Genomic DNA, 52,752 nt, shown 5'->3' with positions numbered 1-52,752 from the left:
GGAAAAGGCTTGGATTACGAGTACATCGAACGCCTGGTACGGACTTCGTTCGACGTGGTGGTGTACATGGAAGATACCTACATCGAAGAAGTGCATTACGAACCCCAACACAAGCTGGCCTTGCTCAATGGCCAGCGTCTACGAGCCGCCTAGGAGAGCGCCATGTGGTGGAAAGTCTCGTTATCAATCGTGTTCATGATGGCTGTGTGCTTCGTGATCGGACTGTACGCAGGGGGGGCGATGTTTCTGCACCTGACTCAAGGCCACTTCGCGGGCTTGTCCTGGGACACGCTGTGGGATGCCCGCAAGCTGCCCTGGAACGACATGCGAATGCTGTATGTGCCGTGGTCATGGTGTGTGACCGCTGCCCTCACCTTCTTGCCGGTCGGCATCACGCTGATGGCCGTTTTCATAGGCTTGAATCCCAAGACCTCGCTGCACGGTGATGCCCGTTTTGCCAACAACCGCGAGCTGCGCCAGTTCGAGTATCAAGGCGAGTACAAGAACACCAGCAAGTAGGCATTGCACCCGCATCGCCCCTGATACTCACGCATTTTCAAACCTTTCCATGCACCGCCACGCAGACGGCTATCAGCCGCCTGTAGCCGAGCTGTGTCCGGAAGCACCTTGCAGGAGAGCCCCAATGGAACAATCAAAAGAATCGAAACCCCTTCTCTTTTTGGGTTTGCCCTCGCCCATTGCGCTGGGCGTTGTCTTCATTGCAGTTTGGGGAATTTATATCGCACTCGCAAAGCTCGATGAGATCAATGCATCGCTCAGGCAGATCCAGGCCAATCAGCAGGTGGCCATAGCCCTGCAACAAAGCCTTCAGGCCCAAAGCAACGAAGCCCAGGCGATTGAGCGTCAAGCAGGGAGCCGCTGATGGCCAGAGCTAAATCCAAACCCATCAGCCCGACCAACCCACAAAAACGGATCGATGAGCATCCCGCGTTCCTCTTGGGCAAGCACCCCACTGAGGATTCGTTTCTGGCCAGTTACGGGCAACAGTTCGTGATGCTGGCCGCACCACCAGGCACCGGGAAAGGAGTCGGGGCCGTGATCCCGAACCTGCTCAGTTACCCCGATTCAATGGTGGTCAACGATCCGAAATTCGAAAACTGGGAAATCACCTCGGGGTTTCGTGCATCAGCAGGTCACAAGGTCTACCGCTTTTCGCCGGAACGCCTGGAAACGCACCGCTGGAACCCCCTGAGCGCGATCAACCGCGATCCACTCTACCGGCTGGGGGAGATTCGCACGATTGCCAGGGTGCTGTTCGTCTCCGACAACCCCAAGAACCAGGAGTGGTACAACAAGGCGGGCAACGTCTTCACCGCCGTACTGCTGTTTCTGATGGAGACGCCGGACATGCCTTTCACGTTGCCCCAAGCCTATGAAATTGGCTCTTTGGGTACCGGGATGGGGACGTGGGCCCAACAGATCATCGAGCTGCGCAGCACCGGCCCTAATGCATTGACCGTTGAAACACTGCGCGAGCTAAACGGTGTACTTGAGGCCTCGAAAAACAAGAGCAGCGGATGGTCCACCACCGTGGACATCGTGCGCGACGTGTTGTCGGTGTATGCCGAGAAGACGGTGGCCTGGGCAGTGTCAGGGGACGACATCGACCTGTCCAAAGCCCGTGAAGAAAAGATGACCGCGTACTTCAGCGTCACCGAGGGTTCGCTGAAGAAGTATGGCCCGCTGATGAATTTGTTCTTCACCCAGGCCATACGGCTCAACTCCAAAGTCATACCAGAGCAAGGCGGCCACTGTGCAGACGGCACGCTTCGCTACAAGTACCAGTTGGCCCTATTGATGGATGAGCTGGCCATCATGGGCCGTATTGAAATCTTGGAGACTGCGCCTGCATTGACCCGAGGCGCGGGGCTGAGGTTCTTCTTCATTTTTCAGGGAAAGGATCAGCTGCGCGCTATTTATGGCGAGGAAGCTGCCAACGCCATCATGAAGGCGATTCACAACGAAATCGTGTTCGCCCCTGGTGATATCAAGCTGGCCGAGGAGTACAGCAGGCGCTTGGGCAATACCACGGTGCGCGTCCATAACCAGTCGTTGAACAGGCAAAAGCACGAGGTGGGTGCGCGAGGCCAAACAGACAGTTACAGCGAACAGCCCCGGCCCTTGATGCTGCCCCAAGACATCAACGAGCTGCCTTATGACAAACAGTTGATCTTCGTACAAGGAACCAAAACCACGCCCGCCCTTAAGATTTTGGCTCGCAAGATTTTTTACTACGAGGAAGAGGTGTTCAAGTCGCGAGAAAAGCTGCCGCCACCGCCATTGCCTGTCGGTGATGCCTCAAAAATCGACGCGCTCACCGTGCCGGTCCGCACCGTCGAAGCCAGGGTGGCAGTGGCCGACACCAAGCCTATGCAGGCCGAACAACGGCAGCGCTGGAACCCCAAAGAGACCGCGTCCAAACCCGTCCAGGTCGAAGCGGACAAGGCTCTGCCTCCCGAGGTCGAGCCGGATCCTGAGCCTATGCAGGCTCACGATACCCGCTAACCGATGTAGTCCCCCATCGGCGCACCCAAGCGCCTGCAGGAGCAAAAACATGAATACCTACAGCAAAACGGCTGACCGCCAGGGTCAGGCCGCCGGCAACGCCGTGCGCGGTCGCGGCAAAACGCGGGTCTGCGCGCTGTTCGCAGTGTGCCTGCTGGGCAGTGGCTCAGCTTTCGCCGGTGATCCGTGCAAGTCCGTGCTGTGCCTCTACGGCAAGTTCACCGGCAACAGCGGTGGCAGTGAGTGCCGCAGCGCCGAACAGGACTACTTCAGCATCCTGGTCAAGAAGCACGGGAACATCAAATGGAGCCAGACCGCCACGGCGCGCCAGGACTACCTCAACAGCTGCCCCGGTGCTGATCAGAGCTACACCCAAAAAATCAACGACAAGTTCGGCAAGGTCCGGGGATAAGCCCCAGATCCTGACAAGGAGAACACCATGCGAGTATTCATTGCGGAAAAGCCTGCCCTGGGCCAGGTCATTGCCGAGGCGCTGGGCACCGTCATACGTAAGGACGGCTATTTCGAGTGTGGCAGCCACGACATCGTCACCTGGTGCGTTGGCCACCTGCTCGAACTGGCCCCGCCTGAGGTGCACAACCCCGATTATAAAAACTGGGTTCAGGCCGACCTGCCTCTGAAGCTGCGCCCGGCCAAGTACCAGCCCATCGCACGAACCAAGGACCAGCTGAGCATCGTCCAGCAGTTGATCGGTCGCGCCTCGGAAATCGTCCACGCCGGTGACCCGGACGACGAAGGCCAACTGCTGGTCGACGAGGTCCTGGTGCATTTTGGCAACACCGCGCCTGTCAAACGCATCCTGATCAACGACATGAACGCCAATGCCGCCCGCAAAGCTTTGGACGGCCTGCGTGACAACACCGAGTTTTACGGCCTGTTCCAGAAGGCACTGGCCCGCAGCATTGGTGATCAGTTGTACGGCTTCAACATGACCCGCGCCTGCACCCTGGCCGGTAGGGCCAAGGGTGTCAAAAGCGTGTTGTCGGTGGGTCGCGTGCAAACCCCGATTCTGGGTCTGATCGTGAACCGCTACCTGGCCAACAAGAGTCACGCCAGTGCGTTTTACTACACGGTAGCGGCAAGCCTGGCCTTTGGTAACAGTCGTCCCCAGGCCCGCCTCGTGGTGGCTGCTGATGCCCCAATTGATGACAAGAACCGCATCATCGACGAGGCGTATGCCACCCAGGTGGCCGATGCGTGCCGGCAGAAACCTGCAGACGTGATCGAGGCCCGTGTTGAGGAGAAGCAAACCCCGGCACCTTTGCCGTTCGCGTTGCTCGACCTGCAGGTGTACATGAGCAAGACCCACAGCATTGATGCCGAGAAAACCCTTGCCCTGACCCAGGCGCTGCGTGAGAAGTACAAGGCCATCACCTACAACCGGTCCGATTGCAGTTACCTGTCCGACGAACAATTTGCCGAGGCTCCGGAGACCTTGAGCCTGCTTAGCCAGGCACTGCCGGATCTAGCCGGGATGTTCACCGAAGTAAATTCGGAACGCAAAAGCCGGGCTTTCGACGACAGCAAGGTTTCGGCGCACACCGCGATCATCCCAACGGCAGTGAAGATCGACATTGCCCAGCTGAGTGACGAAGAACGCGCCGTGTACCTGGCCATCGTCAAACGCTACGTCGCGCAGTTCTTGCCCGAAAAACGCTACCTCAGCGCCGAGGTGCGTTTTGGCGTGAACGGACACACCTTCGTTGCGCGCTCCACCAAAGTGACGCAGCCCGGCTGGACGGCGCAGGTCACTGAAGAAAACGAGCAAGACGAAGACGCATCAGACGCTGCCGAGGTTGCGAGCCCCTTCGATGCGCTGGCGGATATGAAAGTCGGTGACGCCGGGGTATGCGACGGCATTACGGTGGCCAAGGAAAAGACCAAGCCCCTGCCGCTATACACCGAAGCCGAGCTGCTCAAGGACCTACGGCGAGTCGCCAAGTATGTGAAAGACCCGCGCATCAAGCAGCTGCTGATCGATCGTGACCAGGGCAAGAAAGGCGAAAACGGTGGCATCGGCACTCCGGCGACCCGTGGCGCGGTTCTGGCCAAGCTGCAGGAGCGTGGGTTCTACGCGGTAGAAAAGAAAAAACTGATCCCTACCGCGTTGGGTCTGGAGTTCATCGCCGCGTTGCCAGCGATTGCGACCACGCCAGACATGACCGCGCTCTGGCATGAACAGCAACAGATGATCGAGGCCGGTGAACTGACCGTCGACGCGTTCCTGGACGAGCTGGAGTCCTTCATTGCAGACCAGGTGCAGAACATCGATCTGGGCAACGTGCAAGGCGACGGTAAGCCGGTACTGGATAGCCTGAACGCCCAGTGCCCCATGTGCGGCAGTGAACTGGCTGTCACCCCGCGAGTGATCGGCTGTCGCGCCTGCGCCTTCAAGTTCTACCCAGAAGTTAGCGGCAAGATGCTGTCCCCCGGCCAGATCGAGGCGCTGCTGACGACGGGCAAGACCGGTGTACTGAAGGGTTTTCACAGCAAGAAAACCGGAAAGTCCTTTGAAGCGGCCCTGAAGCTCAATCAAGAAGCCAAGCTGGAATTCGTATACGGCCGCAAACCCACGCGCGCATGACCCCTCTCCTCAACGGAGGCATTTGCTATGTCAGACGAGAAATTACCCAAGGGAGCGTATGCCGCCCTTGAAGCGCTTCAGGCCCAGGCTGTAGCAGTAACAGCAACGATTCCAGGCAACGATACTGAAGCCGTGGCATTGGGCCGCAAGGCACTTGAACACGCTCAGGCACAAATGGCGAAACATCCGAGTTGGGTGGCCAAGATCATCAAGGCGCTGATGAAAGACCCATTCGACGTGACTGTCCTGACTGCGGACGCTAATTGGCTTGCACAGACCTTTACCGAGCGCATTGCGCAGTGGCCACCTGGGGAAACGATGACTGCGCAGTGCCCCAACTGCGAAACCCCCGCAACCGTCGATATCGTCAATGTCAGAGGGTGGGAAATGACTTGGCGTCCAGTAGATTGCGACACCTGTTTTGCAGAGTTTGAGTTGTGGGCAGACGGCACAACAGTTTTGATGTTGGCCCCAGCTGCGCAGTCGTCGGCCTGGGGCCGCGAGCTGCTGAACACGACAATCCATTTTGACCCCGACGCCAGCAAAAACGCCCCCCACACCACTGCCGTCGAAATCTTGCTAGGAGGTGTTGGGCGACTGATGTTTCCCGATGGTACCGAGCAGTTTGTGGATGACGACGCCGAACCGGCGCTGATCTATTCGCCGCGCCTACAGCCCGACGCCCTGGAGCGATTCTGCGAAGAACATATGGACCGTTACGAGCGTTTCCACGAGGAACATGAAGCGCAACTGGCAAGCTGTGAACGTATCGCCATGGACGCCTTTTGGTAAGTCCGTAGGTCTCTCACACCCCTTCACACCCCATTTCAGAACTCATTGAAGAAGGAGCGCATCATGGCGCGTGGAATCAATAAAGTGATCCTGGTAGGCACCTGCGGACAAGACCCTGACTGTCGTTACCTGCCCAACGGCACGGCGGTAACCAACCTGAGCCTGGCCACCAGTGAGCAATGGACTGACAAACAGACCGGTCAGAAGGTCGAAAAGACCGAATGGCACCGCGTGTCGCTGTTTGGCAAGAGCGCCGAAATCGCCGGCGAATACCTGCGCAAGGGTTCGCAGGTCTACATCGAGGGCAAGCTGCAAACCCGCGAATGGGAAAAGGACGGTATCAAACGCTACACCACGGAAATCGTCGTGGACATGCAAGGCACCATGCAGCTGCTCGGTGGCCGTCCACAGGGCGACTCCCAACAAGGGCAGAACGGCCACGGCAGCGGTGACAGCGATCACCAGGAACCCCCTCGGCAACAAGCCCCCCAACAGGCGGCACTGGAAAAATCGTCCGGCAAAGGCAAAGCTGCACCAAAACCGCCACGTGCATCAGGGAAGCAGACTCAGGCCAAAGCGCCTGCACCGCAACCTGCCGGGGATTTTGACGGCCCCGATCCCGATATCCCCTTCATGGACCCTTACCGGTTCAACTGGATGCTGGTCTGACCCACCCACACAGCGATCTTGCCCACGTCAGGTGCCGCGCTCCCGGCTCGTCGTGACGCGCTCTATCGTCGCGGCGAACGGAAGCACGGGCGCAGCGCACACTTGACGCTACCTCGTTCAGAAAAGGCTCACCTTGGGAGTGTGGGGTAGCTTCACCACCCCGCGCTCCCGAGGTCAACGCGGCCGTTGCGGGATGACAAGGGCCGCGCCCTTGGTGTTCAAACCGCCCGGCATCAACAAATTTCAGATCAAGCACACCGAGTAGTGATTACCCGGTGCGACCCCCTCTATTCAAGGATTACCCAGATGAAAGCGATCAAAAAGAAAGTCGTCGTCATTAACTACACCGGCACCGTTGGTAAAACTACCATCGCCGCCAACCTGTTGTGGCCGCGAATGGGCGGTGCGCCGCTCTATGCCATTGAGTCAATCAACGAAACGGCAGAGAACCTTGGCCTGGATGTAGAGAAGCTGCGCGGCAACGCATTCCGCGAGCTGTTCAAACGACTCATGCTTGAGGATCAGGCCATCATCGATGTCGGAGCGTCCAACGTTGAAGACTTTATGGCCAACCTGGAGGAGTTTGACGAAGCTCATGAAGAAGTCGACTACTTCGTGATCCCTGTCACCTCGGGCACCAAGGAGCAAAAAGAAACAGTCAGCATGATCGGCAGCCTCGCCTCTCTGGGCGTACCTCCTGAAAAGATTCTTGTATTGTTCAATCGTGTCAAAAAAGATGTGAAAACAGAGTTTCCAATTATCTTTGCTTTTCACCAGCGCGGCAGTGTCTTCACGTTGAACCCAGAATGTGCCGTGTTCGAATCAGAATTGTTTGACGCTTTGTCTATCCACCGCATTTCAATGCAAAGCGTCATGGACGATGACACCGACTACAAAGCACTTCTGAAGGACAAAGAGGCCAGCGCACAAGAGCGTGATCGTTGGTCCGATATGTACGGACTGAAGCTCTTGTGTAAAGGCGTCAATCGCAAGCTTGATGCGGTATTCACAGCGCTGTTTGGCATTGAGGTGATCAAATGAGTGAACATGAAGCTGTCCCAACTACTGCGCGTGATGCCCTGATCATTGAGCTTCTGAGCGATGTTGGTCGTTTGCACGATGATGTAAAACGCATACCGCAGTTGCTTGAGCTATCGATGAGGGATTCTCTGGATATTGTGGCCGACGCTGTAGAAGATGCGGAAGACACGGCGTTGCTTTTGCAAGAAACGACAAAGGAAGTCATTCAAGCGACTGCCGCCAAAGCAGGTGTGGACGTTGCTTTGGAAATGTCCACTGCCATTCACCAGAGTTTAGAGCGAGTGTTCGAACCTGCATTGCAGCGCGCAGCGATCCAAATCGATGACTTGGAAAAGCGAGTAAGTGCTTTATCCGGTAACTTCCGTGACACACAGGCTTCACGGTTCAATTACATCGTCTTGGCGGGATTTGTGGCCGTGAGCATCGCGGTAGTGTGTGCAATGGGTTGGGTAGCGATTAAGGCTCAGGACGTTAATGAGACCAATCGATGGTTCTATCACGAATACAAAAAACAGCAGGCGGTCATTGATACACTACCGTCTGCCATTAAAAAACAGTTCACGCCGTAACTACGGAGCTAACAACCATACCCCTGTCATGGCTTTGAAGTTCTGTTCGCGTCACTGATGACTTCGGCCCAGTTCGTGTTTTCCACCTCCTCCCTGATCTGCTTCATGCTTTGCCTGATGTTGGCCCTTGGTGTGGTCTTATCGCTATCTGGCAACGCGGTATTTCTGATCGCTGCGCTGTCGCTTTTTTCAGGCAGGGGGTGTTTAACCTGTCCGGCTCGTTTGTGGCTTTTACGAATTCTGTACAGCGCCTGGTCGAAGTGACGAAGGCTGATATCGAGTCCGGTATCCACCAGCTTCTGATGAATCACCGTCCTGCTCACACCTGAGCTCAGGGCGTTTTCGATCACGTCATACAGGTCGCGGATTTGCGCAGTGTAGGACCTGGCTTTGCTGTCCTGGGCCAGTTCTGCCAACGCCTCACGCCGGTTTTCGGTTTCTTGAGCCACGATTTGCCTCTTGCTGCGTTCTTAGTGATGTAAATGTGATGTAAAACTGTCGTATTCGAGCGTAACACTGATGTAGAAAAACGCAATTTAAAGTAATACTGATGTAATCCCGAGCATTTCAGATGCAATTCTGATGTAACCCGCAGGTTCACCCTGCTGACTCCCTATCTCGAATTCGCTAAACAGGCACGTTACCGATGTATACGGGGGGATGAAGCGCCCCCCCGAATACATCGCCGTGCCAAAGGGGAAACCCCTTTGAAACCCCGCAGAGCGTTAGCGCTGCGCTTGTTGTTAGTCATCAGTCAGTAAATCAGTCACGTCATTCATCGTCGGAGGCCCCATGGCTGAGCAGCCCCCAAAGACCCGTGTCCTGACCCTGCGTGTGGGTGAGGATGATCACACCGAGATACTCAGGAAGACCAAGGACGCAGGCATGACGACTTCCGAGTTCCTGCGTGACGTTTTTATCAATGCCAAACTCACCTTCAATGTTAAAGCGGCCAAGCCACAGGACTATCACCGGCTGCTGTTCTTCTATAACAAAACCAGCAACAACATTAACCAGTTGGCCCATCAGGTAAATGCTGCACACCGCCGTGGCGTTATTTCTGAAAAGACGTACATCCTCTGGCTGAATAAGTTGACGTCAATTGAGGCCCTGCTGTTAGCAGGGGTCTCTGATGCTGATTAGGCCCAGTGGGTACAACATTGGCGCACAGGAATATCTCGAAGAAGGCAATAAGTCAGGGCGTGAGTTCACTCGTGATGAACTGGATCATCGCCTGGTGATATCCGGCGACCTCGATTTAACCCGTTCTATATATGAGAGTATCCCTGATTGCGGCCAGGACCGTTACTTGACGTTCACGCTTAGCTTTCGTGAAGACGCTGTAGCCGAATCTACGCTTAAAGCTGTTACAGGCGAATTTAAACAGTTTCTCATGTATGCGTATAAAGCGGAAGAATTCAATTTTTATGCAGAAGCGCATTTACCGAAGATCAAGTGGGTAACTGACAAGAAGACTGGCAAGCCTGTCGAGCGCAAACCACATATTCATGTGATCGTGCCGCGAATTAACTTGCTTAGTGGCAATGAAGCCAATCCCGTGGGCTTTTATAAGAATCATGAGAAGTACTTTGAAGCTTTCCAGGAATACTTAAACCAGAAGTACAGCCTTGCGTCCCCCAGAGAGCATGTCCGGGTAGACATTGCTGATGCTGCGAGCGTGTTGTCTAGGTACAAGGGCGATGACTTCTACGGTAAGAATCGTGAGTTCAAGCAAGCGCTGGTTAAGCAGGTAATTGAAAAGAATGTTACCACCCGTGACGCGTTTTACGAGTTGGCGGCCACCTACGGAGAGACGCGAATCCGCAACCAGGGCAAAGACAACGAGTACGTGGCCGTCAAGTTGCCGGGTGATGCAAAGTTTACCAACCTTAAAGAAACCATTTTTCACGATGACTTTATCGTCAGGCGCGACTTGAAAAAGGAGCCGCTTGATAAAGCGATCATTGCCCAGCGGTTAACTGAATGGCCGCAACGGGCGATGGAAATCAAGTATGTGGAAAAGGCGACACCGGCGTTTCGCAAACGTTATGTGGCTTCCAGCCCAGAAGAGCGTCAGCAGTTGCTTGCTGAGCGCGAGCAGAAATTCTACCAAGTCCATGGAGAACACAATGACACAGTACACACCGGGCAACGACAGAGAGATCACCAGCGAAGTCCTGCTGAAACTACGGGGCGACGCACTGCCGAGCCTGCCGATGGCTTGCAAAACCTGTCCGTCAGCAATGTGGCAGATCACCGGCAAGCCGGATCGGCCCGAAGCCGTGACGGTGCGCTGTTACTGCCCAGTGATGCACACGTTCACTTGGGACAGCCGCAATCAGGAGGAGATTCTGGATTGCGACCACCTGTACCAGGAGGAAGACGGGGAAGAGGGGGCGGGTCCACAGTTGAGCGCGGAAGAGGAGGAAGCGGGCATGCCGCCGTTTCTCCGCAAGCAACGGGAACAGCAACGCCTGCAGGCGCTACAGCCCGACGCCGGGCCGGAGGTGGAAAACCCCGAAACGCCCGAGTACGAGCAGGACGCGTAGTCCCGCCTTACGCGAAGAACCCTCATCGCGTGGCCACCATTGCTGACATCGAGGAGCGTGGCCGACAGCTGTTCGATCCACTCAAGCGGCCATCTGACAACGCGCTGGTGTTCTATCGATCCACGTCTGGCGCGTTATCCAGCCACCAGCAGGTGGCCAGCCAGGTGCCCAAGGCGACGACAACGCCTGGCCGATCTACCGCCGGACGCAGGCCCAAGAATACAGGCAAGCCCCGCCCTCCCCGCCAATGGCGGCCAGGGTCTGTCGTCCCGCCTTACGCCAAGAACCCTCACCGGGTCGCGAGGGTGGCTGACATCGAGCAGCGCGGCCGGATGCTGTTCGATCCGCTCAAACGTCCCGCAGACAAGGCGCTGGTGTTCAAGCGCGCCTCGATCAAGGCCCTAACCGTTAACAGGCAGGCCTCGACTGTGGCCGCGTATTTCACGCGGCAAGCGCAGCACAACCAGATTGCCCCGGATCATCGCCAGGCCATACGCCGGATCGATCAACAGTATTACGCGCTCAGGCGCGCCGTGTTCTCCGATAAACGCTTAACCCGCCAGGACAAGGCGCAGCTGGTTTCCGTGCTGACCTTCGAGCGGCTCAAAGCACGTGAACAGTTCCACAAACCCCAACCCAATATCGAGGTAAATCTCATGGGCAGTGCAGCCATACGCAATCTCCTAAACGATGAAAAAGAAGACCCAGGCTTCAGTATCAGCGGCGCGCGGGGCCCAGGCCGTGAAGGCGTGCGTGACCAGGTGAAGCGGGTCATGGATCGTTTCGCCAAACAGGTTGATCCAGCCGCCGCCAGTGAGCGGGCTCGCGACCTCAGCGCCAAGGATCTTTACACGCGCAAGGCCAAGTTCAGTCAGAACGTGCATTACCTGGACAAACAGACCGACAAGACCCTGTTTGTCGACACGGGCACAACCATTTCCATGCGCCGCACGGGCATTACCGAGTCAGGAGTGTCCGTGGCCCTCCAACTGGCCAAAGAAAGGTTCGGCAGCACACTGACGATCAATGGCACTGCTGAATTCAAAAAGCTGGTGATCGAGGCGGTGGCCAAGAACGGTCTTGACGTGCATTTCACAGACAAGGCCATGAATCAAAGCCTGGCGGATCGCCGTGCAGAGCTGGACGTCGAGCGCGGTGGCCAGAGCATAGGACCTGCCAACGATCTGCCGCGGCACGTGGACGACGCCACACGGGACGTGCGGGACCAGGCGGATCGCCTGGGCCTTACCGTGCCAATCGAAGCCCTATATGGAGAAGGCAAAACGGCTGAGCAGGTAAGCCAGGCGCTTGCCGCCCAGCTGGACACCGTGCCTGAGTCGGAGCGCATTGCGTTTGTGGAGACTGTGGCGACTACCCTGGCCATTCCAGAGCGTGGCCAGCCCAAAGGCGACCAGGCGTTTTCGCAATGGCAGGCGCAGCGTGCCCAACCGGCGGTGGATTCCGCAGCAACGGCTTCAGCAGAAACGCCTACCCGCGTGCCAACGCCTTCAGACGCTGCGCCTGAACCGGTGAGCCCAGAAGCCGCGAAGCCTGCGCGGGTCAACGACCCTGACCTGCAGAGCCCCAGCGAGCTGGTCAGGCTTGAAGCGCAATGGCGTCGTGATTTTCCGATGTCCGAAGCGGATGTCAGGGCCTCTGATACGGTCATGGGCTTGCGAGGTGAAGACCATGCCATCTGGATCATTGCGACGGATGACAAGACCCCAGAAGCGGCTGCCCTGCTGACGGCTTACATGGAAAATGACAGCTACCGGGAAGCGTTCAAAGCCAGCATCGTCGCTGCTTACAAGCAAGTCGAAAACTCGCCTCAGTCGGTCGATGACCTGGATCACCTCACGGCGATGGCTGCCCAGATAGTCAATGAGGTGGAGGAGCGTTTGTTTCCTACATCTCAAGCAGCAACGGGCCAGACAGCGCCGTCCAGAAGTAAAGTCATCGAGGGCACGCTTATCGAGCATGGGGAAGCACCGTATCAGCACAATGACGACAACCAGATGAGCTACTTCGTGACGCTCAAGCCTGAGGGCGGTAAGCCCCGCACGGTGTGGGGCGTAGGGCTGGAAGAGGCCATGAGCGACGCAGATCTGAAGCAAGGCGACCAGGTACGTTTGGAAGACCTGGGCACCCAGCCTGTCGTGGTGCAGGTCATCGAAGAGGACGGCACTGTAACGGACAAAACGGTCAACCGCCGCGAATGGTCAGTGCAGCCGGTCGCTCCTGAGCGGGAAGTGGCCGAGACCACGCCCAAGGGGCAGGCCGCCGCAGCAGGCACACCGGAGCTGTCATCCCCGGATGAAGATGACGGCATGAGCGTGGACTGAGCGGTGTAGATAACCCACCTCCTTGTCTAGAGGTGGGACTTTTCTAACCGGCAATAGATTTCTCGTAGTAAAAGTTCAATAACTTATGTAAGTTATGTCACTTCAATAAATGCTACACAGGGTAGATCATGATCTTACTTTTAGGTGGTGAAAAAGGCGGCAGTGGAAAAAGCTGTCTGGCTCAAAATCTGGCTGTTTGGTTGCAGGCTCGCGGAGGTGATGTCCTGCTTCTTGATGCAGACCCTCAGGGCACAACTGCTGACTGGGCTGCTGAACGGTCCGCTCAAGGAGACCTACCTGCGATTCCCGTTGTGCAGGCACACGGGAATATTCGTCAAACACTTACAGACTTACGTGGCCGCTACCGGCAAATCGTGGTCGATGCTGGAGGATCTGATTCGGAGGCGCTGCGGTCAGCAATGACGGTTGCGACTCATATGTTGATCCCTTTTCGCCCCAAGCGACGAGATCTCAAAACCCTTCCCAAGGTCGATAACTTGGCGCGACTGGCGACAGCTGTAAATCCAGCATTGAATGTACGTGCAGTGATCACGCAATGCCCAGCCCTTCCAAGCCAGATACAGCGGATATTGGATGCCAAAGAAGCATGCCGCTCATTCGGCATTCAACCTCTTGACGCTATTACTACGGCTCGCAATGTCTACGACGATGCGGATGAGGACGGATGTTCGGTCTTGGAGAGCCACTCTGACGCACGTGCTAAAGAAGAAATAGAGACGTTGGCAGCAGAGCTTTGGGGGGCTGCAAAATGGGATTGAAAGATTTGATTCGTAAGCCTGAGCAGGTCTCCCCCTCTTCGGAGGCAAACGACGAAGCCGCACTGGCTTTTATATCTGCTGCACCGGTTAGTGCTACCCCTGAGCCTAAGCGCAAGCGTAAGAAAGCTTCTACATTCGTGCGTACTACTTTTTCCCTGTCTAAAGACGTCAACAGGCAGATAGATAAGATTTCTCTCTTGCCACGGACCTTCCGCATATCTCGGTCCGATGTGATTCGTGCTGGGATCATGGCCCTCCAGGAGCTGGATAAGGCTGATCTGATTGCGTTGCTTGAGAATGCTTCGAATGCTGAGCCCATCACCGATTTTACGGAAGACGAGTAAGCGCTTTAACTTACGTAAGTTATTCAAGTTGCATAAATTACTTCATTCGTATCGCTGAAAGCCCCGTATTGCAAGGCCTATGGCCATTCGTACCATGCAAAAAAATCGGTGCAATATCAGCTGTAAAAAATGGCATTTTCATTGCGGATGGGGAATTCGGGTGATAGTGTTCACCCACTTTGCCTGCCCACCGTTGCTGGGATGCCATATTTTTCATGCTCGAATGAGCGTAGACGGGAAAATTTCTAACGATTTAGCCAAATAGCAGAAACCAAAAAGCCCCGCTTGCCGGCGGGGCTTTTTGGAAAAACTTGAACAGGCCTTGCTTTTTTCGAGAGAAGGAGACCTGTCCAACACACATAACGTGAGCTGATTATGGCGTTCACTGCGGCTTTGTGCAAGTCGTCAAAAGTGGAGCTTTCAGTTCACCGCTGAACGGTGGACTTATGGAAAAGATTCTTCTGCAGCAGTGCGTCGGCGATGATCGCCCCCTGCCCTCCCAGCTGGCTCCTTGTGTAGCATCCTTGCCTGGTGGCCGACCTGCTGGCCAGGGCGGTGAAGCATGAGTCACGACCAGGCAACCAGCCGTTCGCTCGCCTCCTCGCTCACGGCCAACGCCGATCCGATGGCCATCAGCACCCATATGCCTCCGACCCGCTTTTTTGAAGACGGCACCGCGCTCAATCGGTTATTGCTGGAAGCGCCATACATGGCGCGGTGCAGCGATGACAAAACCGCGACCCGTATTCGCCCTCGTGAATACGCGCTGCGTTATCCCTATATGCAGGTCAATCGCCCCGGCATGGTGTCTTGGCTGGTGTTCGACCTGGACCATGCCAACGCCTTGGCCTGGGACGATGCAGGGTTGCCCGCGCCGAACCTGATGGTGCGCAACCGCAAGAGCGGCCATTCCCAGTTGTTCTATGCCGTGCCGTCCGTGTGTACCACCGAGAACGCACGGGCCAAGCCGATTCAGTACATGAAAGCGATCTATGCCGCGTTTGCGGCTCGCCTCGATGCGGACGTGGACTACCACGGTGGCCCTGTGGCCAAAACACCTGGTCACCCTTGGTGGGAAACGACCGAATTTCACTGTCATGTGTATGAACTGGGCGAACTGGCGAGCGCTGTGGAGTTGACCGTCAAGCCGTGGGCCACAGGGCCCAAGCTCGACCAGGTCAGCCATTCGCGGCACTGCATCCTGTTCGAGCAGCTGCGTTATTTTGCGTACAGCATCGTCAATCGCGAGCGCGAGCTGGGGTCGTTTGAGTCTTTCATGCGCTCGCTCGATGCGTATGCGTACAACCACAACAGCTTTCTAAAACAGGGTTTTTCGGAAAACTTGCCGCTGTCGTCGATACGCGCCACGGTCAAATCCGTAGGTCGCTGGACGTGGGATCGGTACACCGGTGATCGTCGTTGCCATCGAGGCGCAATGCAGCTCGATGGCAGCTTGTCGCTCACCGAGCGGCAGAGCCTGGCTGCGAAGCGCACCAATGAGCTGCGGCACAAAGCCACAGAATCGAAGATCCGTGCCGCCTGCAGGCAGCTTCAAGGCCAGGGCAAGGCATTGGTACGTTCTGCCATTGCGACACTCGCCGGCGTGTCGGTGAGAACGGTGGCCAGCTACACGCACATTCTCACTGAAGTCTCTCAACCATCCACTGTGAGCGTTCTCAAGGTCACCCGTCAGCCTGCTATGGCTGCCTCTGGTGCACATGGCCAAGTCGATACAGCTACCCCCCAACCCGCTCCGGCCCGGGCTGCAAATCGCCGCGCTCCGAGTGTGCAGTCCGGTGTACATCAGATATCTGCGGTCCCACCGGGGCCGCAAGCCGGAGAGCCCTTAAAAACAGAACATGACGATTGTTCATGATGGAGCGTGGCTGAATGAGTTCAGTGTGATCAGAGAACGGCTTATGTGCTGTTGGTCGGCTTGAGTTGACGGGAAACCGCAGCGCGCCGTTAACTGTACGTCCATACAGTTAACTCTGTTCTCAGTCAGGTTCGCGTCATGAACGTCAAAATACTCGGTCGGTTGTGCGAGTCCGGAATGGTCATCCCGCTCTACACCTTTAAAATCCCCGCCGGTTTCCCTAATCCAGCAGCGGATCACATCGAGCAGGACTTTTCATTCGACAGGCTGATGGACTTGCGTGCGCCTCACATCTATGTGGCCAAGATTGATGGAGACAGCATGGAAGGTGCGAAGATTTTTCATGACAGCCTGGTGGTCGTAGATCGTTCGCGAAAGCCGTCCAGTGGCAGCATCGTGATTGCGGCACTGAACAACGAGCCGGTGTGCAAAATCCTCATCCTGCAGGGCGATCATGTGGTGTTGAAGTCAGCCAACCCCGCCTATCCGGCTCGGCATATTTTGGAAGGTGAAGAGCTGTCGATATGGGGCGTTGTGCGACATGGCGTCACAAGCTTTGAGTAACAAGCCAGCGCCGGTCTTTGGTCTGGTCGATTGCAATTCGTTCTACGCCAGCTGCGAGCGCGTTTTCCGACCTGACTTGGTCAAGGTGCCTATTGTGGTACTCAGCAATAACGATGGCTGCGTTATTGCCCGCAGCTACGATGCAAAACCCTACGTGAAAATGGGCGCGCCTTATTTTCAGATCAAAGATATTTTGCGCCGGCACGGAATCCTGGCGTTCAGCAGTAATTTTTCGCTCTATGGCGACTTAAGCCAGCGGGTGATGGCCATCATTGAGTCCATGGTCCCTGCTGTTGAGGTTTATAGCATCGATGAGGCGTTTGCAGACCTGACCGGCTTGCCTGGCAATCTGACCGAGTTGGGAAGGTCAATTCGATCCAAAGTCTACCGCTGTACCGGCATTCCCGTGGGTGTGGGGATTGCACCGACTAAGACACTGGCCAAGCTGGCCAACCACACGGCAAAGCGTCTTCAGGCGCACACTGGCGGGGTCGTTGACATCTGTGACCCTGTAAAACGCGATTGGGTGCTGCGCAATACATCTGTCGGAGAGGTCTGGGGCATAGGTCGAAAGATGAAAGCGCACCTGGAGGGCATGCAGATCCTGTCGGCCAAGGACTTGGCCATGGCCGATCCTCGGATGCTGCGCAAAACATTCAGTGTTGTGATCGAGAAAACGGCACGCGAGCTGGCGGGCACCGCGTGCTTGGAGTTGGACGAAGTCGAACCACCACGTCAGGAGATCTGCTGCAGCAGAATGTTTGGTAAGCGGCTGACCGAGCTGGGGCCGATCAAAGAGGCGGTGGCCACCTACATGATGCGTGCCTCTGAAAAATTACGCGCTCAGGGATCGGTGTGTAAAAAGATCCGGGTTAGCATTCGCACCGGCATGTTCAATCCTGACGAAGCCAAGTATGCAAACGGCGCTCTGGTGCAGCTCCCCTACCCCACCAACGATGTGCGGCTGATGACCCAATACGCGACCGAGGCGGTTTCGCGGATTTTTCGACCAGGCTTCAGGTACAGTAAAGCCGAAGTCTTGCTGATGGATATCTGCCAGCCAGGCGAATTCACCGACGATCTGTTCACCATCAATCAGCCGGCGAGTTCAGATCGACTGATGGCTACTTTGGACACGATCAACGGCAAGTGGGGACGCGGGACGCTGCGTACAGGATCAGTACCAGCCGTTCCGGATTGGGGGATGCGCCGTGAGCTGATGAGCATGAGCTACACGACGCGGCTTGATCAGCTGTGGGTTGTAAAGGCTAACTGATCAAGTGCCAGGATCCCCAGGTCAGACAAGGAAAACTCTCGGCGACTCTGAAATTCCAGAGGTTTATTTGCTAGCTTAATCTCTGCGTTTTCCAACAATTACTGCGCCTCGCGTCAGCGAGAAGCCAACGTCTCCAACATAATTTCCATTGGACTGATTGCAGTTCTCCGACGAGCCCATGGCCACTGGAACGATGTTGACCACGTCATAGCCTCTCTCATCAAAATTGTTATATGCCTCTTCAAGGCGCTGTGAAAACTCATCGAAATCCACAGAGCGATCATCGTAGATTTTCCTGAATTTGGTTCTGAAAATACCAACGTCTTGAGTTTCTGAGTGCTTAGATGCGTAAAACCACGTGGTTATGAATTTCTTCGACACTATCGACTTCTCCATTGTCAGCTCTTCCGAGCTTTTTTACCTGTTGCTTGGCACAGCTCAGGCAGATTAAGTGATGGATGCTGGAAATCAAATCACTTCTGGGTCGTAAAGGCTAAGTGATCTATTCCAAGCGCTCGTTGCTGCTTAATTATTAATTACGAGTTAATAATTAATAATTCTTGTTTTTAGGCCCATATGGGCCTATTATGTCTTTGTTGGTGGCACGCAGAGAGCCACTCGAACCTGAGGGGGCTAGTCGTTGCCACCTACGAGGAACGAGATGAGACTTTCAGATGTAGCGACTATCCGGACGAATTTTCCAGAGGCTCATTTTTGGATAATTCGTCGGGGTTCAGCAGAACGATGCGGCGCACCAGGGCGAGTGTTCAATCCTGAATACATAGGTGTCCTGGTGAACCGAACAGACATCGTTCTACCTGACTACCTTTTCTACGCGTTGATGCATGTGCATCAGCAAGGCTACTGGGAAAGGTTGGCAACAGGGACGCTGAACCTGGTCAACATCCGTGTTTCAGACGTTCAGCGTATCGAACTGTCACCACGGTGAAGAAGGGGCCGCAAGGCCCCAGTCTTTACGCTCCTCAGTATATTTTATTAATTGGCAATTAATAATTATGATTTATTAATTAATGGGATGACAATGAAGATTGAGCTACCTGGTATCCCTGAACAGCAGAGATTGATTTTCGATATGGCTACTCGCGAGGCGATAAAGCAGCTCGAAGCAAACCTGCACGCACCTAGCATTCCAGGTCCGAAGGATCTGGACGAGGCTTTGTTTCCGCGTACTCACCTGTTGCGTAAGCACGAAGGATGGGAAGCACCTCACGCTGAAATAGTCAGGTCCTATTTCCGGCACTTCCAGGACCATTTCGACGCGTATGCGACGGATAAAAAGCTGGCGGGATTGCTTCGCATCGCATCAGACAGACGGATTAGGAAGTTCAAGGAGGGGAGCCAAGACGTGCCTTACGAGATCTGGCGAAATTTTCTAATCCTTACAGGTCGAGTGCCACAGGATATCGTGCCGATTCTGGCATTCATGGGCTAATAGAAGGAGAAGGTAGTTAAAGAAGGTGCTGGGGATGGGTGCAACCACCCCCAGCGTGAACACAATCAACCTGGTGGAAAATCATGCTCAACATGAAATGTATCACAGCTCGTCCTTTGCTGTTACGTGACCTTGCAGACCCTAAATATCGCTATTGGATAAAACAGTTTGCCGGTGAGGTTGCGGCACCCTGCGTCGCCGAGTCGCTCATGTCGTTTCTTAGTAAGCATTCCCTTATCACCTGAAAGCTGTTTTTGGCTTCAGCGAATGGCCTCTGCGTGTCCGTTCGGGCACGCAGGGAGCTGTGCCGTCCAATCTGGGCTAAGGGAATGGCAAATGACCTCTTATGCGCTTACTGGAGCGGTCATTGATGACGAAGGTGTTACTACGATCATCAACGAATTCACCACCAGTGCAGCACGTGCAGCTGAGTGGATCCGCTTCTACACAGGCAACAGCTTTACCGGCACGCTGATCCTTATAACGACTGACATCGACGGTATCAAAGGCAAGCGACGGATCGTTCTAGATCATTGAGTAGGGGGATGGACCTATCTGCACTGGATCTGTCTTGACTGTAAGCCCCGCAGAGCTGATTATTAATTATTAATTGCGAATTAATTTAGGAGGCCCCCATGGGCACAATCGTGATCGTTGGCGGGAACAAAGGCGGCGTAGGCAAAACTACCACTGCCGTAAACGTATCAACTGGGTTGGCAATAGAAGGCCACGATGTCTGCCTGGTAGACGCAGATGCGCAACGCAGCGCCTCGAAATGGTACGCAGAGCGTGAAGCGGCACAACTGGAACCGAAGATCACCCTGATTGAAAAACGCGACAACATCACGGTTACGCTGCGAACACTGAGCGAGAAATTTGATTATGTGATTGTCGACGTCGCTGGTAGAAACTCGCGTGAATTGATCACCGGAGCAGTAGTGGCAGACATCATAATTGCCCCAAACCAATGCAGCCAGCTCGATCTGGACACCCTTGGGGAGCTACAAGAGCAAGTCATGCGCTGCAGAGATCTGAACCCAAACCTGCAGGCATATGCCTATCAATCTATGGCTTCCCCAAACCCTGCAGTTCGTATCACTGAGAGGCGCGAATTCCTGGAATTTCTTTCCGAATATCCTGAGATCAAGCCTTTGGATTCAGTCGGCTTCTATCGGAAAGCATACAAAGACTCCATTCCTTCGGGCATGTCAGTTTTAGAAGGGAAAAACCGTGAAGCAGCCAACGAGATAAAGAGTCTGTTGAAAGAGGTGTTCCATGGCAGTTAAAAAGGCGAGTGAGACTGCAAATAGGAGGGGGCAGGTCAGCGAGGAAGCATCTGAACGCCTGGCCCGAGAGCTTGCTGACAAGCCTTATGACTCCACCCCGTTGGGAAAGGCACCGGATAAGCGGAAGCCAGTTCCCGTATCGATCAGCTTGCCCCCAGGCATACTGGAGAAAATTGAGGACGATGTGCGTGAAAATAAACGCTCCGGCAAAGCACTCAGGACGGTCAGCGCGATAGTTAAGCATGCGCTGGAAGCGCAAGGTTACACGCTGGATTAATTATTAATTATTAATTATTAATTATTGGGTTGCTCATTCTCAAATGGGCTGGGCACATGGTAGCCAGCTCTTGGGCTACGAATAGTACGAAGAGGGTGCCTAAGGCACCTTTTATCGTTTCTGGCATTAGGCTGAAACCAGTCGATTAAATGGAACGGTAGGGCAGGGCGGCGTCTCACATTAGTACATCCACATGCCCCCGTGAGCCACTATGTGTAGCCATTATGAAGCACCGTCACCCCACCAGGTCGCTGATGTGTTCGGGGTCGCACTGTTCGACCAGGGCAGGCTCGATCTGTGGCCTGGCTACATTGGCCCATTCCTGCGCCGCCCAGATGGCCGGGCAGATGACAACGATTCTCCCGCAACCATGGAAGTGCTGACCGGCTCCTTTGGGTTGATCCCGTCCTGGAGCAAGGACAGCAAGTTTGCCAAACACACCTACAATGCTCGATCAGAGACAGTGGCCGAGAAACCGTCGTTCCGACATGCATGCCGCCAGGCGCAACATTGCATTATCCCAGCGGTGGCCATCTACGAGCCGGACTGGCGATCAGGCAAGGCAATAGCCACGCGTATAGTCCGTGCAGACGGCGAGCTGCTGGGCATTGCTGGGCTGTGGGAGCAGTGGCGCGATCCGTCCACCGACCAGATCCTGCACAGCTACACTATGCTGACCGTGAATGCAGATGATCACGACTTCATGAAGGCGTACCACAAGCCCCAGGATGAAAAGCGCATGGTAGTGATTTTGCCCAGGGGCTCGTATGCGGACTGGTTGACTGCGCGGCCAGAGCAGAGCGCGGCGTTTATGAACCAGTACCCGGCAGATCGTTTGGCGGTGGCGATGTGATAAGCCTTACCTGATGCATGCGAATCATCCCTCCTACCATCTTTTGATGGACGAAAAAAAACCGCCCTGAGTAGGCGGTTTTTTACGGCTTGAATGGTTGAGGCCAAACAAGCATTACCTCTGTGGAGCATTCGCTTAATCGAATACTACTGCACATTGACACGTGTGACAACTGGTCGAGAACCGAGATGCTGCAGGAAACCTCGATTACCCCAGGTTCAAAGGTTTCTAAGACGTGCGCCGGCTACGGCTGTAGGGGGGGATACCCACTACGTCTGGCAGCTACAGAACCATACTGACCATTGATTGAAAAAATACAGCCCAGGTGGCTGTAACCGCCGGCATATGCGTTATGATTTGACCCACGTCCCTACGGGGCGGGTGTTCAGCAAAGGCGAAAAGGGATAGAAAACAGTTCCATGATGTTCGACGCGGGGTGAGATCCGCGCTGGAGTTAATTCGACATCTAACCCCCGGCCGCCTCTGTGGAAGCATTCGCTATGTATTCCCCAACGTGTCGCGTAAGCCAGTAAGCGCACCGAGGTTTGGCCCCACTCAAGGAGGGCCAATGTATGTTTAATCTGATTAAGCGTATGTGGAAACTCGTCGGGTTCGCGTTACAGGCTCACCGTCTGTACGAGTTCCTGCGGGACCATTTTGACAATGATCTGTAAGGGTTAGGGTCAAGAGGAAAAGCGCCTCAGTTTCGGCTGGGGCGTTTTTTTGTCTGTTAAGCCCGTACCAACGATCTGGCTCGTATATGGACTGGTTGACTGCGCAGCCGGAGCAGAGCGTAGCGTTCATGAACCAGTACCCAGCAGATCGGCTGACCGTAACCGTCCGGGCAAGTCATCTAGCGTAGCTGGCTCTATTGTTTTACGAGATTGCGCAACGATGAAGCTCAGCCCTCAATGTCGATCAGGGACTGCCGGGCATCATCACCCCAGTCAGACCCGATCAAAGCACTTTCTCGTGCTATCAACAATTGAAACGCTTGAGATTCCTTTCAAGCGTTGCTGGATAACTTAAACTTGCCGACTACGCTGCGAAGTTCATTAGCGAGCAATGAAAGCTCGTCAGCCGTTACGGCGTTGTCCTCTACGCCTTCCATGACGATTAAGCTGCTGTTTCGAATGCCGATGACGTTGCGATTGATATCCTCTGAGACCGAATGTTGCTGCACCGCCGCACTTGCAATCTGAGTGTTCATGCCCACAATTCCGTCTACTGCTTCATTGATCTGGTTCAGGCTGCCAGACGCTTGGCTCGCTGCCTGAATGCATTCCCTAGCTCGGGTTTGCCCAGCTTTCATCTGTTGAACAGCGGCATCAGTAGCGCCTTGCAACTGTTGGATGATCCGTCGAATTTCTTCTGTGGAGTTTTGTGTGCGCGAGGCCAGAGTCCGCACTTCGTCAGCCACGACCGCGAAACCACGGCCTTGCTCGCCAGCTCGCGCCGCCTCGATGGCCGCGTTGAGGGCCAGCAGGTTAGTCTGATCCGCGATGGTACTGATGACCTCGATGACACCACCGATTTCTTTGCTGTGTGTCGCTAACGCTTCGACTTTGCTTGCACTGAGCTCCACTTCGTTGGCCAACGCCTCAATAGCGGCACTTGTTTCAATCATAACTTTCAAGCCGTCGTTAGACGCACTGCTTGCAGATTCAGCGGCACGTGCTGCGCCCTCGGTATTCTGGGCCACGTCGGCAACGCTCGCGGTCATTTCGTTGATGGCAGTAGCAACCTGCTCGGTTTCAGCCTGTTGTGAGTTCATTGAGGCTTTGGCTTGGCCTATGGAGATCTCTAGTCGCTTTGCCGCATCTGAGACTGAATGCGAGCTACGCTCCACCTGGCTCAGTGAGCCAGAGAAGGCCGTTACCATGCGGTTAAGTCCCTCGCCTACATCACCGATTTCATCGTGGCTGTTGATTCGGACGCGCGCGCTCAGATCGCCTTGAGCAATACGTGCCGTCACAGCTAGGAGCTCATCAACCCCAATCCGCAGAGCCTTGTAGATGCCGACGAACGCATAGAGCAGCAGTATCGCAATGGCGATAAATAGCTCAGTGCCGAAAGTACGCTCATTACTCAGTGTATTCAGACGCTCATCAATTCGAATTCGCAGCGATTCCTGCATCTCATCCTGAGCTTTGTAAAACTGAGCAACGACGGCGTTTCCACGCTCGCCCAAGGTGTTGGCATTCACGTTTGAGCGCTTGCTCGGATCAAGGTAGTCCACCAGGTCTTTACGCAGATTTTCCAGGTCGGTAATGGCTGTTGTTACAGACGGCTGAACTACACCAGATAATTTCGGCTCTTCTCGGCGAAGCAGGGAAAGGCTCTGCTGCAACTCTTGACGCATTAGCAGCTCCTGTTTCAACAAAGTCTGGGCAAAAATACGAGTGGTGTCGTCCAGAGGACGGTCAGCGCTAAAACCGCTGGCCAGACCGCGAATCTGTCCGACCAGATTTATTTGCCGAGGCAGACGTATAGAGCTTAGATCGATGAGGTACAACGAACCTGCATCTTCGTCCAAAATCATGCCGGAAGTGGCCGTAATGTAGTAAACGAAATTCATTAGGTCGGTTAACTGGTCGTTCCACGCGGAAAAGATCACCAAAGGTGCTTCGCCTGCTTTGGCGCGTTCAACCAGCTGCACACTAGCGGTACGCAACGTCTGAACTCGGTCTGTCGTTGCCAGTTGGGTGCTAAATTTTGCGTCCTGCGCAGCAAGAGTCGCATAGGCATCGTTAAGCTTTTCAGCATTGCGTGCTGCATTGGCTACTGCGTTGGTGTCACCGCTGAGCATGCCGTGTGTCAGCGCCCTCTGAATCATGGTTAGACGCAGGATAGGGGTGACGTCCAACAAGTATTGTTGACCCACCTGTTCATGCTTGATGCCCGTGATGCTCGTGTTCAGTGAAAGCATCACCCGGGTGCCTAGCAGGAGCAGAGGAATCAGGACAATAAATCCCAAAATTGCGAATTTCATGGGGAATCGAACACGGTTGGTAACGAACAGGGCAGGCGCTAATAAATTCATCGGGTTCTCGATCACTCAAGGTCTGTGAGTGCTTTCTTAGGCGTTAAAAAGTGCCCATCTCTCATTTATGGTTATGAGGTAATGAAAGCATTCCAAGAGATCTTCCTCAAAAGCCGCTTACTCTCCTTTGTTACAGGATCGAATTGCCGCGCTTCTCTTGGTACGAAAACTATCGGCTGAACCGGGCGAAGCTGTAGGGAGGAATGCATGGATAACCAGCATAAAGGCTAAGTAGACCGGTAATGGCACCAGTTGGAGGTGCGTCCGGGCATCCCGTCTTGCGCAACTAAACCGGTCGCCACCTATGCGGTAGTAGCTCCGCAATCTCACTTGCCCGCTGCGTCGGCAGGCGCGTGAGGACGTCCTTCAAATAAGCATACGGATCATGGCCGTTGAGTCGCGCCGATTGGATCAAACTCATGATCGCCGCTGCACGTTTACCGCTGCGTAACGATCCCGCGAACAGCCAGTTCGAACGCCCAAGAGCCCACGGCCGGATTTGATTCTCGCACCAGTTATTATCGATGGGCACGGCACCGTCATCGAGATAGCGCGTCAGCGCTATCCAGCGTTTGAGACTGTAATCCAGCGCCTTGGCGATGGCCGAACCCTCAGGCACAAGCTGTCTTTGGGCGATCATCCAGGTATGAAGTGCGTCGGCGATTGGCGCTGCTTTTTCCTGCCGTATTCGCTGCCGATCACCCGGCTCCAGCTCTCGGACTTCTCGTTCAGCTTCGTACAAGGCCGCGATGTAGTTCAGCGCTTTTTCGGCGACCTGGCTCTTGTTGGTCACGTGCAAGTCGAAGAACTTCCGGCGGGCATGGGCCATGCAGCCGATCTCCGTAACGCCCAGTTCAAAGCCTGCCTTGTAGCCGGCAAAGTCATCGCAGACCAGCTTGCCGTTCCAACTGCCCAAGAAGGCTCGGGCATGTTCGCCAGCGCGGCTCGGGCTGAAGTCGTAAACGACCGCCGCCAGGTTGGAGAACTGACTGGTGGCATAGGCCCAGACGTAAGCGCGATGAGTTTTTTTCGCACCAGGCGTCAGCATTTGTACCGGCGTCTCGTCGGCGTGAACGACGTCGTGCGTCAGCACGGCTTCGCGCAGCGCATCAACCAGCGGCTGTAATTGCACGCCGCAGTTGCCCACCCACTGCGCCAAGGTCGAACGGGCGATGGGCAGCCCGGCGCGGCCGAAGATTTTCTCTTGGCGATACAGCGGCAGATGGTCGGCAAACTTGGCCACCATGATGTGGGCCAGCAGGCCTGCGGTCGGGACGCCTTTGTCGATGACGTGCGCCGGTACCGGCGCCTGGATCAGTGTTTCGCACTGTTCGCAGGCCCACTTTCCACGGATGTGGCGTTCGACTGTGAACACGCCGGGCGTGTAGTCGAGCTTTTCGCTGGCGTCTTCGCCGATGCGCTTGAGTGCGCAGCCGCACTGGCAGTGGCTGTTGTCCGGTTCGTGATGGATCAGTGTGCGAGGAAACTGCGGTGGCAGCGGTGCGCGCTTGGGTTGCTGGCGCACTTTGGCTTCGACAGGTGCCGGTTGCAGCGCCTCAAACTCGGCTTCGATAGCGGCGATATCCGTATCGATCAAGTCGTCGAGCAGGCTGGCTTGATCCGGGCTCAACTGCTCGCTGCGCTTGGCAAACTTGAAGCGTTTGAGCAGCGCGATCTCGTGGGCCAGCTTCTCGTTGACCGATTTGTGATGAGTGATTTGCTTGTCCATCGTCTCGACGCGCTGGATCAACTGCGCCGCCAAGGCACGCAGTTCTTCAGGGTTTAATTGATCGAGATTCGGATGCGAAGTCATGCCGCCGATTTTGCCAGAGAGGGCTAGTGGCGGCGATAGACTGATGGGCCAATTGCGCTGGCAAGCAGGCCATGGCAGGCGAATTAGAGCACCGTGATGGCTGCTCCGGAACCGACGCGTTGCCAAGGCAAGCCGAGCACCAAGGCTTGAAGTTGCTCTGCATCCAACTCGACTTCAGAGCCGTGCCGCACGCCCGGCCAAAAAAAACGTCCTTGATTCAAGCGCCGGGCAGCAAGCCAAATCCCCAAGCCATCATGCACCAGCACTTTCATGCGATTGGCACGACGGTTGGCAAACAGATAAGCACAGTGCGGCTTCGCCGCACCGAACACCGCCACGACCCGCGCCAGCGCAGTTTCAGTGCCTGCGCGCATGTCCATGGGCTCGGTGGCAAGCCAGATGGAGTCGATGCGGATCATCGCAGCAGGTCTCGCAGGAAAGCAGAACACGCCGCTGCATTTTCTGCCGGCCAACTCACCACGACTACGCCTTTTGAATGCGGCACTTCGATTCGGATCGTGGCAGGAAGGGCCTGATGCATCGGCACCGGCGGCGATGTCTTGACCGGAATGAAGGCGGTTTGAAGTGTCAGGTTTTTCTGTGCATGCACCCGAATCCATTTATGGACGAGGTTTGCATTGAGGTTGTGGGTCAAGGCGACATTGGCAATTGAAGTGTCAAGTTGGGCGCACTCAGCAATGACCTGGGCCTTGAAGGACTTGGAATAGGAACGGCGTTCTTGTGGCATGGGCGTCCGCTTAAAAAGGCTAAAAATGGTGTCCACCTATATTTGGGTGGACACCATCGCCTCAAGCGACGGTGTCAGGAAGGTGTGTTGCCCGGACGGTTACTGTAGATCTGCATTCTTCTGCGGTGTGCTAGTTGTTTTCGCGATGGTGGCCATCGTTATGTTGGGTTTAGCCGCCGAACAACCAGTGGACCAAAAAGCCATTGCCGAAGGCTGGACACCGCTCATCATGCTGATGGCAGCAATCTGCGGGATTTGTCATTTTTTCCACGGGTTGGTTAAGAATAAAATCAAGAGACTGAACCAATGAGCCTCTACTTCGATAACGACCAGAGCCGACTTACTTAACTCAGCCCCTACATACGTAGGTAAATCGCCCAAGTACACCACAATCCCTGCCGTAAACGCGGGGCTAAGTAGGTAGAAGGACGCACAACCTTGCGTCCGGAAAAAAGGAGAGGGAATTCGAATGACGTCATCGAGTGAGCTGGATCTAACGATGGAAGCAGCATCGGCTTTAGCCGACGCCCTGGATGTGAATGCAGAGCCTCGCCCTACATCGCGCATCCGGTTCATTACGTGGATTCTGGGCCGTTTTGAAGACGCTGAATCTTTAGTTAATGCCGCTCAAGGCTTACCTGAACTGCCTTCTGAGCTTCGCATGGACTATGACGCCTGGGTCACCAAGGGCTGTAAAACGCAAAGTGCCGATCTAGACGAATAGGAGCTGATGAATCAGGGGGTTGCGGTTTGGAGTACATCAAACGTTTTATCGAAAAACACCGATATGGACCTTGGAAAGGCATCCTGATTGGCTATCTCGTTTTGTGCGGGGTATCAGGAGTTATGTCTGCTTGGAATAGCCGTCACTTCCTACCATCGTTTGTTCTCTGGACCTGTACGCATCTTCTTTACCTTCCTGTCATGGCCGCCTGTTTGGGATTATCCATTTGGCCCGGTGTCCTTGCCGCAAAATCGTCAAAGCTACCAATTATTGGTTGGATTGTAGGAATAGCTGCGTTTTTCATTGTCAGCGTATTCATCCTGTATCTCGTAGGTGAAATCCCAGGGATAGGATGGCGATTCAAAGTCATTCTCAGCTCCTCAAATGACGATTATTGAACCCTGACCCTGGGCTTTCGTAACGCTAGGAATTGAATGAATGGACCACCATCCGCTCCGCCAACGAGTCATCGAGCGTTTCGCTAAAAGCTGGAGCCTTGCACGCCCTGAGAGTAAGCGTCTGCCGAACCCGTCTTGAACAACTGGATTGGAATTCCGATGTACCTATTTTCGAACTTCCATTGAGGTCGCTGGGTAGGCTCAGGTCACTATGACAGTAGAGACAGCGTACCTATAGGCCGCACTGATTTCGGGGCGTGGAGGTTGAAGTTATCGGTACTGTTGCTATAGGATCTGCACAGGAGATGGCATTCCTCCTTGAAACCGCCTCGTGCTGATGATGCCTACGTAAACCCTGGACAGGGTGCGTAGGTTCGCCTCCCTGTCCTCTAATCTAGGACAGGATCTTGACTTCAAATCTCATAGCAGCTCTCTATCGCAATCTGCGATTATCAGTACCTCCTCGGCTCTACCAGACCAGAGGAGAATTGCAGCCATGCTGAAATCACTATTAGTTATCGCCATCGGTGCATCACTTGGTGCTTGGTTGCGCTGGCTCCTAGGCATGAAGCTCAACGCACTCTTCCCGACAATTCCCCCAGGCACTGTGGTGGCGAACATGGTCGGGGGTTACATCATCGGCCTGGCCATCGCGTTCTTGGCCGCATCTCCCTCCTTAAGCCCCGAATGGCGCCTGCTAATTATCACGGGTTTTTGTGGGGGACTTACCACCTTTTCCACCTTTTCAGCCGAAACAGTTGCCCTAATCCAAGAAGGGAGATTGCTTTGGGCCCTCGGCTCAATTTCATTGCACGTCGTAGGTTCGTTAGCGATGACCGCTGCCGGACTACTGTCCTACCAAATGATTGGTACTCGCTGAGGAGATTAAAATGAAAGGTTATATGGTCGTTTTCTTCACCCAACAAAACCGTCGTTATCAAGGAAAAATGCTTGGCGAATGGATCGTCGACGTGGCTAAGGAAATGGGGCTGCGCGGTGCCACGCTATGTACTGGAATCGAAGGTTTTGGACACACTGGGAAACTACACTCATCGCACTTTTTTGAGCTGGCTGATCAACCCACGGAGATTCGCTTGGCAATCACGGAGGATGAGGCAGAGCGGTTATTCAAGCGACTGGACTGTGAGGAAATATCGGTGTTTTTCACCAAGACGCCAATCGAGATGGGCACACTTGGAAAAACGCCTTCCAGCTCAGCCCCTTCCAAAGCTTCGGAGCTGTGAACATGAGCTATACGGACATTCCAGCTGGTAACGCGATCCCCGATGACTTTTTCACCGTTATCGAGATTCCTGCAAACCACTCGCCGATCAAGTACGAGGTGGACAAGCCAAGTGGACAGATCTTCGTTGATCGCTTCCTCAGCACGCCGATGTTCTACCCGGCTAACTACGGGTTCATTCCAAATACCTTGAGCGATGACGGCGATCCTTTGGACGTCCTCGTGATTTGCCCTTACCCGGTATCACCTGGCGTTGTCATCCGCAGTCGCCCAGTAGGTGTGATGTACATGACGGACGAAGCTGGTGCGGATGCCAAGGTAATCGCAGTGCCTCATGAAAAACTCAGCTCTATGTACAGCAATGTAAAGGAATGCTCTGACCTCCCTGCGTTACTCCTCGCACAGATTCAGCACTTCTTCGAAAACTACAAAGCGTTAGAGCCGGGTAAGTGGGTGAAAATGGGCCGCTGGGGGAGCGCAGACGAAGCGCGGGAAGATATTCGTAAATCGGTAGCGGCCTATAACCTGAAGAAGGAGGCTTGCAAGTAGTGTTACTCAATCAGAAGAGCGCAGAGCAGGAAATTTCTCTGAAGGTAAGAGAAGACTTTTTGCTGCTGCCGAAAACTGCTGAATTGACGCGCTGGGTAATGGCCCAGTCCACGGGCGGAAGAACTTTACCGTATTTCGATCCACTGGATGGCGGCGTCTTCGCAAGGGTATTGATCTTGTTGGAATCGCCCGCTCGAACGGTCAGTCTTCCACGGTATGTCTCAAGAGACAATCCGGGGCCTGCACAACGCAACCTGAAAGGTTTCATTGAGCAGGTTGGACTGGCACGTCACAAAACCGTCCTTTGGAATTTGTACCCTTGGTTACCAGATCTCGATAAGCCCAAGGGTCCGCTCCGCAGAGCGCAAATTGAGGAAGGTATCGAGATGCTGATCACGCTACTGACGCTTTTCCCTGATCTCGTCACTATCGTGTTTGCCGGACGTGTTGCCCAGAAAGCCATACCGCGTGTTCGGCTCGCCTTCCCTAATTTTTCATTGCTGGAAATGCCACACCCAAGTCCCCTTTCTGTTTGCACTCACCCGAATGTTAGGCAGCGCATTTTGTCCACACTGCGTCACGCCAAACAGTCGATCAAGTAGCCAAAGGCTCAGGTTTTGCTCGCCTTGTTCAGCGAGTGGATACACGGCGAGACGAACAAGTTGCCGCGATAGGCACCAGCCAGGGTTTTAGCCGCGACGATCATCCACATGACAGTCAGCATCAACACCAGCACCACGCCAAAGAAGCTAAAGAACGTGAGGTGCAGCATAGAGCCCAATTTGAGGGTTGTTACGGCGTACACTCCCAGCGGAAAGGTGAAGCCCCACCAGCCGAGGTTGAAGGGAATGCCCTCCCTAAAGTAGCGCCCGGTAATTAGCAGCGCCAATACCATCCACCACAATCCCAGCCCCCAGAACAGCACACCACCGATCAAGCCAATGCCCTCGGCTACGCCGCCGATGCTTGCCATTCCATGAGCAGCAAAGATTGCTGGAGCATCGTTGCCCAGCAGCAACATCCCCAAAGCCCCGGTACCGATCGGCCCTAAAGACAGCCAGCTCGATGCTGCCATGCTTTCATGAGGTAGTTTGTGCAGCGCCATGCGCAGTAACAGGATCACCAGTATGCTCAAGGCGACGGGCACCGAGTAGGCCCACAGCACGTAGCTGGTGATGAGCATGGTGAACTGTGCGCTCGCATCAGCGAGGTGCGGAGCCAATAGACCGCCACTGGCGGCAGCCACCTCAGCCGCAACTACTGGCAGCAGCCATACCGCTGTCATCTGATCAATGCTGTGCTGCTGGCGAGTAAACATCATATACGGGATCAGCACCCCGCAGGCCAATGCCATGGTGACATCGATCCACCACAACACTTCCGCTAAAGCGACTACCCCACCCCCCCAGCGTGGCAAACCATAAAGGAGAAAACCGTTGATGATGGTCGCCAATCCCATGGGGATAGTTCCAAAAAACATCGATACAGTGGAGTGGCCGAAGATCTGTTTGGCCTCGTCGAAGAACAATACCCAACGGCTCGCGTACATCAGCGTAAACAGGCAAAACAGCACGATATTAAAAAACCACAAGGCTTCCCCTAACGCTTTGGGCCACTGCGCAACAAAGGGCAGTTGGCCCAGAGCCAGCGCCAGAATCCCGGTGCCCATCGTGGCGGCGAACCAGTTGGGTGTGAACTGCCGGATCGCTTCTCGTGGATTGGACAAAGCCGCCAGTGGATGGCTGCCGCCCATTATAGCTGCGAGTCGTGTCTCACTCATTTTCGCGCTCCCGCTTCAGTGTGCCTTCAATATGACATGGTTGAAGTATAGCTTGATGGGCATAGCGGTAAAAACGGATAGTATAGGTTTATATTACCTATTAAGAAGGTAGATTACTTGAAGCTAAGCCTACGCCAGCTACAAATTTTCTGCGCCGTCGCGCAGCACGGTAGCACCACCAGCGCCGCCATTTCGGTATCACTGTCCCAATCTGCAACCAGCGCCGCACTGAACGAGTTGGAAAGCGCCTTGGATACCAGGCTGTTCGACCGTGTAGGCAAGCGTTTAGTGCTGAACGATAACGGCCATGCCTTACTGCCTCAAGCCAGAAGGATGCTTGAGAATGCACAACAGATAGAGGCCAGTTTCTTACCCGGCCATGCCGGGCTGAAGACACGCTTGCGGGTAGGATGCAGTACCACGATAGGCAATTATGTTCTGCCATTAATTCTCGGTGAGCTACGTCAATCAACACCACATTTGAGGGTCGATGTCGACATGGCCAACAGCATGGCTATCGCAAGAAGAGTCGCTGATTTCGAGATTGATATGGGCCTGATCGAGGGGCCTTGCCACCTGCCCGAACTCAGTGCCGAGCCTTGGCTTATTGATGAGTTGCTTATTGTCGCAGGCCAACGGCACCCCTTGGCACTAAAGCAGCAGGTCACACTTGATGATCTTCGTACCGCTGAATGGCTACTGCGCGAGCCAGGTTCTGGTACCCGTGAAGAAGTCGAACAATTGCTGCTGCGTCATTTGCACGATCTCGCCGAAACGCGCCAGATCGGCAGTTCGGAGGCCATCAAGCATACCCTCGCACAAGGCATTGGCATCAGTTGCCTGTCCCGCTGGGTCGTTCGGGATCTACTGGCCTCTGAAGTTCTGGTTGAACTGCCGCACGCGTTGCCTGCACTGACCCGACGTTTTTTTCTGATCCGCCACCGGGACAAATACATCTCGCCTGGGCTTGAGCGATTCTGGGAAAACTGCAGTCAATTCGTGAGCCAGGAATAGCTAGACCTATTTATAAAACAGGTAAGAGCTACCAAAACAAGTTGTTTCCGGAATTTATCAACGACGCATAAAGTCAACTCATTGCCTTGCAGCGATGAACGAGTTATATATGCCAAGGCGCGACTGGATGCCTTGCTTACCCTATGAGGAAACTCTGATGAATGTGATAAAGAAAACCGTCACAGCCCTGACGTTGGGTGTTGCGTTGGCCGCATCGATGAGCGCGTGGGCCGCGCAAGATCGCTGGACGTTTGACGGCGATATTCACAACAACTCGCTGGCCGTCAGCCCTGATGAAACGACGGCGGTGGTCTCTTACAGTCAGCGTCCAGATGTAGTGGTTTATGATTTGAAAACCGGTAAGGTTCGCCAGGTTCTCACCGGCTACGTCACGCCGCGAAATATTGTGTTTTCGCCAACTGGCGATGTGTTCTACCTCTCCGACAGCAGTTTGGGGGTCGTGCGCAAGATTGACACCAAGACTTTAAAAGTGATCGCAGATATTCCGTTGGGCGCAGGTGCTTTTGGTACCACACTCAGCAAGGACGGAAGCCTGCTCTACGTCAACAATGAAGCGGCCAGCACGCTGTCGGTCATTGACCTTGATCACCAGCGGCCAGTAGCTGTGGTACCTGGCTTCTCCCAACCGCGCCAGGGCATCCGAGTAAGCCCTGACGGCAAAACCGTCTATGTCACCAACTTTCTTGGGGACAAAATTACCCTGGTCGACAGCAAGACCAATACGATTGAAGGTGAGATCACTGGCTTCAACAAGTTGCGCGCCATCTCCATATCGGCGGACGGCAATACGCTGTACGCGGCTAACAGCGGCAGTAACAGCATCGCAGTTGTCGACACTCAAAAACGCGCCATCACAACCACCGTCATGGTTGGCAAAGACCCCTACGGCGCAGCCCTCACTCCAGACGGGCTGCACGTCTACTCGGGTAACCTCGGTGACAACAGCCTTTCAGTGATCGACACCAAAACGCTGAAAGTGACCACCACTGTGACCGGTTTGAAGGCACCCCGCCAGGCCATTGTCTTCACCAAAGACAAGTCGAAGGCGTATGTCCTCAATGAGGACTTGAGTATCTCCACAGTCGATCTCGACAGCAACAAGGTGGTGTCGACGCTCAAGGCCGACTGATTGAACAGCGCAGGCCTTCATGGGGGCCTGCTGATACTCCACGACCAAGTGAATAATAATGAGTGAAAATGATGAGTCCTGGATGATGGATCGCCGTCGCTCATTGAGATGAGCCAGTGATGCGTGACCGTGAGCGTCGCTTTGCTCAATTGAGGAAGGCATAGGGTCCGGGGGGGGGAGCCCAGCATTCCAGCAAAAAATGATATCGGGACGTTTTTTCTACGGAATCGAATTAACCTGTTTGTGGCTCGTCTACTGTCTGATCGCTTGCCGTTTCAAAAGCAGGTGGGTCTTCTAAAAATTAAAAATGACCAAAGGAAATACATATGTTCAAAAAGATGATTCTCACCGTCGCTGTTGCCGCCAGCTGCATGTCGGGTTTGGCGCTCGCCGATGCGCCAGTCAAGCTTGCTGAAACGGACAAGGGAAAAGTACTCGTAGACGTGAAAGGAATGACTCTTTATACCTTCGGTAAGGACACCTCGGGCAAGTCGGTCTGCAATGGGCCATGCGCTTCAAACTGGCCACCTTTACCGGTATCCGCAGACGCGAAAGCGGGTCATGATTACTCTGTCGTCACTCGAGACGATGGCACAAAACAATGGGCATACAAAGGCATGCCACTTTACAGCTGGGTCAAAGATACCAAGCCAGGGGATACAACCGGTGACGGCGTCAACCAAGTCTGGCACGTTGCCAAGCCGTAACGTCAAATAATTAATAGGCTGGCTTACGCCACTGGCTTTGTCAGTGGCGCAAACCAGAAGAATACACACCTGATATTTTCGCCAACATACAGCCGCCGCGCCTCATAAATCTTTTGATGGATCATTTCAACGAAAAATGGGGCCGAGGTACGGTACACCTTGGACGTATTCCCGTAACGCCAGCCTGAGGATTTCGTTTGGCCGGGAGTCTGTGACGATGCGCATGGTGGTTCCATCCAGCCGCTAGTGGACCGATATTCTGAGGCAACGCCAATTAGAACGGTAGGGCATCGTAAATATGCGGGCGAAGGTCTGCTTATGGCCGAAAGCTGCCGTTAATAAGCCGACCAACAGGCGTCGCTTTATTGGTTGGTGCGCATGGCTTACAACTCAAACAAGGGTATGGTTTTGGGCGTATCAAACCGGCCCGCACAGCGCTACCTTCAGCATCTAACAAACGTACGCTGAGGAGTCGAAACAGTGGATACTGAACGAGGTGTTGAGGAATGGAACGGTCGATGGTCGATCGTTGCCGGACGTGCTGTATGCACTGGCTGCATGGAAAGCCAAGCGCTGGAAGACTGCGAAAGCCCCTTTCTACATGCCGACACCTGTCCAGCCAGCGATGTGGAAGGTCATCATCCATGGGCAGCGTTGCACCACATCCTCGGCAGTGCGCGTGGGTGAGCTGCCGCTTAGGCCTCGATCACTTCAATTAATACTTCACTTTATAGGTGGGTGAATCCTCCGGCCGGTTCTCCCGCCGATCGTAGATCTTGGTCGTGCTGATGTTGGCATGACCCAGCCAGGCCTGGACCTTGGCGATATCGGCTTCATGCTCCAAGGCGTTGGTGGCTGCCGTTGCTCGGAGTCCATGAACCCCAAGGCCGTCGACCTCAATCCCGGCCTTTTTCGCGTAAGCCGTGACGACGGCATAGATGCCGTTTGCCGTGATACCGGCGCCGGTCAATTTACCTCGCAGCGGCATGAACAGTGGCACCTTCCGTTCGGCCAGATGATGCTCTGAGTTTTCCAGGTACTGATGAATACGCCCGGCTGCGATCGGGTGCAACGGGAGGTATCGCACCTTGCCGCCCTTGCCGTGAACCTTCAGATGCTGAATACCGCGGCGCTCCTGAATGTCGCTAACCTGCAGCAGCGCCGCTTCTTCACGGCGCAGTCCGTGATAGAGAAGAACAGCCAATAGCGCCCGGTCGCGCTGCCCTTTAAGTGTTGTTTCATCCGGCGCCTCGAGCAGCGCCTTCGCCTGGTGGTCACCCAACGCCGGCGTCTTGCCTTCATTGCTTTCTATCCTGGGACGTTTTACCCCATGCACTGGATTGCCGCCGGCGATCGCATTGTTCTCCAGGAGGTGATCAAAGAGGCTGGCCAGCGCGGCCAATTTGCGCCGGATCGTGGCTCCGGCCAAACCGCGATGCTCGAGCTGGGCGCGCCAGGCTAAAACATGCGATCGGGTCACGACCCGAAATTCATCGGCCGAAGCCAAGCCGACAAAACTACAGAAGTCTTCCAGGTCGTTTTGGTAAGCACGTCGTGTTCGAGGGTTGTCCAGGTTGGCAAACCACTCGACCGCGGCCGGAACCTTGGCCAGCGTCTGAAATTCGACCGACGTGAGCCGACGCTGATCATTCGTATGGTTTTTCGTCAGTTCCTGCATATTGTTCTCATCATTGGCTATCCTGCAATCGTTCTCAAAGCTTTCGGTCACAAAATCATCGCTATATCAGTCCTCCGTTGCTAAAACCGATAAACGGCAATAATTGGTGATAACGTATTTTATCACCACTAATAAGAAAAATCAGAGTGGGTCATTTTTCCACCCCAATCAATGTTCTCGATTCGGAAGGAAAAATAAAAATTGGAAAAAGACTATATTTGGTCTATATTTGGGCTTCGAATATGCGGCTTCGGCAATGCGCAAGCAGCCAAGCGTTATGCATCAGTTCCTCGGTGCAACTATGAAGGAGGTCTCAACTCATGCGAGTTGAAACAATAAGTTATCTGAAACGCAACGCAGCCGACCTGCCTCTCGATGAGCCTTTGGTTGTCACGCAAAACGGTGTCCCGGCCTACGTGGTGGAGTCTTACGCTGATCGTAAGCGCCGCGATGAGTCAATTGCCTTGGTGAAGCTTCTGGCAATCAGCTCCCGCGAGTACTCCCAAGGCAAGCACTGTTCCACTGACGAACTCAAAGCCCGACTGAGCAGGAGGTTTGCCCATAAATAAATAGGAGCATCAATGAATACGTTTGCACTGCGCTTTACCGAGGTTGCCCAGCAAAGCCTCGAAGACCAGGTCGAACACCTGGCGGTCACTCAGGGATTCTCATCAGCTGCTCAACGCATAGATACCCTGATCGATGCCATTCAGGACAAGCTCCTGTCTACCCCATTAGGCTACCCGGTCAGTCCTCAATTGAGTGAGCTGGGTGTACTGCACTATCGTGAGTTGAACACTGACGGATACCGGATATTTTACGAGGTCATGGATTCAGATGGTAATAACGTCATTGCCGTATTGCTCGTATTAGGCGGGAAACAGAGTGTGGAGCAGGCTCTCATCCGCTACTGTCTGCTTCAGCCTATTTAGTGTCTCGGTGGATAAAGACGCACCACCTAGGTTGATTTCGCTCCAGTCCAGAGCTTCGACAGCAATCTGCTAACAAAGGGACGTCTAGTAAAGACGCATTCCCTTTACATACGTCGGCTATTCTTAGGAGCTTTGGTTCGAGGCAGATATTGTTTTTGGGCCAAACTGCGTCGTTTAGTTGTCAAAAACGGTACTATGTAGGGCATCACACCCCCCATCATTGCAGCACCTAACGCCATCCCAACGAAAATGCGGGCTTCAGTAAATTCATCTGGCACCAGGCTGAGCAGTACAAAACACGTAAGCATGATGCCAAGCGAGATTTGCCAGACACGGTGATCAATCTTTGCATCACGCAGATCGAATACTGACGCTCGCACTGACTCATCCTCAAAGTTCTGAGTGGCTATCACCGTTTTGAGGTCTACTACCGGCTCGTCCCCGAATTCTGGATTTCCCAGTGGGGAAGTAATGCCTTTGGGCATAAACAATGCGAGCTGTATCTGTTCTGGCTCAGGAAAACCACTCGGCCAAGGCACCGGCCCCTTCACGCCATAGGCTTTCATTAAAGGTAGTGTCCAGCTTGGGTTGGGTATGTTCTCAACCCAGCGCCCGTCCAGTACCGCCCATGTCGCAGAGAATGCGCTTACCTGTATGCGGTAGATTGTAATTCGGGAGGGTTCTGGGTAGGTACGCTCGTAAACTCTGGCAGGTATCGATTCGACGCCTACTTCGCGCAGAAAGTCGACACGGTTCTTGCCCTCGCTAGGCACGAAAAGACCAAGTGGCTTAACCCAGGCATAGGTCGCGTCGTCTACCTTACCGTTCACCATTGCACCGAAGTCAGACAAATGATCGCGACACTTTTCTATTGCTTTTTTATCAAGGCTCTTACGGCGCCACCGCCAACTGCACCCCAGTGTGTTAGCGGTAGGTACTGAAGCAAACTGATACGACGGGCTGCCGTCGTCTGTGCGTGCGCAGGCGCGGTGAAAGGGCAAAACATAGCATATGAACGACATCGGTACGTGAGGACCATAAGCGCCATCATGTAGATCGCGAGCAAGCATACTCGCGCCGTGATCAGATACAGCACGGTCGATTAGGTATTTATTAAAGACGATAGATTGCACTGCACGATTCAGCTCTGGAGATATGTCAAGATCCATTGTGGAATGCGTCTTGGTTGAGGACGGCAGTGATGTCTCGGTCATTTATATACCTAACTGGCTATCGGAAAATGGCTTTAACTTATGGTGCTTTGGAAAAAATAAGCAAAAAGTTCAGATTGAGATTTTATATTGAGCTTGCCGTAAAAATTTCTTCGATGCACTTTCACGGTCTCTGGGGATACTGAAAGCTTTCCAGCTATTTCGCTATTTGAAAAACCGCTTAAAGCTAGTTTTAAAACATCAATCTCCCGTCCCGTGAGTTGTGGCGCAAGTTCTAGAATCTTGTCCTGCCACTGCTGAGGTCGAGAGCTTTCATTTTCTTCAGTATCAGAAGCTATACGTTGCTTCATCAAAGCTAATACCCATGGTTTAATTAACTCGAATATAGCAATATTTTCCTGGGTGAAACGACTTTTGCTTCCCATGGATAAACAAAGTGTTTTTTCAGAGTTAAGTTGAACGTTGTACTGAACTTCATCTACCGAGACAAAATGCTCAAAATATAGATGATAGTATTCTGTTTCCAAAAAGTGGGTAGGTGCAATATCCAATAGGTGAAAAAAACCGCTTTGCTGATTTTCGCGATTAGCTATATAAAAAGGGTCCAGCATGTAGAGGCCTTTGACATAGCGGTTGAGTAGTCCATCTATTTCTTCTTCATCTGCAGTATCAGGATAGCAAATTGCCTGTACTCCTTCGCTGCCAAACATTAGCACGACCCAGTTGTCAACTGGAGCGTATTCCTTTAGCAGTCTGACTAGCGAGTTCCAAAACTCAGGCCGGTTGAGCTTCTCGATTAGATTCGCTATCGATCTGTGCCAAATTTGGCCATGGAGCTGGTTTGGCATTTTCTACCCCTATCGGGTTATTTAAAACCTGACTTAATGCGTTTATATTGCGCTCTCATGGATTCGGTACCTACCGAGGGGTACTGACCAATGGCATGGAGTAGGCCTATGAAAAACGTTCGCATATTGACCCTCATGACGGCCTCTTTGTTCAGTGTTGGGTTGAATATTGCGGTCGCAAGCCCGCCAAGCGTACATCTGTACAACTGGTATGGCTTCATCGCACCCGATACTCCAGATGAATTCGAACGCGAAACCGGCAGCCAACTGCTGATTGATTCCTTCGACAGCGCCGAAATCATGCAAAGCAAGGTTATGGCTGGACGCACGGGATACGATGTAGTGGTAGCTACTTCAAACGTTTTGCCGAGCTTGATCGCTGCCGGAGTACTCCAACCTTTGGACCGTAGTCGGCTTGGCAACTGGCCACACCTTGATTCCGAAATACTGGCCAAGGTTTCCATCAATGACCCTGGAAATCGGTATGCAGTACCTTACCTTTGGGGTACTACCGGTATCGGATATGATGTTGATAAGATAAAGTCAGCGCTAGGCAATGACGCTCCGGTAGATAGCTGGGATTTGGTTTTCAAGGAAGAGAACATCAGTAAGCTCAAGCAGTGCGGTGTAGCAATGCTCGACTCTCCGAGTGAAATTATTTCGATTGCCTTGCACTACCTTGGTCTGCCTCACAACAGCAAAAACCCAGACGACTATCAGAAAGCTCAAGCCTTATTGCTAAAGATTCGTCCTTATGTACGCTATTTTGACTCATCTAAAATTGATGCTGATCTGGCTGATGGTAATATTTGTATGGTTGTAGGATGGGCAAATGGTGCGCTTGCAGCGCAAGAGTTGAATGAGAAAAACAAAACTGGACGTCGGATAGCATACTCCATCCCTCGCGAAGGCGCTTTGGTATGGTCAGAGAATATGGTGTTGTTGAAGGATGCCCCTCATCCACAAGAAGGCATGGCGTTTATAAACTACATGTTGCGCCCTGAAGTGATTGCTAAAACTTCAAATCACACCCTTTACCCTAGTGCTAATAAAGATGCAAAGCAGTTTGTAGAGCCAAAACTTAGAGATAACGCTTCGGTTTATTTGGATAAAGATACTATTAGTAGGCTTTTCCCTTTAGAGCCCCTTCCGTTGAAGCTAGAGCGAATTCGCACACGCGCTTGGGTCAAAGTGAAGAGTGGTATTTAAGCCGGAAATTTTTGCCGTGAATATTGAGTGCGTTTTGCGTAGATTCGTCTAAGTAGAACGCTCAAGTGATGGTATAGATTCGAGGACAGAATCAGCTATGACTACCTCAGTCGCTGTACTAGAAAAACCACACCGGGATGAAATCAAAGAGCTGGTACAACTCGTTAGAATGGATGAGAAATATGCTGCGTTGGTTGCAGACGGTTTCTTACCTCTAGATTTGCAATCGAGTATATATAACTTCCAGAGAAAAAGCCGTATAGAGGAGTTATCTCAAAAATATGGCCTGATTTAACGAGTTTTCAACTATTCAGACTGTGTCTTTTTGGACGGGTTATTGTATGCGATGAATTTATCGGTAAGACGGATGATTTCCTCAAGACTTTCAGGAGAATCGACCTGGTTGATTTTTTCTGAAAGTTCTTGTCGGAGCGATATCAATCGCGTGCGTAGAACATCTTGGCCACCAGGTAGCAGCTCTCCTGGAGAGACGTTGAAAACGGTTGCGATTCTTACCAACTGCTCGATGCCAGGCAGGTTTATGCCTCGTTCGTAACGTCCTATCAGCGGAGCGTCGCAGCCAATCTTTTCCGCCAAGTCCGCTTGGCTCAACGTAGAAGACTTCCGAAGGGCTTTGATTTTTGCTCCTACCACGCTCCTGAGAGTGTCCACAGTGTCTCCAAAAAAAACCAATAATTTCATCTGCTTGCGCCTTCACAAAGTCACAAATGTGTCTATTAGATACAAAAGTGTTTACTTTTTTTTCTGTTCCATCTATTTTGTTTCCTAGAAATCCGTTTCCTGATTGAGCTCCTTCGATCCAGAAGCGGATAGAGCCGGCTCTCCATGGCTCATGATTCTCCCCTGGGCCCAGCGGTTCCGGAATTCGAAAGAGCGCCTGATCAAAAGGTTCTGATTATGAAAAACTGGCACGTTTTGATGCATAATTCTGCCGTTTATCAGTCACTTATGACATTGATAGAACGGTTAGACGTTGAGGTGTATTCCCCCGTCAGAATTACCTCTCGCAAACGTACGGATCGCCCTTCGTCGATAGAAAAGGAGGTTCGTTTGTTTCCTGGCTATCTGCTGCTACGGTTCGATCCCGAGGTGACACACACCACAACCATCACAGCGTTGAATGGTGCTCATGGGTTCGTTCAGTTCGGCGGTCGAACCTGTGTTTTGCAGGACTCTACGGTAGAGAAATTAAAGGCTGCTTCGCTGATTCGATCTAACCGTTCACTCGATTGCATCGAGTTTCGCAATGTGCCGACAGAGCTAGAAAAAACGCTCCGTCTGATCATAGACATGAAATCTGAAGCTGCCCGCAGGGCGGCTTTCTTCGCGCTTCTGTCGCAGAACGCCGCGCTGGAGCGCCTTGTCGGGCGTTCTGGGACCGTTTTCTATTCGACGGTAAATGCCGCCTAGGCATTACCTATTTCCACGATTTCCCATTTCACCGCCAGGTCTCGCCTGGCGGTGTTTTTTTGCGTTCTCACAGCCCTTAGGAGTTCCCATGGCGTCATCCGAAGATGAAGCAACCACCAAGACATCAAGCGTATATATCCGACCGATCAGGGTGGAGGCGCTGAATAAAGCTGCGATACGGGTGAGCTATGAAACCCAAAGCTCCAGGCAGATTTCACCCTCGGAGCTCGCTCGGTATCTGATCGATAATTTTCTTGAAATGGCCGTTGGGCAGCTGATTGAAGACTCCAAAAAACCGGTACCCGGCAAACCTCTTACGGCCTCAGATTAAAAGGAACCTGTAATGCTCACCACCAGTGCCTTTCTGGCCCTGGCTATGCAATGCGCTCCCTCGATACACCCAGACACGCTGACCCCCATCGTCAAGACAGAATCCTCCTTCAATCCCTATGCCATCGGCGTGAGCGGCAAAGTGTTGCCGCGTCAACCGCAGAGCCTGGATGAAGCCGTATTGGCGGTGAAAAAGCTGGTCGCAGAGGGCGCTGACTTCAGCATCGGCCTGGGCCAAATCAACCGGCAGCATTTCGATGTCAGCCGACCCGAACCTGTGTTCGAACCCTGCACCAACTTGCGCATGGCAGCGCGAGAGCTACAGGCCTGCTATGTAAAGGCCAGAAAAACCGATCCTGATGTGCAAAGCGCTTTGCACAAAGCCATTTCCTGTTACTACAGCGGCAACCCCAAACGTGGCTTTAAGGCCGAGGCCGAATTTGGTGGCAGCAGCCACGTGCAACGTGTGTTGGCCAATGCAGGCACGACCACCGTGACGGTCCCTGCGCTGGAAGGCGGATCACCTGAACCGAACAAGCACCAGCGCGCTCAGGCCCCTGCGTCCACCGTTGATCCGACCTACGAAAGCTGGGACGTACTGCGCCAGTACCCGCGCTATCTGCCACCGGCACCACCGTCTGTTCCTGCTCCACCCACTGCTCCAGCTTCACCAGCTGTATCCCCTGAAGAACCCTCAACTCCCCCCAAAGAGGATCAATGATGATCAAACGTACCCTTGTGCCTAATAAAGGCGAGCTGGGCATTTTGCTTGTGGCCTTGGCTTGCCTGCCTGGCATCGCCTCCGCCGACTGGCTCAGCACGCTGAACCAGTGGGGCAGCAATATCCGCCTTGGCCTCTACACCCTGGCGGGCACACTGGGCCTGTGTTGCCTGATCTGGTCAGGTGCCCAATGGCTGATTGCTCGCTCCACGGGCGACCGCTCGCACACCTTCATGGACTACTTGCAGTCGATGGGTGTGTTACTGGTGGTCGGAGGCTCGGTGGCCTTGGGCACAGCTGCCTGGCAGGTGTTCGGCACTGGCGTGCCGGGTTGATCAGGAGCGCTTATGGCCAGTAACGAAGTACTCAAGAAACTGACCTTCGAAAGCTACAACGCCATGAGTCGGCCTGCGATGTTCTGGAACATTCCCATCATGCCCATGGTGGGGTTGCTAATGGGCGGCTTGGTCTTCGGTGTTGCCGCGACGTTCCTGCTGTCCTGGGTGTGGGGCCTGGTCGCTGCCTCCCCATTCCTGATTGCCCTCATCGCCTTGAGGGTCGTGGGCCTAATCGATCCTCAGTATTTGCGCCGTATCCGCTTCGCACGGCGGCGTCTCTGGCTGAACCTCAAGTACGGCAAACCGTTGTTGCTGACCCCTTTTAATCCGCAATGGAGCGAATTCTATGGCGCACGATTTTCACACAAGCGTTATGCCCCCGGAAAAGAAAGTGCCATTGATGCGCTATCCGGTCCACGAACACATGGTGACCCTACCCGGCAATCGCCTGGTGAGCCTGATCCAGTTAAAGGGGGTTTCCAGTGAAACCCGCAGTGATAACGAACTGATCCAACTGTTTCATAACCTCAACCGCTACTTCCTGGCCCTGGGCAAAAAGGAAGGCAAGCACCTGATGCTGCAAACCTACATCACCAAGACAGGCATCGAGCTGGACACGCAATACACTTTGCCGCTGCCCGCGCTGCAGGACTTCGTGGACGCTTACACCGCACCCTTTCGCAACGGCACCTTCTTCCAGGTCGGGTACAGCATTGCCCTGATCCTCAAGTACCGCGAGGTTGATGAAGGGATCGAGCGTATGAGCGACCTGTTGTCACTTTCCTCTACGTTGCTGGCCGAATATGACCCGGTCATCATGGGCCTTGAGGAAAGCGAACACGGTGCATTGTTCTCGCAGATCGGGCGCTACTTCAGCCTGTTGATCAACGGGCACGAAAAAGACGTGCTGGTCAGCGACACCCGCTTGGGTGACGCGATCATTGATAGCGTCACCAACTTCGAAAACTACGATTTTGTCGAGAACCGGCCCAATCGGGGTGGCCAGCGTTTCGCGACTACCTTTGACCTGCGCGACTACCCCAGTGGCGGTACCTACCCCGGTATGTGGGACGAGGCCATCGAGCAGCAGTTCGAGTTCACCCTGGTGCAAACGTTTCTGTTCGAAGACCGTAACAAGGCCAAGGACAAATTCAAAAAGCACGTGGCGGATCTGGGTTCGGTCGAGCGCGATTCAAAGCAAACCGAAGAGCTTGAAAATGCCATCGATGCCATCACCCTGGGCGACAAGGCGTTTGGTCGTTATCACGCCTCGCTGATCGTCTACGGCAACACCCCGGACCAGGCCATCGAGAACGGCACGAAAATGGCGTCGGTGTTCACGGTGCGTGACGCGACCTTTGTGCGTTCGACCATGAGCAACATCGACACCTGGTACACGCAGTTCCCCGGTGTGACCGAGGCCATGTACCCGATGATGAAGTCGACCGAGAACCTGGCGTGCAGCTTTTCCCTGCACTCCACTCCCACTGGCAAGGTCAAGGGCAACCCCATCGGTGATGGAACGGGCGTGATGCCGGTGCTGACGGTCAACAAGGCCTTATATGTGCTCAACGTGCATGACAGCCCACCCGGCCAGAACAACCTCGGTGAAATGCTGCCAGGTCATGCGGTTTACACAGGCCAAACGGGGGTGGGTAAAACCACCGCTGAGGCCATCCTGCTGACCTTTCTCAGCCGCTTCGATCCGCTGATTTTCAGCATCGACTACAACGAGTCTTTGAGACATCTGCTGTGTGGGTTGGGTGCCGAGTATTACACCGTGCAGCCTGGGCACTTCACCGGCGTCAACCCGTTTCAGTTTCACGACCGTCCTGGGTTGCGGCAAATGCTGAATGATCTGGTGCTGTGCTGCGCCGGTGGTCCAGCGAAGACCGATGAAGCCGACCAGCGCACGATCAAGGATTCGGTCGAAGCGGTCATGGCGCATACCAATGTGCGACTTCGGGGCATGTCGCTGCTGCTGCAAAACATCCCCCATCGGGGTGGCAATTGCCTGCACACCCGGCTGTCGAAATGGTGCCGTTTGGCCGGTGAAGGCCGCGAAGGTCAGTACGCCTGGGTTCTGGACTCGCCGATCAACCAGTTCAATGCGCAGACTTACCGGCGTCTGGCCTTTGACTGCACGCAGTTGCTCAAAAACGACTACGCCGAGAAGCACCCTGAAGTCATGGAAGCGTTTCTGAACACGTTGTTCTACATGAAACGCGAAATGCACGAAGCCCGCCCCGGCAATCTGCTGTTGAACGTGGTGGCCGAGTATTGGGCACCGCTGTCGTTCAAAAGCACGGCGGACGCAATCAAAGAGGTCCTGCAGAGCGGACGCATGCGCGGGGAAATCCTGATCATGGACACCCAGTACCCCGAGCAAGCACTGGCGACGCCTTACGCAGCAGCCGTCATTCAACAAGTGACAACGCCTATCTGGCTCCCAAACAAGAAAGCCCAGGCCGAGAGCTACGCCAAGTTCGGCGTCACCGGCAAGGTGTTTGAGGCCGTGCGTGATATGGGACCGCTGAGCCGGGAAATGGTGGTGCAACAGGGGCACCAGACGGTGAAGCTGAAAATGGAGCTGGACGGCCCGCTCAAGTATTGGTTGCCGCTGTTATCCGCCACTCAAAAGAACCTGGCAGTGGCTGAGCGTATTCGGCAACACCTAGGCACGACCGATCCCATGGTCTGGGTCGATGCGTTCCTGGTGGCCGAGGCCGTGCGCCAATGGTTGAACACCGACGATCCCGCTGTATGGCTGCCGGCGTTCGACTACGCCGAAAACCTGCGCCAATCCATGAACACGCGAGATGCACAGCGCTGGCTACCGACCTTTCAAAAAGGCTGGAAAGCCCTTCAGGAACACAACGAAATCGAGGATGCGTCATGAAAAAGAACGTGATTGCTTACGCGCTGAGCGCGCTCATGTTGACCGCTGCCCTGCCTGCTGCTCACGCAGCAGTACCAGGTGTGCCAGTCTTGGATCCGTCCAACCTGCTCGCGTTGAAGGCGAATGCGTTGGCCCAGGCCAAGCAGGCAATGGACGCGCTGACGACGGCCAAGGACGCCATCCGCGAGACCGCGCAGCAGTACAACCACTACAAGAGCATCATCACCGGCAACGACATGCTAGGTGGGTTCCTGAACGACCCCGGCTTGAACAAGGTGATGCCCATGGGGGACTGGGCCGATGTCTACGGCACGGCACGGGACATCGCCAGTTTGCGTGACCGCTACGGCTTAACCTCAGATAATGCCAGCGTGCAGGCGAAATTCGACCAGATGATGTCGGCTGCCGATGCGCTGGAGCGCAATTACAACGCCAGCACCGAACGGGTGAAGAACGCCGAGCTGTTACGTGCCCGGTTGAATGAGGTGACGACCCCACAGCAGAAGGAGGATTTACAGTTGCGTTACCAGCAGGAGCTGATCGAACAGCAAAACCAGCAGATGCGGCTGGCCAACATGCAGATGCTTCAGCAACAGCAAGAGAAAATGGAAAATGAAAAGCGGGCACAGGCGTTTAGTGATTACATGAAGGGTAAAACTAGCGTGCGGCCTAGCTACGATTGATTAACTACCGAGTTCACAAGGGAATATGACCTATGTTTAATAAATTGAGTGCTGTAATTTGTTTGTTGCTGTTTGCGTTGGCACTGTCCGGTTGTAGTGATGATAAAGGACAAGGATTTGTTGGGCGGTGGACTGGAGAAAATATCAAAAGGATGGGCAAGCCAAGCTTTGTAATGGATATCTCAAAAGATGGAGAAATATTTCATATAAACCTTGAAACAACAGATGATATTTTGGGGCATGGAAAAAGAGAAAAAAGCATGCAGATGTTCGAAGCCAAAGCAGACGCGGACAGTGTCCTAAGCATTGCTGGTGGTCTTGCAACCATGCGCTTGGAAGGTAATGTCATCTATTTTGATAACACCACCTATACCCGATCAAAATAGTGGAGGCGGCATGGACGTAACAAAAATAGCCCAGACGTTGTTTGGTTTCGTTGATGCCGCTCTGCAAAGTGCCTTGGTCACTGGGATGGCCAAGGTGATGCTTGGGCTTGGAGCGCTCTTTGGAACCATGTGGTTGATCCACTTCACGCTTCGAAATATTCAGTGGTTGTACCGGGGCATGAATGTCGCTTTTGAAGATGTAGCGAAAGAAATTGCGAAAATGGCATTCATTGCAGCGTGTGCGTTTAACCTGGAGTGGTACGTTCAGACGATTGTGCCCTTTGTCACCGGCTTTCCAAATTGGATGGGGGGGATTATGTCTGGCCAAGAGGGCGAGCAAACTAATCAGATCGACAGTTTGATTGTTGTATATGCTTCGAACCTAGAAGCCCTGATCGGGGCTATGGAATTCAATATCGTCACAACCAGCTTTGCTAAAATTTGGCTGGGCATTCAGGGCGTGGTGTTTTACGTTCTTGGAGGTATCCCGTTCTTGCTCGCCGCCGTCGCCACACTTTTTGTACTAAAGGTGTCTACTACGGCTATTGTGGCAGTAGGGCCTTTGTTCATTGCCTTTCTACTGTTCGATCAGACCAAACAGTACTTCTGGGGTTGGGTATCAGCCATCGCAGGTTTTATGTTGGCTCAGGTACTTATTTCAGTCGTCCTTGCTATAGAAATTGGCTTCATCAATACCGTGATGATTACCGGTGGAGAGTTGAATACAACTCTGCAGGGGAATATCACTATTCTGGTTGTCTTTTGCACGTTCACAGCACTTGTCATCGAACTGCCAGGGCAAGCAGCTTCCATCATGGGAGGTGGTCCCTCCGGAGGCGGAATAGCCAGCAGAATATCAGGATTTGGTGCAGCAAAAGGCATGACTCGCGGTGTCGCCGCTGGCATTTCCAAGCTGCGGGGAGGACGCAACAACATCAAGTAGCATAATGCTTTACCGGCTGCGCCCTCTTTCTACTCGCAACACCCTCGCTTCTCTCAGGTACTCCACTATGAATTTCAAACTTGCTTTGAGCGGGCTGCTTTCGGCTGCCTTGCTGTCCGGGTGTGGCTCTGCACCCAAACTTTCCGAACCGGAAGGGCAGTGGGAAGACATGCCCTTCACCCACAAGCCTGCACCTGCGCCAGCAGCGGTGATAACTGCTCCGCGCCCCGTGCCCGGCCGGGTACAGCCAGCGGCAAGCCCCGCTACCCAGGATTCGCCGCTCAAGACTACCCAGCAAAAGCGCCCGGTAACCGCCTCCCCGGCAAAGCCTGCCGAGGCCCCGCCCAACGACTTTAAATGCTCCGCGAACTGATCCGCGCAGCGCGTGTTTGTCCAGGTTTAGGTGACTTATGAGAAAGCTACGAAAATCCAAACAGGACGTGATCGACCAGGAGCGGCAACTGGCCGCCCGTACCAGCATCGATGCGGCTACAGCAAAAGAAATCAGCCTGGCCGAACAGGCATTTATCCATGCAGCGCGGTTTTTCGAGGAACACATCGCTGCCGATGAAAAGGCCAAGACCAAACGAGCAACGCGGTTGAATTATGTGTTCGGGGCAATTGCCGTCATGTCAGTCGCCGCCGTGATGGGCCTGACCCCGCTCAAGACCGTAGAACTTGGCCTTGTACGTGTAGACAGAAACTCCGGCTACACGGACGTGGTGTGGGCCGATGACAAAGGCAAGCCACCGGAGCAGATCGATGACGAGTTCTGGCTTTCTACCTATACGCGCTTTCGCGAGAGCTACAACTTTTCGAGTAACGATGCCAATTACGGCATGGTCAAGTTGATGTCATATGACGAGACCTTTGCCGAGTACCGCAACTTCCAATTGTCCTCCAAAGGCTATCTGGAAGTGCTGGGGACCAACCGGCAGATACGCACTGATATCAACAATATCAACTTCCTGGAACGCAAAGACCGGGAAGGCACCGCCCAGGTGCGGATCACTAAAACCGTGCTGGACCGCAATGGCGTCCCCGATCCTCAGCTGCACCCTGTGACCTGGGTGGCCACAGTGACCTACGACTACAAAAACCCCGCAAAAAAAGCCGGTGACCAGTGGCTGAACCCCCGTGGCTTCGGGATCAAGGCCTACACAATGACCCAGGAAGTGGGGGTGTCCAATGGTAAATAAAGCCGCTTCAGGCCTCACCGCCTTGTTGCTTCTTACGTCCGGTCTGCCCGCCTCTGCCGAGAGCATGGGTACCGGCTCGGCACTGGACCGGCGCGTGCAGACCGCTGTTTACAGCCCGGACAACGTGTACCGCATCCAGGCCTCGGTGGGTCGTACCTCGCTGGTTCAGCTTCCGGCCAACGAGACGATCAATGAGGCCTCGGGCTTGATGGTGTCAGGCGATCCAAAAGCCTGGTCCATCGGTCCGAATAAGGCCGGTAACTTGGTGGCCATCAAACCCATCACCGACCAGGAGCCCAATACCAACCTGGTGATCAACACCAATCGGCACACTTACCTGTTGGAACTGAAACTGGTGAACCGGGCTGCGGACATGACTTACGCGCTGCGCTTCACCTACCCCGCGCCGCCGAAAAAGACCGGCGATGTACGCCGTGACCTCGGCAATCCCTGCGACGGCCCGGTGCAAAACGGCCCCTATCAAAAGCGCTCGAACGCAGAGAGCAAGTCCATAGGGCCGTATGAGGGCTGGGACAACGGCATGCTGACCTGCTTCCGCTTTACCGGCAATGGCCCTCGTCCGACGCTGTACCAGGTTCTACCAGACGGCACCGAAACGGTGGCCGACATGCACAATGAACAGAACGTGGTCGTGGTGCATGGGGTCAGCCGATTGTTTCGTTTTCGCCTTAACGGCCTGCTTGTAGAGGCCCGGCCTACTGCCCAGGTGAACACGGGGTACAACTTCAACGGGACCACCACCGGCGAGATTCGGGAGCTCAAGCATGCAGAACAATGACAATGACCAAACTCCGGAGAGCACACCAGGGTCGGACAGCATAGGGCCGCCCGAGCCAGCAGCGATCTCGGAACATGCCCCGGCATCCGAGCAAGCCAGCACCCAGGCCCGTGGGGCCTTTGATATACGGGCCAAACGCACAGGAGATACCCAAAATAAGAAGACGCTTTATTTGGGCCTGGTCGGGCTAGTGTTTTTAGGTCTGCTGGGGATTGCCGGACTCTGGTACTTCACCATTTCCCAGATGAAAACCACCGGCTCCGAGGTCGATGAAACCAAGGTCAAGAAGGACGCGACCCTGGACGTGAATCTGGGCAGCGACGACAGCATGAAAAAGGCTCGGGAGGCCAAGCTGGCCGCCGACAAAGCAGCCGAGGAAAACAAAGCGCGGGAGGAAAGAGAGCGATTGGCGAAAGAGCAAAAGGATAAAGAAGACGCCAATCGTGGGAAGACCGGTCAAGGCCTCGCCGCGAGTGCGCCGCCACCGCCTGGCGCGACCGGCCAGCCCCAACCCGTGGTGCTGACTCCCCGGCAGCGCAAGCTAGGCGTAGAGCTGTTCGTCACCTCGGAAGATGCGATGGGCACCGGCGCTGCGGATACACAGCCGCAACAGCCGTCCACCAATCAGCCCTCCGGGATGCCTTCACTACTGGACGGTATTCCTGGCGGATCGAGCGGCGACCTGGGCGGTGAATCGTCCAGTAGAAAACGCAGCAGCCTGAGCAACCTAGGCGGCACCACCTTTACCCCGGCCAGGGCGTACCTGGCACCGAACCGCAAGTACCTGGTCAGCCACAACACCTACACGCGCTGCGCGCTATACACCGAAATCATCAGCACTCACCCAGGGATGGTGGATTGTCGCCTAACCGATCCGCTGTATTCCGCTGATGGCTCCACGGTGATTGCGGCTGCAGGTGACAAGCTCACCGGTGAACAGACGGTTGAGGTTGGGCCAGGCGAAACCAGCGTGTTCACCACCTGGACCGAAATCGAAACCCAATCGGGTGTGCGGGCCAAGATTGACAGCTTGGGTGCAGGCCCCATGGGAGCCAGCGGGACCGAAGCCTGGATTGATCGTCACTACATGCAGCGCTTTGGCGGTGCGGTGATGTTGTCGTTCATCCAGGACGCGCTTCAGGCCGCGTCCAACACGACGCAGAAAAGCTCGGGGTCTGGAGGTTACACGGTGAACAACAGCGAGCAGAACGTGGAGAGCATGGCCAACAAGGCGCTGGACAGCACCATCAACATTCCGGACACCGGGAAACTGCTTCCAGGCACGGTCATCACCGTCATCGTGGCCCGCGACATCGACTTTTCATCGGTTTTCGAGAACCGCTAAGGAGTATTCATGACGCAAGAACAAGGACTCACCGAAGATACCCTGGTCCTGGACTTCCTCGACCAGGCAGGCGTCACTGAGCGCCTGAATCGTCAGGGCACCAAGGACGTGGCCATCAACCGGCCTTACGAGCTGTGGGTGGACGGTCCAAACGGCTGGCAATACGAGGAAGCGCCTTGGCTCACTTACAACCTGTGCTGGCGGCTGGCCAATGCGCTCTGCGCGCTGAACTACCGCGTGCTGGCCCCTCATTCACCGATTCACACGGTGGAGCTGCCTGGCGGGGAGCGGGGCCAGATTGTCATGGCCCCGGCATGCGAAAAGGGAACTCTGTCGACCACGTTTCGAAAACCCTCTTTGGATCGCTTCACCCACATGGATTACGTCAACAGTGGCCGCTATGACCGGGCCAGGGCCATCGCTTCACCGATACTTACCCTGAAAGACTGGCAGCGCGACATGCAGGAGGCCCATGCGGCTGGCCACTGGCACCGGTTCATGGAAATCGCCATCGCCCATCGGCAAAACATCATCATCTTTGGCGGTCCTGGCTCGGGTAAAACCACCTACGGCAAGTCGCTGATCGACATGTTTCCGGTCAACCGCCGCATGATCACTATCCAGGAAATACTGGAGGATCCCATGCCCTTCCATCCCAACCATGTGCATCTGCTCTATGGCCATGTGGTGACGCCCAAAGCCTTGGTGGCCAGCGCGCTACGGATGAAGCCCGACCACCTGTTTCTGGCCGAGCTGACGGGTGACGAGGTGTGGCATTTCATCGAGATTCTAAACACCGGCACCAAGGGCACAGTGACCACCGCGCATGCCAACGACAGTGAAGCTGGCTATGCCCGTGTGTGCGGCCT

The 52,752-nt window shown here is 54.3% G+C and carries 64 protein-coding genes, 2 pseudogenes and 1 riboswitch; of the genes and pseudogenes, 53 read left to right on the top strand and 13 right to left on the bottom strand.

Annotated elements, in window-relative coordinates; genetic code table 11:
• The 10 genes and pseudogenes from P406_RS27285 to P406_RS07185 form a co-directional block, all read left to right on the top strand.
• Positions 1-153 (top strand): annotated as a pseudogene (locus P406_RS27285) (P-type DNA transfer ATPase VirB11); the annotation flags it as partial.
• Between the two features lie 9 nt (positions 154-162).
• Positions 163-519, top strand: a complete 357-nt coding sequence (locus P406_RS07225) for a hypothetical protein (RefSeq protein ID WP_046235803.1) — start codon at positions 163-165, stop codon at positions 517-519.
• 124 nt (positions 520-643) lie between these two features.
• Entirely contained in the window at positions 644-883 is a 240-nt protein-coding gene (locus tag P406_RS07220; protein WP_046235802.1) for a hypothetical protein, read from the top strand.
• Positions 883-2,526: a type IV secretory system conjugative DNA transfer family protein gene (locus P406_RS07215; RefSeq protein ID WP_046235801.1), complete on the top strand. Its 1,644-nt coding sequence runs from the start codon at positions 883-885 to the stop codon at positions 2,524-2,526. The genes P406_RS07220 and P406_RS07215 overlap by 1 nt, the downstream gene beginning before the upstream one ends.
• A 49-nt stretch (positions 2,527-2,575) precedes the next feature.
• A complete protein-coding gene (locus P406_RS07210; protein WP_046235800.1) occupies positions 2,576-2,938 on the top strand; it encodes a TrbM/KikA/MpfK family conjugal transfer protein in 363 nt (120 codons plus the stop codon).
• A 27-nt stretch (positions 2,939-2,965) separates the two neighbouring features.
• Positions 2,966-5,131, top strand: coding sequence for a type IA DNA topoisomerase (locus P406_RS07205; protein WP_046235799.1), 2,166 nt, complete (start codon positions 2,966-2,968; stop codon positions 5,129-5,131).
• A gap of 27 nt (positions 5,132-5,158) precedes the next feature.
• Positions 5,159-5,923: a hypothetical protein gene (locus P406_RS07200; RefSeq protein WP_046235798.1), complete on the top strand. Its 765-nt coding sequence runs from the start codon at positions 5,159-5,161 to the stop codon at positions 5,921-5,923.
• A 63-nt stretch (positions 5,924-5,986) separates the two neighbouring features.
• Entirely contained in the window at positions 5,987-6,592 is a 606-nt protein-coding gene (locus P406_RS07195; protein WP_046235797.1) for a single-stranded DNA-binding protein, read from the top strand.
• Between the two features lie 306 nt (positions 6,593-6,898).
• On the top strand, positions 6,899-7,633 hold the full coding sequence (stbB, locus tag P406_RS07190) for a StbB family protein (protein WP_046235796.1): 735 nt from the start codon (positions 6,899-6,901) through the stop codon (positions 7,631-7,633).
• The gene (locus P406_RS07185; protein WP_046235795.1) at positions 7,630-8,202 is read left to right on the top strand and encodes a hypothetical protein; all 573 of its coding nucleotides are present in this window, start codon (positions 7,630-7,632) and stop codon (positions 8,200-8,202) included. Before stbB ends, P406_RS07185 begins: the two co-directional genes overlap by 4 nt.
• Positions 8,203-8,228: 26 nt before the next feature.
• On the opposite strand, the gene P406_RS07180 is transcribed toward P406_RS07185, so the two are convergent.
• Positions 8,229-8,651, bottom strand: a complete 423-nt coding sequence (locus tag P406_RS07180) for a hypothetical protein (protein WP_046235794.1) — start codon at positions 8,649-8,651, stop codon at positions 8,229-8,231.
• Positions 8,652-8,994: 343 nt separating this feature from the next.
• Between P406_RS07180 and P406_RS07175 the strand changes: the two genes are divergently transcribed.
• Positions 8,995-9,345, top strand: coding sequence for a plasmid mobilization protein (locus tag P406_RS07175; protein ID WP_046235793.1), 351 nt, complete (start codon positions 8,995-8,997; stop codon positions 9,343-9,345).
• A gap of 466 nt (positions 9,346-9,811) precedes the next feature.
• On the opposite strand, the gene P406_RS29730 is transcribed toward P406_RS07175, so the two are convergent.
• Complete coding sequence (locus P406_RS29730; RefSeq protein ID WP_046235791.1) at positions 9,812-10,111, bottom strand: hypothetical protein; 300 nt, start codon at positions 10,109-10,111, stop codon at positions 9,812-9,814.
• 220 nt (positions 10,112-10,331) lie between these two features.
• Between P406_RS29730 and P406_RS29725 the strand changes: the two genes are divergently transcribed.
• The 7 genes from P406_RS29725 to P406_RS07130 all read left to right on the top strand — a co-directional run bounded on the left by P406_RS29725 (position 10,332) and on the right by P406_RS07130 (position 17,932).
• Complete coding sequence (locus P406_RS29725; protein WP_046235808.1) at positions 10,332-10,751, top strand: hypothetical protein; 420 nt, start codon at positions 10,332-10,334, stop codon at positions 10,749-10,751.
• 332 nt (positions 10,752-11,083) lie between these two features.
• Positions 11,084-13,093: an LPD7 domain-containing protein gene (locus tag P406_RS07155; protein ID WP_046235807.1), complete on the top strand. Its 2,010-nt coding sequence runs from the start codon at positions 11,084-11,086 to the stop codon at positions 13,091-13,093.
• 128 nt (positions 13,094-13,221) lie between these two features.
• Positions 13,222-13,872 carry an AAA family ATPase gene (locus P406_RS07150; RefSeq protein WP_046235790.1) on the top strand — a complete coding sequence of 217 codons (651 nt, stop codon included), beginning with the start codon at positions 13,222-13,224 and terminating at the stop codon, positions 13,870-13,872.
• Entirely contained in the window at positions 13,863-14,216 is a 354-nt protein-coding gene (locus tag P406_RS07145) for a hypothetical protein (RefSeq protein ID WP_046235789.1), read from the top strand. The genes P406_RS07150 and P406_RS07145 overlap by 10 nt, the downstream gene beginning before the upstream one ends.
• Before the next feature lie 562 nt (positions 14,217-14,778).
• On the top strand, positions 14,779-16,092 hold the full coding sequence (locus P406_RS07140; protein ID WP_046235788.1) for a replication initiation protein: 1,314 nt from the start codon (positions 14,779-14,781) through the stop codon (positions 16,090-16,092).
• Positions 16,093-16,230: 138 nt separating this feature from the next.
• Positions 16,231-16,656: a LexA family protein gene (locus tag P406_RS07135; protein ID WP_046235787.1), complete on the top strand. Its 426-nt coding sequence runs from the start codon at positions 16,231-16,233 to the stop codon at positions 16,654-16,656.
• On the top strand, positions 16,634-17,932 hold the full coding sequence (locus P406_RS07130; RefSeq protein ID WP_046235786.1) for a Y-family DNA polymerase: 1,299 nt from the start codon (positions 16,634-16,636) through the stop codon (positions 17,930-17,932). The genes P406_RS07135 and P406_RS07130 overlap by 23 nt, the downstream gene beginning before the upstream one ends.
• A gap of 75 nt (positions 17,933-18,007) precedes the next feature.
• Here the strand turns inward: P406_RS07130 and P406_RS07125 are convergent, their stop codons facing one another.
• A complete protein-coding gene (locus P406_RS07125) occupies positions 18,008-18,328 on the bottom strand; it encodes a hypothetical protein (RefSeq protein WP_046235785.1) in 321 nt (106 codons plus the stop codon).
• A 397-nt stretch (positions 18,329-18,725) separates the two neighbouring features.
• Here P406_RS07125 and P406_RS30475 point away from each other — a divergent pair, with 397 nt between their 5' ends.
• The 6 genes from P406_RS30475 to P406_RS07100 all read left to right on the top strand — a co-directional run bounded on the left by P406_RS30475 (position 18,726) and on the right by P406_RS07100 (position 21,801).
• Positions 18,726-18,881, top strand: a complete 156-nt coding sequence (locus P406_RS30475) for a hypothetical protein (RefSeq protein WP_015061790.1) — start codon at positions 18,726-18,728, stop codon at positions 18,879-18,881.
• 93 nt (positions 18,882-18,974) lie between these two features.
• Positions 18,975-19,385 carry a hypothetical protein gene (locus P406_RS07120; protein WP_046235784.1) on the top strand — a complete coding sequence of 137 codons (411 nt, stop codon included), beginning with the start codon at positions 18,975-18,977 and terminating at the stop codon, positions 19,383-19,385.
• 336 nt (positions 19,386-19,721) lie between these two features.
• A complete protein-coding gene (locus P406_RS07115) occupies positions 19,722-19,922 on the top strand; it encodes a hypothetical protein (RefSeq protein ID WP_046235783.1) in 201 nt (66 codons plus the stop codon).
• A 98-nt stretch (positions 19,923-20,020) separates the two neighbouring features.
• Positions 20,021-20,671, top strand: coding sequence for an AAA family ATPase (locus tag P406_RS07110; RefSeq protein WP_010924784.1), 651 nt, complete (start codon positions 20,021-20,023; stop codon positions 20,669-20,671).
• Positions 20,661-20,948, top strand: coding sequence for a hypothetical protein (locus tag P406_RS07105; protein WP_046235782.1), 288 nt, complete (start codon positions 20,661-20,663; stop codon positions 20,946-20,948). The genes P406_RS07110 and P406_RS07105 overlap by 11 nt, the downstream gene beginning before the upstream one ends.
• Positions 20,949-21,159: 211 nt before the next feature.
• Complete coding sequence (locus tag P406_RS07100) at positions 21,160-21,801, top strand: SOS response-associated peptidase (RefSeq protein WP_010924785.1); 642 nt, start codon at positions 21,160-21,162, stop codon at positions 21,799-21,801.
• 1,006 nt (positions 21,802-22,807) lie between these two features.
• On the opposite strand, the gene P406_RS30150 is transcribed toward P406_RS07100, so the two are convergent.
• The 5 genes and pseudogenes from P406_RS30150 to tnpA form a co-directional block, all read right to left on the bottom strand.
• Positions 22,808-23,524, bottom strand: coding sequence for a methyl-accepting chemotaxis protein (locus tag P406_RS30150; protein ID WP_370445645.1), 717 nt, complete (start codon positions 23,522-23,524; stop codon positions 22,808-22,810).
• A 159-nt stretch (positions 23,525-23,683) separates the two neighbouring features.
• Positions 23,684-23,938: pseudogene (locus P406_RS30145) on the bottom strand (HAMP domain-containing protein); the annotation flags it as partial.
• 1,192 nt (positions 23,939-25,130) lie between these two features.
• Positions 25,131-26,657, bottom strand: coding sequence for an IS66-like element ISPsy43 family transposase (locus P406_RS07090; protein WP_003317542.1), 1,527 nt, complete (start codon positions 26,655-26,657; stop codon positions 25,131-25,133).
• Between the two features lie 83 nt (positions 26,658-26,740).
• Positions 26,741-27,076: an IS66 family insertion sequence element accessory protein TnpB gene (gene tnpB / locus P406_RS29715; RefSeq protein ID WP_004409766.1), complete on the bottom strand. Its 336-nt coding sequence runs from the start codon at positions 27,074-27,076 to the stop codon at positions 26,741-26,743.
• Positions 27,073-27,405 carry an IS66-like element accessory protein TnpA gene (gene tnpA, locus P406_RS07080; protein WP_046235781.1) on the bottom strand — a complete coding sequence of 111 codons (333 nt, stop codon included), beginning with the start codon at positions 27,403-27,405 and terminating at the stop codon, positions 27,073-27,075. Before tnpA ends, tnpB begins: the two co-directional genes overlap by 4 nt.
• On the opposite strand from tnpA, the gene P406_RS07075 reads away from it, so the two are divergent.
• The 7 genes from P406_RS07075 to P406_RS07050 all read left to right on the top strand — a co-directional run bounded on the left by P406_RS07075 (position 27,404) and on the right by P406_RS07050 (position 30,921).
• Entirely contained in the window at positions 27,404-27,715 is a 312-nt protein-coding gene (locus P406_RS07075) for a hypothetical protein (RefSeq protein ID WP_046235780.1), read from the top strand. The genes tnpA and P406_RS07075 overlap by 2 nt on opposite strands.
• A gap of 189 nt (positions 27,716-27,904) precedes the next feature.
• On the top strand, positions 27,905-28,129 hold the full coding sequence (locus P406_RS07070; RefSeq protein ID WP_231991812.1) for a hypothetical protein: 225 nt from the start codon (positions 27,905-27,907) through the stop codon (positions 28,127-28,129).
• 26 nt (positions 28,130-28,155) lie between these two features.
• Positions 28,156-28,527 (top strand): hypothetical protein, encoded by a 372-nt coding sequence (locus tag P406_RS28710; protein WP_145958166.1) that lies wholly within the window; start codon positions 28,156-28,158, stop codon positions 28,525-28,527.
• Between the two features lie 292 nt (positions 28,528-28,819).
• Positions 28,820-28,881, top strand: a riboswitch (Fluoride riboswitch).
• A gap of 142 nt (positions 28,882-29,023) precedes the next feature.
• Complete coding sequence (gene crcB / locus P406_RS07065; protein WP_010924788.1) at positions 29,024-29,407, top strand: fluoride efflux transporter CrcB; 384 nt, start codon at positions 29,024-29,026, stop codon at positions 29,405-29,407.
• 10 nt (positions 29,408-29,417) lie between these two features.
• Complete coding sequence (locus P406_RS07060) at positions 29,418-29,771, top strand: DUF190 domain-containing protein (protein WP_046235779.1); 354 nt, start codon at positions 29,418-29,420, stop codon at positions 29,769-29,771.
• Positions 29,772-29,773: 2 nt separating this feature from the next.
• Positions 29,774-30,319 (top strand): inorganic diphosphatase, encoded by a 546-nt coding sequence (gene ppa / locus P406_RS07055; protein WP_010924789.1) that lies wholly within the window; start codon positions 29,774-29,776, stop codon positions 30,317-30,319.
• Positions 30,319-30,921, top strand: coding sequence for a uracil-DNA glycosylase (locus P406_RS07050; protein WP_052739322.1), 603 nt, complete (start codon positions 30,319-30,321; stop codon positions 30,919-30,921). The genes ppa and P406_RS07050 overlap by 1 nt, the downstream gene beginning before the upstream one ends.
• An 8-nt stretch (positions 30,922-30,929) precedes the next feature.
• Here the strand turns inward: P406_RS07050 and P406_RS07045 are convergent, their stop codons facing one another.
• Positions 30,930-32,099: a TDT family transporter gene (locus tag P406_RS07045; protein WP_010924791.1), complete on the bottom strand. Its 1,170-nt coding sequence runs from the start codon at positions 32,097-32,099 to the stop codon at positions 30,930-30,932.
• A gap of 117 nt (positions 32,100-32,216) precedes the next feature.
• Between P406_RS07045 and P406_RS07040 the strand changes: the two genes are divergently transcribed.
• From P406_RS07040 to P406_RS27265, 4 genes are all read left to right on the top strand, one after another.
• Entirely contained in the window at positions 32,217-33,113 is an 897-nt protein-coding gene (locus P406_RS07040; RefSeq protein ID WP_017709553.1) for a LysR family transcriptional regulator, read from the top strand.
• A gap of 157 nt (positions 33,114-33,270) precedes the next feature.
• Complete coding sequence (locus tag P406_RS07035) at positions 33,271-34,263, top strand: beta-propeller fold lactonase family protein (RefSeq protein WP_017709554.1); 993 nt, start codon at positions 33,271-33,273, stop codon at positions 34,261-34,263.
• Between the two features lie 326 nt (positions 34,264-34,589).
• On the top strand, positions 34,590-34,970 hold the full coding sequence (locus P406_RS07030) for a COG4315 family predicted lipoprotein (protein ID WP_010924793.1): 381 nt from the start codon (positions 34,590-34,592) through the stop codon (positions 34,968-34,970).
• A gap of 480 nt (positions 34,971-35,450) precedes the next feature.
• Positions 35,451-35,657, top strand: coding sequence for a hypothetical protein (locus tag P406_RS27265; protein ID WP_161806366.1), 207 nt, complete (start codon positions 35,451-35,453; stop codon positions 35,655-35,657).
• A 28-nt stretch (positions 35,658-35,685) separates the two neighbouring features.
• Here the strand turns inward: P406_RS27265 and P406_RS07025 are convergent, their stop codons facing one another.
• Entirely contained in the window at positions 35,686-36,648 is a 963-nt protein-coding gene (locus P406_RS07025) for a tyrosine-type recombinase/integrase (RefSeq protein WP_010924794.1), read from the bottom strand.
• Between the two features lie 320 nt (positions 36,649-36,968).
• Here P406_RS07025 and P406_RS07020 point away from each other — a divergent pair, with 320 nt between their 5' ends.
• Positions 36,969-37,217 (top strand): type II toxin-antitoxin system prevent-host-death family antitoxin, encoded by a 249-nt coding sequence (locus P406_RS07020; protein ID WP_003436790.1) that lies wholly within the window; start codon positions 36,969-36,971, stop codon positions 37,215-37,217.
• Positions 37,218-37,229: 12 nt separating this feature from the next.
• Entirely contained in the window at positions 37,230-37,580 is a 351-nt protein-coding gene (locus tag P406_RS07015; protein ID WP_046235778.1) for a type II toxin-antitoxin system RelE/ParE family toxin, read from the top strand.
• A gap of 104 nt (positions 37,581-37,684) precedes the next feature.
• Here P406_RS07015 and P406_RS07010 read toward each other — a convergent pair whose 3' ends face one another.
• Both P406_RS07010 and P406_RS07005 read right to left on the bottom strand, forming a co-directional pair.
• Positions 37,685-38,794 carry a hypothetical protein gene (locus tag P406_RS07010; RefSeq protein ID WP_046235777.1) on the bottom strand — a complete coding sequence of 370 codons (1,110 nt, stop codon included), beginning with the start codon at positions 38,792-38,794 and terminating at the stop codon, positions 37,685-37,687.
• Positions 38,795-38,826: 32 nt separating this feature from the next.
• A complete protein-coding gene (locus P406_RS07005; protein ID WP_046235776.1) occupies positions 38,827-39,600 on the bottom strand; it encodes a helix-turn-helix domain-containing protein in 774 nt (257 codons plus the stop codon).
• Positions 39,601-39,708: 108 nt separating this feature from the next.
• On the opposite strand from P406_RS07005, the gene P406_RS07000 reads away from it, so the two are divergent.
• Both P406_RS07000 and P406_RS06995 read left to right on the top strand, forming a co-directional pair.
• Positions 39,709-40,809: a polyamine ABC transporter substrate-binding protein gene (locus P406_RS07000; protein WP_046235775.1), complete on the top strand. Its 1,101-nt coding sequence runs from the start codon at positions 39,709-39,711 to the stop codon at positions 40,807-40,809.
• A gap of 97 nt (positions 40,810-40,906) precedes the next feature.
• The gene (locus tag P406_RS06995) at positions 40,907-41,104 is read left to right on the top strand and encodes a hypothetical protein (RefSeq protein ID WP_046235774.1); all 198 of its coding nucleotides are present in this window, start codon (positions 40,907-40,909) and stop codon (positions 41,102-41,104) included.
• 11 nt (positions 41,105-41,115) lie between these two features.
• On the opposite strand, the gene P406_RS06990 is transcribed toward P406_RS06995, so the two are convergent.
• Complete coding sequence (locus P406_RS06990; protein WP_046235773.1) at positions 41,116-41,511, bottom strand: helix-turn-helix domain-containing protein; 396 nt, start codon at positions 41,509-41,511, stop codon at positions 41,116-41,118.
• A gap of 216 nt (positions 41,512-41,727) precedes the next feature.
• On the opposite strand from P406_RS06990, the gene P406_RS06985 reads away from it, so the two are divergent.
• The 14 genes from P406_RS06985 to virB11 form a co-directional block, all read left to right on the top strand.
• Positions 41,728-42,240, top strand: a complete 513-nt coding sequence (locus tag P406_RS06985) for a transcription termination/antitermination NusG family protein (protein ID WP_046235805.1) — start codon at positions 41,728-41,730, stop codon at positions 42,238-42,240.
• 88 nt (positions 42,241-42,328) lie between these two features.
• Positions 42,329-42,571, top strand: a complete 243-nt coding sequence (locus P406_RS06980; RefSeq protein ID WP_046235772.1) for a hypothetical protein — start codon at positions 42,329-42,331, stop codon at positions 42,569-42,571.
• A 12-nt stretch (positions 42,572-42,583) separates the two neighbouring features.
• The gene (locus tag P406_RS06975; RefSeq protein ID WP_046235771.1) at positions 42,584-43,291 is read left to right on the top strand and encodes a lytic transglycosylase domain-containing protein; all 708 of its coding nucleotides are present in this window, start codon (positions 42,584-42,586) and stop codon (positions 43,289-43,291) included.
• A complete protein-coding gene (locus P406_RS06970) occupies positions 43,291-43,626 on the top strand; it encodes a hypothetical protein (RefSeq protein WP_046235804.1) in 336 nt (111 codons plus the stop codon). Before P406_RS06975 ends, P406_RS06970 begins: the two co-directional genes overlap by 1 nt.
• A 12-nt stretch (positions 43,627-43,638) precedes the next feature.
• A complete protein-coding gene (locus P406_RS06965) occupies positions 43,639-44,115 on the top strand; it encodes a VirB3 family type IV secretion system protein (RefSeq protein WP_040118647.1) in 477 nt (158 codons plus the stop codon).
• Positions 44,030-46,528: a VirB4 family type IV secretion system protein gene (locus P406_RS06960; protein ID WP_231662319.1), complete on the top strand. Its 2,499-nt coding sequence runs from the start codon at positions 44,030-44,032 to the stop codon at positions 46,526-46,528. Before P406_RS06965 ends, P406_RS06960 begins: the two co-directional genes overlap by 86 nt.
• Positions 46,525-47,211 carry a P-type DNA transfer protein VirB5 gene (gene virB5 / locus P406_RS06955; RefSeq protein ID WP_046235769.1) on the top strand — a complete coding sequence of 229 codons (687 nt, stop codon included), beginning with the start codon at positions 46,525-46,527 and terminating at the stop codon, positions 47,209-47,211. The genes P406_RS06960 and virB5 overlap by 4 nt, the downstream gene beginning before the upstream one ends.
• 32 nt (positions 47,212-47,243) lie before the next feature.
• Entirely contained in the window at positions 47,244-47,597 is a 354-nt protein-coding gene (locus P406_RS06950; RefSeq protein ID WP_046235768.1) for a hypothetical protein, read from the top strand.
• Between the two features lie 10 nt (positions 47,598-47,607).
• Entirely contained in the window at positions 47,608-48,540 is a 933-nt protein-coding gene (locus tag P406_RS06945; RefSeq protein WP_046235767.1) for a TrbL/VirB6 family protein, read from the top strand.
• A 67-nt stretch (positions 48,541-48,607) separates the two neighbouring features.
• Positions 48,608-48,913: a conjugal transfer protein gene (locus P406_RS27260; protein WP_082100731.1), complete on the top strand. Its 306-nt coding sequence runs from the start codon at positions 48,608-48,610 to the stop codon at positions 48,911-48,913.
• 37 nt (positions 48,914-48,950) lie between these two features.
• Positions 48,951-49,739: a VirB8 family type IV secretion system protein gene (locus P406_RS06940; RefSeq protein WP_046235766.1), complete on the top strand. Its 789-nt coding sequence runs from the start codon at positions 48,951-48,953 to the stop codon at positions 49,737-49,739.
• The gene (locus tag P406_RS06935) at positions 49,729-50,538 is read left to right on the top strand and encodes a TrbG/VirB9 family P-type conjugative transfer protein (RefSeq protein ID WP_046235765.1); all 810 of its coding nucleotides are present in this window, start codon (positions 49,729-49,731) and stop codon (positions 50,536-50,538) included. Before P406_RS06940 ends, P406_RS06935 begins: the two co-directional genes overlap by 11 nt.
• The gene (locus P406_RS06930) at positions 50,525-51,883 is read left to right on the top strand and encodes a TrbI/VirB10 family protein (protein ID WP_046235764.1); all 1,359 of its coding nucleotides are present in this window, start codon (positions 50,525-50,527) and stop codon (positions 51,881-51,883) included. Before P406_RS06935 ends, P406_RS06930 begins: the two co-directional genes overlap by 14 nt.
• A gap of 9 nt (positions 51,884-51,892) precedes the next feature.
• The coding region (virB11, locus tag P406_RS06925) for a P-type DNA transfer ATPase VirB11 (RefSeq protein WP_046235763.1) at positions 51,893-52,752 on the top strand (860 nt) is incomplete at its 3' end.

Origin of the sequence: Pseudomonas syringae pv. coryli str. NCPPB 4273, from assembly GCF_000972175.1 — a bacterium.
GTDB lineage: Bacteria > Pseudomonadota > Gammaproteobacteria > Pseudomonadales > Pseudomonadaceae > Aquipseudomonas > Aquipseudomonas syringae.
This window is presented reverse-complemented; position numbering and strand designations above follow the sequence as displayed.

Bases quoted from the DNA above. Each gene is read 5' to 3' on its own strand.
- P406_RS07225 (WP_046235803.1), top strand. From the start codon at position 163: ATGTGGTGGAAAGTCTCGTTATCAATCGTGTTCATGATGGCTGTGTGC.
- P406_RS07220 (WP_046235802.1), top strand. From the start codon at position 644: ATGGAACAATCAAAAGAATCGAAACCCCTTCTCTTTTTGGGTTTGCCC.
- P406_RS07215 (WP_046235801.1), top strand. From the start codon at position 883: ATGGCCAGAGCTAAATCCAAACCCATCAGCCCGACCAACCCACAAAAA.
- P406_RS07210 (WP_046235800.1), top strand. From the start codon at position 2,576: ATGAATACCTACAGCAAAACGGCTGACCGCCAGGGTCAGGCCGCCGGC.
- P406_RS07205 (WP_046235799.1), top strand. From the start codon at position 2,966: ATGCGAGTATTCATTGCGGAAAAGCCTGCCCTGGGCCAGGTCATTGCC.
- P406_RS07200 (WP_046235798.1), top strand. From the start codon at position 5,159: ATGTCAGACGAGAAATTACCCAAGGGAGCGTATGCCGCCCTTGAAGCG.
- P406_RS07195 (WP_046235797.1), top strand. From the start codon at position 5,987: ATGGCGCGTGGAATCAATAAAGTGATCCTGGTAGGCACCTGCGGACAA.
- stbB (WP_046235796.1), top strand. From the start codon at position 6,899: ATGAAAGCGATCAAAAAGAAAGTCGTCGTCATTAACTACACCGGCACC.
- P406_RS07185 (WP_046235795.1), top strand. From the start codon at position 7,630: ATGAGTGAACATGAAGCTGTCCCAACTACTGCGCGTGATGCCCTGATC.
- P406_RS07175 (WP_046235793.1), top strand. From the start codon at position 8,995: ATGGCTGAGCAGCCCCCAAAGACCCGTGTCCTGACCCTGCGTGTGGGT.
- P406_RS29725 (WP_046235808.1), top strand. From the start codon at position 10,332: ATGACACAGTACACACCGGGCAACGACAGAGAGATCACCAGCGAAGTC.
- P406_RS07155 (WP_046235807.1), top strand. From the start codon at position 11,084: ATGCTGTTCGATCCGCTCAAACGTCCCGCAGACAAGGCGCTGGTGTTC.
- P406_RS07150 (WP_046235790.1), top strand. From the start codon at position 13,222: ATGATCTTACTTTTAGGTGGTGAAAAAGGCGGCAGTGGAAAAAGCTGT.
- P406_RS07145 (WP_046235789.1), top strand. From the start codon at position 13,863: ATGGGATTGAAAGATTTGATTCGTAAGCCTGAGCAGGTCTCCCCCTCT.
- P406_RS07140 (WP_046235788.1), top strand. From the start codon at position 14,779: ATGAGTCACGACCAGGCAACCAGCCGTTCGCTCGCCTCCTCGCTCACG.
- P406_RS07135 (WP_046235787.1), top strand. From the start codon at position 16,231: ATGAACGTCAAAATACTCGGTCGGTTGTGCGAGTCCGGAATGGTCATC.
- P406_RS07130 (WP_046235786.1), top strand. From the start codon at position 16,634: ATGGCGTCACAAGCTTTGAGTAACAAGCCAGCGCCGGTCTTTGGTCTG.
- P406_RS07125 (WP_046235785.1), bottom strand. From the start codon at position 18,328: ATGGAGAAGTCGATAGTGTCGAAGAAATTCATAACCACGTGGTTTTAC.
- P406_RS07120 (WP_046235784.1), top strand. From the start codon at position 18,975: ATGAAGATTGAGCTACCTGGTATCCCTGAACAGCAGAGATTGATTTTC.
- P406_RS07115 (WP_046235783.1), top strand. From the start codon at position 19,722: ATGACCTCTTATGCGCTTACTGGAGCGGTCATTGATGACGAAGGTGTT.
- P406_RS07110 (WP_010924784.1), top strand. From the start codon at position 20,021: ATGGGCACAATCGTGATCGTTGGCGGGAACAAAGGCGGCGTAGGCAAA.
- P406_RS07105 (WP_046235782.1), top strand. From the start codon at position 20,661: ATGGCAGTTAAAAAGGCGAGTGAGACTGCAAATAGGAGGGGGCAGGTC.
- P406_RS07100 (WP_010924785.1), top strand. From the start codon at position 21,160: ATGTGTAGCCATTATGAAGCACCGTCACCCCACCAGGTCGCTGATGTG.
- P406_RS30150 (WP_370445645.1), bottom strand. From the start codon at position 23,524: ATGACCGCGAGCGTTGCCGACGTGGCCCAGAATACCGAGGGCGCAGCA.
- P406_RS07090 (WP_003317542.1), bottom strand. From the start codon at position 26,657: ATGACTTCGCATCCGAATCTCGATCAATTAAACCCTGAAGAACTGCGT.
- tnpB (WP_004409766.1), bottom strand. From the start codon at position 27,076: ATGATCCGCATCGACTCCATCTGGCTTGCCACCGAGCCCATGGACATG.
- P406_RS07075 (WP_046235780.1), top strand. From the start codon at position 27,404: ATGGGCGTCCGCTTAAAAAGGCTAAAAATGGTGTCCACCTATATTTGG.
- tnpA (WP_046235781.1), bottom strand. From the start codon at position 27,405: ATGCCACAAGAACGCCGTTCCTATTCCAAGTCCTTCAAGGCCCAGGTC.
- P406_RS07070 (WP_231991812.1), top strand. From the start codon at position 27,905: ATGGAAGCAGCATCGGCTTTAGCCGACGCCCTGGATGTGAATGCAGAG.
- crcB (WP_010924788.1), top strand. From the start codon at position 29,024: ATGCTGAAATCACTATTAGTTATCGCCATCGGTGCATCACTTGGTGCT.
- P406_RS07060 (WP_046235779.1), top strand. From the start codon at position 29,418: ATGAAAGGTTATATGGTCGTTTTCTTCACCCAACAAAACCGTCGTTAT.
- ppa (WP_010924789.1), top strand. From the start codon at position 29,774: ATGAGCTATACGGACATTCCAGCTGGTAACGCGATCCCCGATGACTTT.
- P406_RS07045 (WP_010924791.1), bottom strand. From the start codon at position 32,099: ATGAGTGAGACACGACTCGCAGCTATAATGGGCGGCAGCCATCCACTG.
- P406_RS07035 (WP_017709554.1), top strand. From the start codon at position 33,271: ATGAATGTGATAAAGAAAACCGTCACAGCCCTGACGTTGGGTGTTGCG.
- P406_RS07030 (WP_010924793.1), top strand. From the start codon at position 34,590: ATGTTCAAAAAGATGATTCTCACCGTCGCTGTTGCCGCCAGCTGCATG.
- P406_RS07025 (WP_010924794.1), bottom strand. From the start codon at position 36,648: ATGCAGGAACTGACGAAAAACCATACGAATGATCAGCGTCGGCTCACG.
- P406_RS07020 (WP_003436790.1), top strand. From the start codon at position 36,969: ATGCGAGTTGAAACAATAAGTTATCTGAAACGCAACGCAGCCGACCTG.
- P406_RS07015 (WP_046235778.1), top strand. From the start codon at position 37,230: ATGAATACGTTTGCACTGCGCTTTACCGAGGTTGCCCAGCAAAGCCTC.
- P406_RS07010 (WP_046235777.1), bottom strand. From the start codon at position 38,794: ATGACCGAGACATCACTGCCGTCCTCAACCAAGACGCATTCCACAATG.
- P406_RS07005 (WP_046235776.1), bottom strand. From the start codon at position 39,600: ATGCCAAACCAGCTCCATGGCCAAATTTGGCACAGATCGATAGCGAAT.
- P406_RS07000 (WP_046235775.1), top strand. From the start codon at position 39,709: ATGAAAAACGTTCGCATATTGACCCTCATGACGGCCTCTTTGTTCAGT.
- P406_RS06995 (WP_046235774.1), top strand. From the start codon at position 40,907: ATGACTACCTCAGTCGCTGTACTAGAAAAACCACACCGGGATGAAATC.
- P406_RS06990 (WP_046235773.1), bottom strand. From the start codon at position 41,511: ATGAAATTATTGGTTTTTTTTGGAGACACTGTGGACACTCTCAGGAGC.
- P406_RS06985 (WP_046235805.1), top strand. From the start codon at position 41,728: ATGAAAAACTGGCACGTTTTGATGCATAATTCTGCCGTTTATCAGTCA.
- P406_RS06980 (WP_046235772.1), top strand. From the start codon at position 42,329: ATGGCGTCATCCGAAGATGAAGCAACCACCAAGACATCAAGCGTATAT.
- P406_RS06975 (WP_046235771.1), top strand. From the start codon at position 42,584: ATGCTCACCACCAGTGCCTTTCTGGCCCTGGCTATGCAATGCGCTCCC.
- P406_RS06970 (WP_046235804.1), top strand. From the start codon at position 43,291: ATGATCAAACGTACCCTTGTGCCTAATAAAGGCGAGCTGGGCATTTTG.
- P406_RS06965 (WP_040118647.1), top strand. From the start codon at position 43,639: ATGGCCAGTAACGAAGTACTCAAGAAACTGACCTTCGAAAGCTACAAC.
- P406_RS06960 (WP_231662319.1), top strand. From the start codon at position 44,030: ATGCGCTATCCGGTCCACGAACACATGGTGACCCTACCCGGCAATCGC.
- virB5 (WP_046235769.1), top strand. From the start codon at position 46,525: ATGAAAAAGAACGTGATTGCTTACGCGCTGAGCGCGCTCATGTTGACC.
- P406_RS06950 (WP_046235768.1), top strand. From the start codon at position 47,244: ATGTTTAATAAATTGAGTGCTGTAATTTGTTTGTTGCTGTTTGCGTTG.
- P406_RS06945 (WP_046235767.1), top strand. From the start codon at position 47,608: ATGGACGTAACAAAAATAGCCCAGACGTTGTTTGGTTTCGTTGATGCC.
- P406_RS27260 (WP_082100731.1), top strand. From the start codon at position 48,608: ATGAATTTCAAACTTGCTTTGAGCGGGCTGCTTTCGGCTGCCTTGCTG.
- P406_RS06940 (WP_046235766.1), top strand. From the start codon at position 48,951: ATGAGAAAGCTACGAAAATCCAAACAGGACGTGATCGACCAGGAGCGG.
- P406_RS06935 (WP_046235765.1), top strand. From the start codon at position 49,729: ATGGTAAATAAAGCCGCTTCAGGCCTCACCGCCTTGTTGCTTCTTACG.
- P406_RS06930 (WP_046235764.1), top strand. From the start codon at position 50,525: ATGCAGAACAATGACAATGACCAAACTCCGGAGAGCACACCAGGGTCG.